Consider the following 57671-nt stretch of genomic DNA (forward strand, 5'->3'; position numbering starts at 1 on the left):
TGATGTACTGGTTGCTATGAACGCAGCGGCGCTGAAGGCTAACCTGAAAAGCCTCAAAAAAGGCGGCATCATCATCGCCAATACCGATGGCTTCGATGCAAAGAACCTGCGTCTGGCCAATTATCCTGATGGGGTAAACCCGCTGGAAGATGGTTCCCTGCAGCCCTATCAGCTACATACCATGGACGTCACCAAGATGACACGTGAGGCGCTGAAGGACGTGAACCTGGGTATGAAGGAGAAAGACCGTGCAAAGAACATGTTCGTACTGGGCTTCCTTTATTGGTTGTATGACCGTAACCTGGAAAGCACAGAAAACTTCCTGAACGAGAAATTTGGCAAGAAACAAGACATTCTCGACAGTAACCTGAAGGCATTACATGCCGGATATAACTTCGCAGACACCGTAGAAGCTTTCAGCACCCGTTTTCATGTGGAAAAGGCGCGTATGGAGCCTGGCACCTATCGTAGCATTACTGGTAATACTGCCCTGGCTTATGGCCTCATTGCCGCCAGTCAGAAGGCCAATCTGCCTATTTTCCTGGGTACTTACCCCATTACACCGGCCTCCGATATCCTGCATGAATTGAGCCGTTATAAGAATTTTGGCATCCGCACTTTCCAGGCAGAAGATGAGATAGCTGGTATTACCTCAGCTATCGGGGCTTCTTATGGTGGGCACATGGGGGTTACAACTACCTCCGGTCCCGGTATGGCCCTGAAAGGAGAAGCTATGGGACTGGCAGTAATGCTGGAAATTCCATTGCTGATCATCAATATTCAGCGTGGCGGACCATCTACAGGTCTGCCTACCAAAACGGAGCAATCTGACCTTCTGCAGGCTTATTATGGCCGTAACGGCGAATGTCCGATGCCGATCGTATCTGCATCAACTCCATCAGATTGTTTCAATGCCGTATTTGAAGCTTTCCGTATTTCGGTGGCACATATGACGCCGGTGATCTTCCTGAGCGATGGCTACATTGCAAATGGTGCAGAACCATGGCGTTTCCCACAGAGCAAAGACCTGCCTGCCATCCCGGTAAAGTTCAAAAAAGGACTGGAAGAAGGAGAGGAACAGTTCCTGCCTTATCACCGCGATGAGAACCTGGTACGTCCATGGGCAGTGCCTGGCACACCGGGCCTGGAACATCGTATCGGTGGTCTGGAAAAACAGAACATCACCGGTAACGTAAGTTATGACCCTGAAAACCACCAGTTAATGGTGCGTATTCGCCAGGAGAAGGTGGATAAGATAGCGGATCATATTCCGCCTCAGCAGATAGAACTGGGACCTGAAAAGGGTAAAGTACTGGTGCTGGGCTGGGGCTCCACCTATGGGGCCATCAAGAGCGCCGTTCTGGAACTGCTGGCAGAAGGTCATGCTGTAGCGCATGCGCACATCAGGTACCTGCGTCCCTTCCCTAAAAACCTGGCAGAAATACTGCATAGCTATGATAAAGTGCTGATCCCTGAAATAAACAATGGTCAGCTCATCAAAATCATCCGTGAGCAGTTCCTGATTGATGCGGTAGGTTATAACAAGATAATGGGTGTACCTATCACTAAAGGAGAACTGGTGACCAAGATCAGGGAAATGCTGTAATAAGCGGCTGTCACTATGATCGGCTAACTATAGCAGGATCAGGTGGATGCAGTTGTTCACCCTACGATTCATGATAATTTTATATAAGTCCTGCCTTTCGGGGCAGGATTTTTATTATATTTAATACCATATAACAAAACAGGCCGCGGCACGTTTGCTATATAGGAACGGATTACTACAACATAGCCAAAAGCTTTATCATGAAAGGCGCCATCTGGTCTACACTGTTTATTTGCCTGTTTACATTGAACAGTGCATTGTTACACGCCCAAACGCATAATTACGAAATACGTTTCAGTAACCACGTTATCGGCAACGTTACAGCCCATTGCAAGGTGAACGGGGCTTCCCGTAATATCTCTATCCAAAGTAAAGTGGACATGAAACTGCTGGCGAAATTCAACCTGGACATATCCTGCGATTTTGATAACGATATCCTGGTCAGATCAAAGGTGATAAAAAGTTCGGGTAAAGATGCTGACAATAAGACCATTATCACACAGCGGGAGGCAAAGAATTACTCTGTTATACAGAATGGCGAAAAGTCGGTGCTGAACACTACAGAGATCGTGCACTCTGTAGGGGAGATGTATTTTACTGAGCCGAGACAGATCACAAAGATCTTCTCTGAGACATTAGGCATCTTCCTGACGCTGAATTCCCTTGGAAATGGATTGTATGAGCTGTTACTCCCCGAAGGCAAAAAGAACGTCTATAAATACGAAAAAGGGACATTGGTACAGGTGGAGGTATCCCAGGCATTGGGAAAGGCTTATATTATCAGAGTGTAAGAAGATAACATGAGTTCCCCATTTTAAAGTCACTTGTTGTGTAAGCACGTTATCATAAAATATTTGTTCGTCTTATTATAATCATATTTTCTTCGAATAGTTAGATCCCATTAACTGCATTCTTTCAGTAATAAAAAAGGGCTTCAACTGAAGCCCTTTTTTATTACTGAACTTTATCAATTTACAGTACACGCTCAATGATCTGACCGCTCTTCTTTTCTTTCAGGATCAGCTTCTTGGCGCCAAAATGCGTCATTTCTTCTTTCACCAGATAATGATCTGCATCATAATCCACCAGTGTCTGAGGTTTGCTTAACCCTGTCTGTCCACGCCAGATGTCCAGTTTCACAGGTTCCCACTGTTTGCTGGAGGCGCTACGGTAAGCCGCATCCAGTACTGCATTCACTACATAACCGTCGTAGAAGGTTTCTCTTGCAGGTTTGTTATTTTCAATGGCATTGAACATGTCGGCAAACATGTGATTGTAGCCCAGTTCATTCAACTCATCGCCCACAGGGAACAGCCATCCGCTGTTGCTTTCTGCTTTTTCCGCCACGTAATCAGCGCCCTTGCCGGTGGTGAACATATCAAAGCCGGTACGCAGGAAGCTGTTCAGCCAGATAGTACCTTCAGTACCCATCACTTCGTCCCTCAGGTCAAGTCCGCCGCGGAATGTCCAGCTGACTTCAAACTGACCGATGGCGCCATTCTCATATTTTACCAGGCCAATGGCATGGTCTTCAGCATCAATAGGCTTAACCTGTGTATCGGCCCAGCACATTACCTCTACGGGCCTGATATCCTTACCGATGAAGCTGCGTGCAATTTCTACGCAATGGCAGCCCAGATCGAGGATACAACCTCCGCCGGCCTGTTCTTTGTCCCAGAACCATTCGCTGTGTGGGCCGGGGTGCGTTTCCCTTGATTTTGCCCAGAGTATCCGTCCCAGGGCGCCACTCTTTACGCTATCCAGCGCTTTGAGGAATTTAGGCGTATATACCAGGTCTTCCAGGTAGCCGTTGAAGATACCGGCAGCCTCCACCATTTCCAGCATCCGTTTTGCTTCTTCTGCATTGCGGCCCAGGGGTTTGGTACAGATGACACCTTTCTTGTGTTTGCAGCAAAGCGCTACTGCTGCTTCATGCAGGTTGTTGGGCAGAGAGATACAAACCACATTCACATCCGGATGTGCGATGGAAGCTTCCATATCGGTGGTCCAGTGGTCTACCTTATAGTCTTCTGCAAATTTTTTCGCGCTTTCCTCCCTGCGGGAATAAATGCTGACAATCTTATCCCGGCTTCTCTGGCCCTGCAGTGAGTCTGCGTAGAAACGGCCGATGAAGCCGGAGCCTAACATGGAAATACGTTGCATAATTATCTGATTGAATTGAATGATAACAATCTGGGCTAAATGAAAACTCCGCAGTAAAACACCAGGTTGATATAGGTAGTTCACTGCGGAGTGGTGATGTAATACAAAGAGGTGTTATGCTACCACTTCTTTTTTGCTGTCACGGAATGTTGCCATGAACAACAACCAGACTACGGCGGCAATAATGGAAGGGATCATCCATACTTTCTGCCAGAAGTTATCGGTAGCATGTGTAGTGTAATAGTCAGAGATAATACCCGCTACCCAGAATCCTATCAGCATTCCGACACCATAGGTAGCCAGTGTTACGAGGCCCTGAGCGGCGCTCTTATATTTTTCTCCCGCCTGCTGATCAGTATATATCTGTCCGGAAACAAAGAAGAAGTCATAACAGATACCATGCAATGCTATACCGGTAATAAGCATGAATGCCAGCGGTCCCGCATTGCCGTAAGCGAAGAGCAGGTAACGTACAGCCCAGGCGATCATACCGATCATGATGGTCTTTTTGAATCCGAAGCGGCTGAAGAACACAGGGATCAGCAGGATGAAGAGTGCTTCCGATACCTGGCCGATCGCCATTTTACCGGTAGGATTTTCCAGGCCGGTCTGTTCCAGGAAGTGGTGTGCATTCTGGTAATAGAATGCCAGTGGAATACAGATCAGGATGGAGGATATAAAGAATACAAGGAAGTTTCTGTTGCTGAGCAGTTTAATAGCGTCAAGACCTAATATCTCTGCTATGCTGTCTTTCTGCGCCTTGTCTTTTACAGGAGGCGTTTTAGGCAGCGTGAAGCTGAACAGGCCGAGTAGCAGGGATGCTGCCGCGCCCATAGCAAAAGTGTTTTTTAACTGACCGGCTTCAGTTCCGGCTGGTGAATCCCAGTGGAAAGCATAGCTGATGGTGAGCCCCGCTACGATCCAGCCAATGGTGCCCCATACACGAATGGTGGAGAATTCCTTTTCAGGATTGTTCATCTGGCGGAACGATACAGAGTTCACGAGGGCGAGTGTTGGCATGTAGAGTACCATATAGGCAAACACATAAGGATAAAATACGCTCACGCTTTCAGCACGATACATCTGAAACATGAGTGCTGCGCCAACCAGGTGCAGAATACCCAGGATCTTTTCAGCATTGAAATATTTATCTGCGATCATCCCTACGATGAAGGGAGCGATGATAGCACCATATGACTGGGTAGAGAACACACTGGCAGTCTCCAGACCGGATGCCTGAAGGTTTTTGGCAAGGAATGTTCCCAATGTAACGAACCACGATCCCCAAATAAAGAATTCAAGGAACATCATGACGGACAACTGTAAGCGAGTACCTGATTTCATAACGATTTTTAGACTTTATTGCTCTGTAAAAACTTTAGCGGCAAAAGATAAGTAAAATATAAACGAAATTCCAAATTAGTAGTACGGATGGTGCTGATTACAGCAATTTTTTGGGCATGACACTGATATCGGAACCTTCCGCCAGTAAGGCGGAGACTGGCAACTGCTGTAACATCGGCAGGAAGGCAGGGCCATAGAGTACCGATGTATCGCAATGGTAACTGTATTCAACAACACGGTGTGTTCTCCACTGTGGATGTGTTACCTGGTATTCGCCTGTGCGCGTAGCCGCCATATGTGTGTATCCCCAATAATGATCTGTGATAAACTCAGCCTCACTGCCGGCGGCGATAGCAAATGGCGTTTTCTCTGCTGTAGCTTTCAGAAAGTTCCATTGCTGACCAACTTTCCATTCATAGCTGACCTGGAGCATATTGTCGGGTGTGTGCAGCCACTGATGTCGCATAGGATGTGTGGCATATTTCTCTTTGTAAACGGTGTTGGCTACGAAGGTGATCATTCTTTTAGGGACGATCTCTTTCACAAATACGACGCCTCTTTTCCATATACCTGCGTCTTTATAGCGTACATAGAAACGAAGGTTCACTTCCTCAAAGTGGCGATGAAAAGGAAGGGAAATACCTTTTACACGGGTGTTCTGAAACATAAAACCTACCAGGCTGACATAGTGGGTGTTATTCCAGGTATCCAGTTCTGTATTGTAGGGCACCAGGGACCGCAATACTGCAGGATCGGCCTCGAAGTTGAACATGAGGAGATTGCGCCAGGCGGCAGTTAAAAAAGGTTTTGCCATATAGTGCTTAATTGGGCTGCCAGTTATTACCCCGGATCAGGCTCTGGTAGTATTTGCATACAGGTCTTAATCCACATTGCTCACATTTGGGTGTCCGGGCCACACAAATATACCGGCCATGTAATATTAGCCAGTGATGGGCGATATGCACCTTCTCCGTGGGGATATATTTCAATAACTGTTTTTCTGTCTGAAGGGGAGTGGTCGCATTTGTGGTAAGCCCCAGCCGGGCGGAAACGCGGAAAACATGTGTATCCACGGCCATATTGGGTTGCTGGTGAACAACGGAGGTGATAACGTTGGCTGTTTTACGGCCCACACCGGGCAGCTTGACCAGCTCTTCTACGGTGGACGGGATCTCTCCGTTGAAATCCTCCATCACCATCTGCGCCATACCAATGAGATGTTTGGTCTTATTGTTCGGATAGCTGATGCTGCGTATCAGGGGGAATAGTTCGTCGAACGTAGCGTGACTCAGGGCCTCCACATCCGGATATTGCCGGAAGATGGCAGGCGTGGTCATGTTAACGCGTTTGTCTGTGCATTGGGCAGACAGGATGACCGCTACCAGTAATTGATAAGGATTGTCATAAATCAGTTCAGTCTCTGCATTGGGAGCATGTTCCTCGAAATAGCTGAGAACAAAGGCAAAGCGTTCTTTCTTTGTCATATCTGTAAAGATAGGGCAAAGATAATATGCTGCAAATATGCCGGATGTACTACCTACAGCCATGCTTTCGTCCGTAAAGACATGTACGGGCGTGGCGGCTATAGCCTTATGGCTGTTATGCTATTTTGAAGGCGTGACCTTCCGCGCATAATCAGCGATAGCCTGAAGAGTTTCTGGTCTTGGTGAGAAACGGATAGTATCCAGCGCCTTTTTTGTTTGATTCAGACAAATTTCTTCTTCACGAGATAATTCCGGGTCTTGGTTTGTCATCTTTTTAGGTTTATTAGCGCTACTTGCTACAGAATGTAAGGCAAAAAAAGAGTGTGTAGAATTCCCCATGCAATATTTTTTTAATACAATTGATTCGTTCCTAACTATATAACGGAGATTGTGCAAAATGTATTGTCAGCCGTAAATGAAATATTTCGAAAGTAAAGATAGCCGGTCTGTATGAAAATCCGGCCAGGAAAGGAATGCTTAACGTGGAGAGGCGAAAAAGCGCGTCTTTTTATTCTTTCTCAGTGATAATGAAGAGGTCCTCATCATCTTTTTTCATCAGGTACTTTTCACGGGCGAACTTTTCCAGCTTTTCCGGGCTAGACAACAATTCCTGTTGTTCTTTCCTGGTTTTACTGATCTCATCCTGGAAGAAAGTCTTTTGTGCTTCCAGTTTGTTAACCTCTGATTGTAATTCGTACTGGGAAATGAAATTCTTACTGTCAATAAACGCCAGCCATACGAGGAATGCGGCGGCGGATACGAAATATTTATTTCGCATATAAGCTGGCACTCTGATGGATTTTAAACCTGGCATATGTAATTGATATATAACCGGAAACGGTTGTTTAAAAAGCCGGGTTTTGAAATAACTCAAAACCCGGCAATATGGACCACTAATTAAATTATCGTCATCAAAGATCAGATCCCGAAATTCGACGTACGAGATTCAATCGAGCGTTTTTTACTTCTTACCAAATTTAACGGATTTTCCCGGATAATAAGCCACGTTGTCCAATTCTTCCTCTATACGGAGTAACTGGTTGTATTTGGCCATACGGTCAGTACGGGAAGCAGAACCGGTCTTGATCTGGCCGCAGTTCAGTGCAACTGCCAGGTCAGCGATGGTAGTATCTTCGGTTTCGCCGGAACGGTGGCTCATGATAGAGGTATAACCTGCTTTGTGGGCCATGTTCACTGCATCGATAGTTTCAGTAACGGTACCGATCTGGTTCACCTTGATCAGGATGCTGTTGGCAGTGTCCTGGTCAATACCGGTTTTCAGGCGTTTTACGTTTGTAACGAACAGGTCATCACCTACCAGCTGTACGTTAGCACCCACAGCTTCGGTCAGTTTTTTCCAGCCAGCCCAGTCATCTTCCGCCATGCCGTCTTCGATAGAAACGATCGGGTATTTTTTGCACCACTCAGCCCAGAAAGCAACCATTTCATCGCTGCTGATCACCTTACCGGAGCTCTTGTAGAATTTGTAAGTTTTGTCAGCTTCGTTGTACATTTCGCTGCTGGCAGCATCCAGTGCGATAGCAACCTGCTCACCTGGTTTGTAACCAGCTGCTTCGATCGCTGCGATCACAGTTTCGATAGCTTCTTCGTTGCTCTGGATTTCAGGAGCGAAACCACCTTCGTCACCTACGTTGGTGCTGTAGCCTTTCTTTTTCAGAACGGATTTCAGGTGATGGAACACCTCAACACCCCAGCGCAGACCTTCGGAGAAGGAGCTGGCGCCTACAGGAACGATCATGAATTCCTGGAAGTCGATCTTGTTATCAGCGTGCACGCCACCGTTGATGATGTTCATCAGCGGAATAGGCAGGGTAGTTGCGTTTACGCCACCGAGGTAACGGTACAGTGGCAGGTTAGCCTCATCAGCAGCAGCTTTGGCAACAGCCATGCTCACTGCGAGGGTAGCGTTAGCGCCCAGCTTACCTTTGTTTTCCGTACCATCCAGTTCTATCAGGAATTTATCGATACCGGCCTGGTCCTTCACGTCCCAGCCAATCAGTTCTTCAGCGATAATATCATTCACATTGTTCACAGCCTGGATAACACCTTTACCCATGTATACGGCTTTGTCGTTATCACGCAGCTCAACTGCTTCATGCTTACCAGTAGAAGCACCGGATGGAACGGCTGCACGGCCGAAGTGACCGTCTTCTGTGGTTACATCTACCTCTACAGTAGGATTTCCGCGGCTGTCAAGAATCTGCCTTGCATGGATTGCTGAAATGGTACTCATTGTTGTTTAATTGTTTTAATATAATAATGTAAGTTATTTAGTTGCCGGTTGTGTCTATCCGGAACCCCCTACTTTGTCAATTCCCTGAAGATAGATTCCAGGCTTTGTGAATTGCTTTGCAAAGAAAGGATGTTCCTGTTATTTATCAAAGCAAATTGTAGCAGGTTTTTGCGTACATCCTCCAGATTACCAGCAAACAATTGCCAGGTATTGGCATCCTGCTGTTTTACGCTTGTTACGCCCGCTATTTGCTGAAGGTCTGTATTTGATGGCACCGGTTCCCCGAAGGATACCTGGATATAACCGTTTTCCCTGCCGCCTTGTTGCAGATTTTGCAGGGTATCGTCAGCAATAATATTGCCTTTGTTGATAATAATGACCCTGCTGCACATCGCCTCCACTTCCTGCATGATATGGGTGCTCAGTACCACGGTCTTGTTCCTGCCTAATTCCACAATAAGCTGACGGATGTCAGCCAGCTGATTCGGGTCCAGACCTGAAGTAGGCTCGTCCAGGATCAGAACTTCCGGATCATGGATCAATGCCTGGGCCAATCCCACGCGTTGTTTATAACCTTTAGACAGGGCGCCGATCTTTTTTTTGCTTTCCGGTTGCAGACCGGTCATGGCAATGATCTCGGATATGCGCTTGTCAGTGTTCTTTCCCAGTTTATGTACCTGTGCAACAAATCCGAGAAACTCCCGGATATACATATCGAAATAGAGCGGATTGGCTTCGGGCAGGTAACCAACACGCTGTCTTACCTCCATTGGCTGGGTGACCACGTCGTATCCGCACACACTGGCGGTACCGCCACTGGGCGGCAGGTAGCCGGTGATCATTTTCATAGTAGTACTTTTTCCGGCGCCGTTTGGCCCCAGGAAACCTACTATTTCCCCTTTGCTGAGCGAAAAGGAAATATCATTGACCGCCCGTTGCTCCCCGTATACCTTGCTTAACTGTGTTACTGTGATTGACATTAGGTTTTCCACTTTGGCGCGGCTAAAGTATGAAAATCGGGTTAGAATAAAAATCGCTTATAATCGTCTACATGATAAACAGTTGGGTTCCAGCGAAGTCGGAATCGGGGGATGCATTTTTTAACTAAACTTTTATAGAGAAAATTAGCTGGGAATATATAATTTTAAATATATTCACAAATTGTAACCTGATGTGAGGCAGTGGGTTCCGATAATCTGGTTATTAATTTAAGCCTGCATACATTGTAAAATGCCCGATTGCAACAGTTGTTAATCAATAATCACAATACATTTTAAACCCTGCAAACATTTAACATTTCATGGCAATTAATTTACAGAAGGGACAAAAAATAGATATCGGGCTCTCCCAGATCAGCGTAGGGCTGGGATGGAACCCAAACGAAGGGACAGGGAATGATTTTGATCTGGATGCGTCGGCATTTATGATAGACAGCAACAGATTAATCCCCACGGAAGGATTCTTTGTTTTCTATGGCAATACCAACTCGCCTGACGGTGCGTTACATCATACCGGCGATGACCCAACGGGCGGTAACAGCGCTGATGGGGATGATGAAACCATTAAGGTAGATCTGTCAAAGGTGCAGCAGGACATCAAGGAAATACTGTTTGTCGTGACCATCCATGATGCGATAGCACGTAAACAGAACTTCGGACAGGTACGGAATTCCTATATCCGTATCGTCAACGATGCCAACGGTGAGGAAATTGCGAAATATGAGCTGGGAGAAGACTTCTCGGTAGAAACCGGAGTAGAATTCGGCCGACTGTACCTGAAAGATGGCAAATGGCGCTTTGAGGCTTCCGGTATCGGTTACAAAGAGGATCTGGCCTACTTCCTTGGGAAGTACTACAAAGGACAGATCATTAAATAGTCTATTCTATCACACACTATTGAAATACACTTTATGGCAATTAACTTAGTTAAGGGACAAACCATTGACCTCCGCAAAAATGATAAGGGGGAAACCTACGATCTTTCCACAGTAACAATTGGTCTGGGCTGGGATGTCCGTAAAAAAAGCGGTGGCTTTTTTGGCAAGCTGCTGGGCGGTAAGGAAGAGGAATTTGACCTGGATGCAATCGCCTTCCTGCTGGACAAAAACGGTAAGGTGGCTGACCTGGGTAAGACCGTACAAACCAATGACGGCCGTAACCTGAGCCTCTACCAGGGAGATGTGATATTCTTCAACAGCCAGCGTCACCCCTCAGGCAATATCTGGCTGACAGGCGACAATCGTACAGGCGCCGGTGATGGTGATGATGAGCAGATCATTGTGAAACTGGATAGCCTGGATGCGAAATATGATAAGATCCTGTTTGTAGTATCGATCTACCAGGGCCGCCAGCGCAATCAGCACTTTGGTGGCATTGAGAACGCATTCATCCGCGCAGTAGATAACAGGGGAAAAGAGATCGTTAAATTCAATCTCTCCGGAGATGCTTCATACAATAATATGTGCTCGCTGGTATTTGCAGAAGTATACCGTAAAGACGGTACCTGGAAATTCAGAGCACTGGGTGATCCTCAACCGGCAGATAGCTTCGTTGAGATCCTCAGGAACTATGTTTATTAATTAACCCTTCTATTAAGAGTCATTCATGAGAAGATTACCGGTTTATTTAGTGTTGGATACCTCAGGCTCGATGAGCGGTGAGCCCATAGAAGCAGTAAAAAATGGTGTACAGGTGCTGATATCGACTTTGAGACAGGATCCGTATGCATTGGAAACAGCGTTCCTTAGCCTGATCACTTTTGATACCGATGCACGCCAGCTGGTACCGCTGACAGATCTGTCATCTTTCCAGATGCCGGAACTGAAAGCTGCAGGTGGTACTTCATTGGGAGCAGCTTTGCAGACAGTAGCAGACAGTATCAACAGGGAGGTGGCAAAATCTACCATCGATGTGAAAGGCGACTGGAAACCGCTGGTATTCCTGATGACGGATGGTATTCCAACCGATCAGTGGCAGCGTGGATTGAATGCTTTTCAGAATAGTAAAATAGGTATTACAGTAGCCTGCGCTGCAGGTAACGGGGCCGATGTAAACCTCCTGAAACAGATCACCAATACCGTGGTATCACTCGATACGGCAGATGCCGCTACAATCAAAGCCTTTTTCAAATGGGTGTCGGCTTCTGTAAGCACCGGCAGCCAGAAAGTGGAAAGTGGGGATAAGGAGGTAGCAGGCCTGAACGAACTGCCGCCACCTCCTCCGGAAGTGAATATCGTTGTGTAACATGGAGAAGACCAGACATGTATCTTTCGATCTGTGGATGACGTTAATCCGTTCGCACCCTTCCTTTAAAACGAAGCGTGCAGGCCTGTTCCGTTCCTTCTTTTCGCTGGAGGCATATGCACCGGAAAAGGTGGAAGCTGTGTTCCGGGAAACAGATGTACTCATCAATAACATGAACGAAATAACAGGGCGTAACGTGCATACATTCGAAGTGTATCTGTTATGTCTGCATCTGCTGGGTACTGATATCAGAAATGTGCACCCGGACAGGCTGGAGGAATTCTACTGCCTGTCCGAGGCACTTTTCTTTGAATATCCGCCCCTGCCTTTGTACGGGGATATAAAACAGTTGTTAGCCGCTTTGCAGGCACAGGGTATTACCACAAACCTGCTGAGCAATACAGGGCTCGTTCAGGGACGAACTTTACGTAAGTTAATGGCAGCATGGGGATGGGACGCCCACTTTGCATTCCAACTGTATTCAGATGAAACGGGATACTCCAAACCGGATATACAGATGTTCAACCTGTTGTTGGAAAATGCCGCTTTATTACATACAGATATTGCACCTGCACAGATCTGGCACCTGGGCGATAACCCGGTGGCCGATGTACAGGGAGCACAACGTATGGGGATATACGCTACGCTGACAGACATTGTTAATAACCCCTTAAATAAGTTGTTAAATGAAAGATGTTTATGCCTTACATAGCATTGTAGATGATGCCCGTTTTCCTTTTGATCCTGCTGCCTACAGCCGTTTCAAGTTCGGGGACGGCGCAGCTGCGGAGGCATTTGGTGCTGCACTGGCTGCAGGTTTCATTGCTACTTACCGAAACAGGTTGTCAGAAAATGATCAGCTGGTAGTGTTGCCAAGCCCCTATACCAGTATCCCTACGGCCTCCTTTCACATGACTGCTGCGTTTATTAAAGTGCTGAACAGGTACCTTTGCATGAATGGAATCAATCCTGCAGAAAGTGCCAAGATCCACCGCTTCAAAACATACAGCATCGACTACGGCGCCTTGGATATGGAAAGCAGAAAGGCGCTTATCATCAATGATAAATACCATCTCGATAAGGACTTCCTGCTGGGCAAAACGCTGATCTTTACCGATGATATCCGTATTACGGGAAGTCATGAACTGATTATCCGCAACCTGCTGCAACGCTATGAATTAGGCAATACTGCTTATTTCCTTTACTATGCACAACTGCAGAACGGCAATATTCATCCCAACATAGAAAACAAACTGAACTACTATAGTGTACATTCCCTCCAGAGCCTTGAACCAGTGATTTGTTCACCTTCGTTCAGGTTCAATACGAGGGTGGTAAAATACTTACTCCATGCACCTTTTGCGGAGTACGAACAATTGCTGATGAAGCTAACGCCAGCCTTCCTGCAGGAACTGGCGGACTGCTGCATCAGTAATAATTACCACCAGATGGAAGAGTACAGAAAGAACGCAACTTTTTTATTTGATCATCTTCAAAAAATCATACCATCATGGCAATCAATTTGCAAAAAGGAGAACGGGCCAATATTGAACTACCAAAATTCACTATTGGCTTAGGATGGGATATCAATGAATCACATACAGGCGGAGAGTGTGACCTGGATGCTTCTGTATTCCTGCTGGGAGAGAACAGAAAGATCCTGTCAGATCCATATTTCGTGTTTTACAATAACCTCGAATCTCCGGATGGCGCCGTAAAACATTCCGGCGATAACCGCACGGGCGCCGGCGATGGCGATGATGAGACAATCCATGTAGACCTGTCTGTTATCAATCCTGCAGTAAAAGAGATCTGTGTAGTGGTGACCATACATGAAGCTGCTCAGCGCAAACAGAACTTCGGACAGATCCGCAACTCTTTTATCCGTATTTATGATGCGGCTAAAAATGTGGAACTGGTGAAATATGAACTGGGGGAAGATTTCTCCATCGAGACTGCCGTTGAATTTGGCCGCATCTATAAACGGGAGAACCAGTGGCGTTTTGAAGCGGTAGGTCTTGGTCAGAAAGGTGGCCTGGAAGATTTCCTGGCCAAATATGCGTAATTGAATTTAACACTTACAATCATGAGACGACTTCCGGTATATCTGTTGCTTGACACCTCCGGCTCTATGAGAGGCGAGCGCATAGAGGCAGTGAAAAACGGACTGCAGGTATTGGTTTCAAAATTAAGGCAAGACCCTTTTGCACTGGAATCAGTGTGGATCAGCATTATCACTTTCGACAGGGAGGTGAAACAGCTTCTGCCTTTGACCGCTTTAGAGTCATTGCAATTGCCGGAGATCACTACGCCGGAATCAGGTCCTACCAACATGGGAGCCGCCCTGGAACTGCTGTGTACCAAGCTGGATAATGAGGTGATCAAAGGAAATGATACACAGAAAGGAGACTGGCGTCCGCTGTTGTTCCTGATGACAGACGGTAAGCCTTCAGACCTGGCGGCATTCCGTGAGGTGGTGCCTAAGATCAAAAGTAAAAACCTGGCCGCTTTAGTGGCCTGTGCCGCCGGTGCAGAAGCGCAGGACAGTTTCCTGAAAGAACTGACAGACACGGTAGTGCACCTGGATACTGCTGATAGTTCCACACTGATGTCCTTCTTTAAATGGGTATCAGCATCAATTGGTACGGGCAACAAGAGTGTGGGAACTACTGAAGAAATACAATTGCCACCGCCGCCGGCAGAAGTACATGTAATTATCTAACGAGGTATCTGTTGATGCCTTAACCTAAGAACTATACCAATGTTTTTCATTATTCATCTTATCATAAACATCCTCATAGTAGGACTCTTTTTGTACTCAAAACTGCTGCCTTATGAAGACCGTTTGACTGGTCAGTATAAGCAGACATTCAATTTCTTCAAGAGTATTTTTAAACCCGTACTGGGACTGTTCAGCGGTATTAAACCATTTCAGGTTGGAACAGGTCTTTCCGTTGATATGACACAGATATTGTTACTGATCATTTTGCTGGTGCTTAATTATTTCTACTGATGAGAAGACTACCTATTTATTTTCTCATAGATGTATCTGAATCTATGGTGGGAGAACAGATCCAGTTTGTTGAGGAAGGGTTGGCGACGATCATTAAAGAGTTGAAATCCGATCCTTATGCGTTGGAAACCGCATGGGTCTCTATCATCGTTTTTGCCGGTCAGGCAAAGACAATAGTACCATTGCAGGAAGTGATCAGTTTTTATCCGCCAAAGTTCCCGATAGGTGCGGGCACTTCCCTGAGCAATGGTCTTGGCCACCTGATGTATGAGCTGCGAAAGAATACAGTACAGACCACTGCCACGCAGAAGGGCGACTGGAAGCCGATCGTATTCCTCTTCACAGATGGTACGCCGACAGATGATAGTAGTGCTGCTATTCGTGATTGGAAGCAGAACTGGCAGAATAAAACGAATACGGTCGCCATCTCATTTGGCGATGAGAATAACCTGAGTGTATTGAAGGAACTGACAGCAACCGTGCTGATGTTCAAGAATACAACACCACAGTCTTATAAAGAGTTCTTCAGATGGATTACCGCATCGATCAAATCCAGTAGTGTGAGTGTGAGCAATAATGGTTCGGGCATGGAACTGGCAAAGCTGAGCGATGGCGTGATAGAGAAGGTGGATATTGATAAACTGCCTCCTGTGAAACCAGGATTTGTGGACACTAACTATGCCATCTTTGCCGCAAAATGCCAGAACACCGGGAAGCCTTATCTCATCAAGTATAAGAAAGGATTACGTCCCGTGAACATCAGTGGCATGAACATGCAGTCGATGGGATATAGGCTCAACGGCGCATTTCCGGTGGATAATGCCTATTTTGAATTGTCAGCTGACGGTGGCGTTATTAATAGCAAGGTGAATACAGACGAGCTGGAAGGCTTTCCTACTTGTCCCTGTTGTGGTAATCAGTACGGCTTCAGTGTATGTTCCTGTGGTAAAGTGCACTGTGTAGGACGGGAAGAAGTGAGTACCTGCTCCTGGTGCGGTAAACAAGGCAAATACGGTTTTGGGGAAGGCAATATGGATATAAACAGAACGCAGGGATAATGACCGGACAAGATCAGGCTTTTATAGAAGCGCTGCTGCGGCATAAAGGATGGCCGGTATCAGAAAATCAGCAGGCACTGTTTGACAAATTTGTATCGGAAGAGCGTATTCAACAGGCAGTGCAAACGATTATAAACACTCAAAAAGATATAGTGGAATCCTGGAAAGAAAGATCACTGATTGACGATATTCTTCAGAAACATATTGTGCTGCCAAATGCAAAGGTGAATAAAGCATACAGCTTTCTCTTTGACCCGGAAGGAATGGGTTTGCAGGAGATGGGTGATTTTGAATGGAATATTCCGGAGGGGTTGGGTATCGCATTTGATGAAGCCGCCAATACAATTTCGGGTATACCCTTGCAACAGGGAGAGTATGTACTGACGCTGTGTTTCCGCTTGAAACATCATCCTGCGGATAAACCCTTTACAGAAAAAAAGATATTACTGGTTATTAATCCTGATCCGAAATCTTTGTGGCAGAACCTGCCTTCCGACACGCAGGATAAGTACTGGCAGCCAGATATGGCTGCTGTTGCCTTACCTTTTGGCGACCGTAAACTGGTCATCGCTTCCAAAAGGGGACGTAGCCATGCGCATGAGGGAAAATTCAGAGATGACAGTTTCGGATGTGATTTTAATGTCGAAAAAGGCTGGGGCATCATTGCCGTGGCTGATGGCGCCGGATCTGCAAAATATAGCCGTAAAGGAGCTGATATTGCCTGTAAGGCCGCTGTAGGCAGCTTCCAGGAACTGCTGGCCGGCGATAAGATGGCTGGTCTGGAAGAAGCGATCGGGGCGTATCTGAACGATCCCAGTGAGGATAGCCAGAAAAAAGTAAGCATTCAGTTCATTGAACAGCTGGGCAAGCTGGCTTTTACTGCCCAGGGGAAAATTAAACAGGAGGCTCAGGATAATGGGGCCGACATAAAAGATTACTCAACCACACTTATTTTTGCGCTGGTAAAGAAATATACAGCAGGTTATGTGATCAGTTCTTTCTGGGTAGGAGATGGCGGTATCGGCATTTACCAGGATGCCACAGGTGAAGCTTTTGTGATGGGCACACCTGATAGTGGTGAGTTTGCAGGTCAAACCCGCTTTCTGACAATGTCTGATATCTTTGCCAACGGAGCCTATGTGAACCGTATCCGCTTTAAAGTGGTGCCCGATTTTACGGCGTTGCTCCTGATGACGGACGGGCTGACCGATCCGAAGTTCCAGACAGACGGCAACCTGCAGAAAAATGAATATTGGCGTCAGCTATGGCAGGACCTTGCCGGCGTTAACGACGATGGCGCCAGGGTGAACTTTTCAGGTACCATGGAGGAAGTAAAGGAAAGCCTGCTCAACTGGCTGGATTTCTGGTCGCCTGGCAATCATGACGATCGTACCATAGCTATTTTATACTGATAAGGAATACATGAGCAACATTATTACAGTTACAGCGCAGGATGGAAAGTCTTATCAATATGTTGATAACGGCGACCCGATGCAGGGAGGTATGAAGGATGTTTATTTCTCTCCGGACAAGTCATACGTAGTGGCTTTCTTCAGGGATAAACAGGACTTCAATTCCAAAGAGCGGCTCAACAATATTGTGAATACGTTCCGGGAAAGGATCTTCAATCAGCCCGGAGGAGAATACTGGAAAGATCTCTTCTGCTGGCCCAATAATATCGTGGAACGGGACGGGAAAACCGGCATTATAGTACCGGTATATCAGAAGAAATTCTTTTTTACCAAAGGGTACAACCCCGGCGCCGCCCAGATCGTATCTATTGCAGGAAAAGAGAAGGAGGGGAGATGGTTTGCGTCTGCACAGTTCAGAAGTCGTCAGTTCAAGCTTCACCTCGATGAAAGTGAACTGGGCGACTGGTTCAAGTTCTGCCTTATCTGTATCAAGATTGCGCGGGCTGTAAGGCGTATGCATGCGGCAGGTCTGGCCCATTCAGACCTTTCCTACAAAAACGTGCTGATCGATCCTATTACAGGCAGTGCAGCGATCATTGACATTGACGGATTGGTGGTGCCTGGAAAATTCCCGCCCGATGTGATCGGGACACCCGATTTCATTGCACCGGAGGTAATGGCCACCAAACATCTTCCGAAGGAAGATCCTGCGCGTAAACTGCCCAGTATTGCTACAGACAGGCATGCGCTGGCAGTAATGATATACATGTATCTGCTGTATCGCCATCCTTTACGCGGAGGAAAGATCCATGACACGGATGCGCAGAAAGATGAAGAATTGTCTATGGGGGCGAAGGCATTGTTCATAGAACATCCGACAGATACTTCCAACAGGCCACGGCTGGACCAGGTGAAACCTACTCACCTGCCCTGGGCCGATGTGAATAAGATACCATATACCGTTTGCGGTCCCTACCTGAAGGAATTGTTCGATAAGGCATTTATTGACGGACTGCATAACCCTTCACTCCGTCCTACAGCCGATGAATGGGAACAGGCACTGATCAAAACGGTAGATCTGCTGCAGCCCTGTCAGAATAAGCATTGCGACCAGAAATGGTTCGTATTCGACAATACCACCAGTCCCTGCTGTCCGTTCTGTAATACACCTTATCGTGGACAATTACCCGTATTGAACTTGTATTGGTCAAGAAAAGCGGGTAGCTTTACGCCCGAAAATCACCGGTTAATGGTATATCATAACCAGTATTTATATCCCTGGCATGTGAATAGAAACATTTATCCGAACGAAAGACTAACAGATCAGCAGAAAAAACCGGTGGGATATTTTGTATTTCATAATAATAAATGGCAACTTGTCAATCAAACGCTTACATCTTTAAAAGATGTTACCGAGGGGAAAGATATTCCGGTAAACTCTATGGTAGAGCTGACAGATAACAAGCAGTTACTGCTGTCCCAGGAAGAAGGAGGACGGCTTATAGTAGTGCAACTCGTAAACAATTAACGTCTATCAACAAAAACAAGAAAATAACAAACAACTATGCAAATTGCTGAAATGTTCCAGCAGATCTTAGACAACCCGATACCCGCGTTGCTGATCGTCGGAAACCTGATTATTATTGAAAGCCTGTTGTCGGTGGATAATGCGGCTGTATTGGCTACAATGGTAATGGACCTGCCAAAGGAACAACGTAATAAAGCGCTGAAATACGGTATTATCGGTGCTTATGTCTTCCGTGGTATTTGCTTATTGTTCGCATCCCTGCTTATTAAAGTGTGGTGGCTGAAGCCAGTGGGAGGACTTTATCTCCTGTACCTGACCTTTGATTATTTCAAGAAGAGAGCTGAAAAATCAAAAGCAGAAAAGGCGGGTGTTGTAGAACAGGACGCTGAAGAAATCGATAAGAGCAGCAACTGGTTATATAAAGCAACCATTGGCTGGATGGGCCAGTTCTGGGCTACAGTAGCCCTGGTGGAGCTGATGGACCTCGCGTTCTCTATTGACAACGTATTTGCAGCAGTTGCATTCAGCGATAATATCGTATTGATCTGGACCGGTGTATTTATTGGTATCCTGGCAATGCGATTTGTAGCACAGGGCTTCGTAAGACTGATGGAAAAATATCCTTTCCTGGAAACTGCGGCCTTCCTGGTGATCGGGGTACTGGGTATCAAACTGATGTTATCTATCTATGAGCACTTCTATCCTGAAACTGCAGCTGCCCAATTCCTGGAAAGCCATGAGGCAGACTGGGCTACCTCCATCATCACGGTGTCTATCTTCCTGATCCCGATCATCACGAGTGCACTGTTCAACTTTCCTAAAAAACATAAAGTGGAAGCCAAGGTGGATTAATAAAGATCGTAACAACTTCTTAATACAAAAGGACCGGTACATTGCCGGTCCTTTTTGCTTTTGTAACAAGTGCTCACAAGTTACTTAAGCAGAGATATAAATAGTATGTGTAAGGTCATACCCGCCGGTGGTGCTATTGGTTGTAACAGTAGCAAGTTCATTATCCAATGAATCCATAATGATGTTGTCCTGTGCATTGGTGATTGAATTCTGTCCATGTGCGCTGTAAAGCGATGTTTTATAAACAGCGGTATTGATGGCGTCGGGAAAAGCAATCTGCGTAGTCAGTTTCAATGAGCTGTCTACGTAGATCTGCGCGTGTATATGTGTAACACGGCCTGTGTACCAGCCGGGATAAATAGAGGTGAATTTTACCTGTCCGGCGCTGTCCGTGTATTGCAGGCCACGACAGAAAACGAGGGCGGTATTATCCTGCGTGCCGAGATAACCGGTATTACTGTATCCGGAATAGTAACCGTCTTTATCGCAATGCCAGATGTCAACCCGTGCATTACTTATGATGTTACAATTGTCTTTCACATTGCGTACCGTGATAAGAATGCTCAGCGGCAGGCCGGTTTTACCATCTGTAATATCTACACGCTGTATGGAAGAGCCCCTGCTTTTATACAGCGGATACGGACCGTCAGTTTCAGTATCAGATACGGTACAGGTTTCACCAGTTTCTGTATCGGTGCCTGTGGAAGTGTCTGTATCAGCATTGGTAGTAGTATCGTCTTTGCCGCATGCGTTCAGCATAGGTACGATGGAAGCCAGGCCCAGTATGCCCATACCGTTCCTGAGAAAATCTTTTCTTTCCATATTGAGTTGGTTTGTTCACTGATATAACTGTATTACCAACACAAATATTTTTTTTATGCGGGACATGGCCATAGGAATGCGGTAAAGCAGCTTTATGTTGCGGTGAACAGCATTAAAGTCGCCGGAACTGGCTGAAGAAAGCATCTTCATAACTACTGCCTACAGGTATTTCATTTCCGGCTATCATAATAGTTTTATTACGCACCTGCTCTATGCGATCCATGGCTACAATGTAAGATCGATGTACCCTGATGAAAGATTGTGGTGGCAGTTTTTCAAGGAGTACTTTCATTGTCATTCTGATAATCAGTGGCGGCTGCTGGTGGAGGTGAATTTTCAGGTAGTCATCAAGCCCTTCCACAAAGAGAATATCCGCGACCTGTACCCTGGTCAGTCCATAGTCCACCCTGAATATAAGTGGGGGTGGTGAAGCAGGATGGGATTGGTTGAATTGCATCACATGTTGTGCTTTTTGTACTGCCTGCAGGAAGCGCTCAAAGGTGAAGGGCTTCAGCAGGTAGTCCACAGCGTTGAGGTTAAAACCTTCAACAGCATATTCGCTGTGAGCCGTTGTGAAGATGACCAGCGGCTGTTGTTGTATGGAGCGATACAAATCAACACCGCTTACAGAAGGCATATTGATATCGAGGAAAAGCAGGTCTACCGGATATTTTGCCATGAACTTCAAGGCCTCTTCCGGTATATTGAATGTCTTCTGCAGCTGTATGAAATTCACGTTCGCACAGAAGTGTTGTATCAGCTTTAATGCCGGTAATTCATCATCTATGGCTATAGCTTGTAAGGTCATGATAATTGCAATGAAAGAGATACTTCAAAATAATGTTCCTCATCCCGGATCAATAATGTGTGCCTGCCTGGATATAACAGCTGCAGACGTTTCCGGGTGTTTCCCAGACCAAGGCCGCCTGCTTCCTGCTTGTCCTGTACCGTAACTTTGTTATTGAAAGCAGTAAAATGTAATTGTTTTTCTTCAATTTTCACCGAAATGCGGATGTCTGTATTTTCCGCTGCGTTCACACCATGTTTGAAGGCATTTTCTACAAAAGAGATCAGGATCAATGGTGCGATCTGTTGCCCGGTTGCCTTGCCTGTCACTGTAAATGACAAAGGTATCGAGTCTCCAAACCGCATTTTTTGCAGTTCGATATAATTACTGAGATAGTCAATTTCCCGGCCTAATGGTACCAGTTCGTTGCCGGCATCGCTGATCACGAAACGCATCATCTGCGACAGCTTGACGATCGCATTGCTGGTCTGGTCCGACTTTTCAATAGCCAGAGAATAGATAGTATTCAGCATATTGAAAAGAAAATGCGGATTGATCTGTGCTTTCAGGTAAGACAGCTCTGCATTGAGTTTTTCCTTTTCTGTCTGTCGCCAGCGGTAATTGATCTTCAGGATCAGGGAGAAAAAGAACACTGCCAGGAACAGGAACACCTGGTGACTTACATCAAGCAGCAATGAGCGGGATACCTGTTCGTGTGGCCTGGGGCGGTGGAAGTGGTCGGGGGGCGGATAGGGCCGGTCCGTTGCCGGCGGAGATTCCTGCCCGTAGGGAGGGATAGTGTCAGCCGGTAGAGGAGTGGGCGAGGGGTCAAACTGCCTCGGTGGCCGGTCTGAAGGTAGTGGCATCGGATTGTTGGCAGGCCATTCATACCCGGCGCGGGAAGGGCCTCCCTGAAAGCCGATCAGCAGGTTGGGCACCAATACTATCGTTATAAAGCACAGAAAGGTGATCAGGAAGAGACTGGCGTACTTACGCTGGAAGTAATAATTGGGGATCAGCCAAAAGTAATTGACATAAAAGAACAACAGCAATGCCAGATAAACGAGGAAATCTTTCAGTGCAGGCGGGTATTTCCACAGATCAGACAGGTTACTGGCATCCGGCGAGAAAACGATCGGTAAGGCCAGGAAAGTAATGCAACCGGCAATATGTATGAGCACCTGACTGAGTCTACCTTTCATAATGGGCTGTTAAGGCACAAAATTAGGATTTAGAGGATATTGATTTCCCCTTATTTTTGCGTCATGATAAAACGGATATTCGGGTTATGCGTCCTATTACCTCAGCTGTTACATGCTCAGTTACCGGAAAAGAACTATCCACAGGGATATTTCCGCAATCCGCTGGCTGTGCCTATTCAACTTGCCGGTAATTACGGAGAGCTTCGTCCCAACCATTTTCACGCGGGCATAGACATTAAGACCCAACAGAAGGAAAATCTGCCTGTGTATGCGGCAGCAGACGGATATGTAAGCAGGATCGGCGTATCTCATACGGGTTATGGGAACGTGTTGTACATTACCCACCCTAATGGGTATACTACTGCCTACGGCCACCTGAATCGCTTTTTTCCTGCCCTGGAGCAGTATGTGAAGCAACAGCAGTATGCCGCAGAGAGCTGGGCAACAGACCTGAAAATTCCGGCAGACAAATTTCCCGTAAAGAAAGGCGACTTCGTGGCATGGAGTGGTAATACCGGCGCTTCTGGTGGCCCGCACGTGCATTTTGAGATCAGGGATACGCATACTGAGCATCCGCTGAATCCATTGCTGTTCGGTTTCGATATTCCTGATACCAAGGCGCCTGAAGTGTTCAGGATCGCCATATACGATATGGACAGGAGCGTTTATGACCAGACGCCTACCATACTACCGGTAAAGAAGGTGAACGGCGAATATGTGCCTGCTACCCCTCTTGTTAAAGTAAGGACAGCTCTGGCAGGAATCGGATTGAATGCGGTAGATCGTATGAGCAATGTGCCCAACAGTTACGGAATCTATGAAGTGGTGATGTTCGATAAGGATGTGCCTAATAGTGGTTTCCAGATCGATAATATCGGTTTTGAGGAGTCCCGTTATATTAACGCCCATACGGATTATAGAATAAGAAAAGGCGGTGGCCCCTGGCTGCAGCTGCTGTTTTCCGTACCTGGCAATAAGCTGGAGATCTACAAGGATGTACAGGGAGATGGTACTATTGACCTGTCAGATGGTACACCTCACCCCGTAAGATTACTCGTGAAGGATGCCTATGGTAATTCAACCACCGTAAAATTTACCCTGCAGCAGAGTGGTGATGCACCGGAGCCTACCAAATGTGCCAATACAATGTATGCGGAGTCCCGGAATATCTTCGAGAATAACCAAGTCGAATTCTTCCTGGAAGAAAATTCCCTGTATGACAGGATCTGCTTTAACTATGCTGAAATTCCGGCCGGAGAGAAGTCTAAGTCTTCTTCTTCTATTTTCCGTCTTCATACCGCGCTGGTGCCATTGCACAGCAACTTCACCCTGCATATAAAGCCTGACAGACCTATACCGGCGGCACAACAGCACAAGGTAGTAATGGTACGTGAGGGACTGGGAGAAACTATTGCGGGTACTACCCTGGAGAAAGGCTGGTACGTCGGGCAATTCCGTGAGTTTGGAGATTTTCACCTGGAAGTGGATACTATTGTTCCCAAAATAGCTTTGCTGGGAGTGAAGAATGGCGCAAACCTGTCGAAGGCTGCAAAGTTATCTTTCGCTATCAGTGACAACAGTGGTATAAAAGCCTACAGGGCCGAACTCGATGGCAAATGGCTGATGTTCGCCCGCAGAGGTAATGTTATTTCTTACACTTTCGACGAGCATTGTAAGCCGGGTAAACACAGCCTGCGCATGCTGGTGACAGATATAGCCGGTAATACCAAAGAACAGACCTTCACATTTACGAGATAGCAGAAGAGAATATGACACATTTGAAAGAAGGCGATAAAGCGCCCATTTTTAAGGGAACAGATCAGGAAGGGAAAGCGGTTTCACTGGCAGATCTAAAGGGCAGGAAAGTGATATTGTATTTTTATCCGAAGGATATGACGCCCGCTTGTACGAACCAGGCCTGCAACCTGAGGGATAACTACCATGCGCTGCTGAAGAAAGGATATACAGTAGTAGGCGTAAGTACAGATAGTGAAAAGCGTCATAAGAAGTTTGCTGAAAAATATGATCTGCCTTTCCCCCTGCTGGCAGATGAAGACCGTACCATCCATACCCAGTACGGAGTGTGGGGCGAGAAAAAATTCATGGGCCGTATCTACGATGGTACACACCGTACCACTTTTCTGATCAATGAATCGGGTGTGATAGATAAGATCATTGTGAGACCAGATACCAAAAATCATACGGAAGAGATCCTGGAGATCTGGAAATAATAATACAGATCATTACCAATAAAAAAAGCCCTCCTGGTCGACAGGAGGGCTTTTTTATGATGCTCTATAAATTGGCATTATCTCTTTTGGCGTTGTTTTTTAAACAGCTGACCAGTTTTGAACTTGTTACCTTCAGGGCTACCCACACGGTCCATTGCGCAACGGAAACCTACAGTATTAGTGGCCATATCTTCCTGCATGTAACGGCGTGCACCCGGAGAGAGCCAGTAAGCGCGGTCGTTCCAGCTACCACCTTTTACAACGTGAGATTTATCGTTGATCAGGGAGGTGATACCGTAACCGTATTCTACGTTAGAGAGGGAGTCACCATCGAGATAGTTGATAACATCACCTTTCTGGTAGTTCAGACGGTTAGCACTTTCTTCATCGGTTACATCACGCATTTTCAGGTGACCCAGGCTGTCCTTTTCAGGTTCGTTATCAGCGTTCATGTAAGTAGTCTGGAATTTGTTACCACGGAAGTAGTTGAAGTCATCACCGTCGATCGGGTTCAGCGGACGGTAAACGTCCAGTACCCACTCGCTTACGTTACCTGACATGTTATAGATACCGAAAGTGTTCGGGAAGAAAGCAATTACAGGACCAGGGATAGATGCACGGTCGTTCAGACCACCAGCCATACCCATGTTATCACCGGAACCACGTTTGAAGTTCGCCAGGAACTGACCCTGCCATGCACCACGGCGGATGTCTCTCAGACCACTTGTGTTAGTTCCCCAGGAATAAACCTGTTTGTTCATGATCAACTCCTCACCGCGTTTACCTTCTTTCTTGGAAGGCCCAGGGTTCTGACCGATGTAACCCAGCGCCGCATATTCCCACTCAGCTTCTGTCGGGAGGCGGTAGTTTGGTAACATTACACCATCTTCGAATTGAGCAGTACGGGGAGAACCATCAGCGTTTCTGAACTGAGCCTTGGTACTCTTGGACATATTGCCCGGGATACCTTCATAAAGGCCCGCAGTATATGATTTAGTATCGAAGGTGTTATCATCAGCCTGGTTCTTCATATCGTTTTTGGACAACAACCCTTTGTCGATCAGCATCTTTTCGTTCACACGGTTGGAGCGCCATTTACAATAGTCTACAGCCTGTTTCCAGTTCACACCTACTACCGGATAATCGTTGTAGGCAGGGTGACGGAAATAATATTCTACGAGAGGCTCATTGTAAGCCAGTTCGCTACGCCATACCAGGGTGTCTGGTAAAGCTTTGCGGTATACGTCCGGGAAGGACTCGTCGTACATACGACGCAGCCAGTACAGATATTCACGATAGTGAACGTTGGCTACTTCTGTTTCATCGATGTAGAATGAAGAAACAGTAATACGTCTTGGAATGTTATTCCAGTCGGCCATAACGTCCTGTTCTGTCGCTCCCATGGCGAAGGTACCGCCCTGCACGAAAACAAGACCCGGACCAGTCTGCTGGTCTTTACTTTTGGCCACACTGAAACCACCCATCTTAGGATCATTGTAATTCCAGCCAGTAGCTGTGGATTTCTCCTTCTTTTTGCCGAAAGGGCCGCCGTTTTTACAGGCAGACATCGACATAATTATACTGGCGCCTAAGAGCATTGAGACAGAGGTTAATCTATGCATGCGATTCAGCTTTTTTATTTGATGTTTATGGTAAACGCAAATGTAGTATAATTTATTTTATAGTAAAAATAATTAATCTGTAAGCATTCACCGGTTATTAGAGTCTATTTTGTTTAAAATCAATGTTTTATGGTTCGGGCTGCTGCCCGGACTACGTATTAAGTTTATCTTAACTGTAAAGGCCGTCGGCGCTTTCTGGTGGCTCGTTGGCAGTAGCTGGCTCTGGTTGATGACTCATAGATACATGGTATGGTTAAATGTAAATATACTTCTACTTCTTTGCTTATTCTCCCTAAATTCTAACTTTAAGCGCATTTACCTGCAACGGCGACAAAAGTACGTCCCTCCGGTGATTAAAACGCCGGATAATGGCTACTTATTATAGTGTTGGAAATAGTATGTCATAAAATGTCCCGCTTCCGTATATTCACATGTTATAAAAAACTGAAATACAATCAAAGGCGTTAATGCAGACATTTCGTGACAACGGCCACAATCGTCGCTTTCGCCCTATAAATATACTTTATAATTGCTATGTTTGCGCAAATACCCACTATGAAGTTTATTCCCTTCGCGTTTTTATTGCTCCTCTGTCAATGGGTATCAGGGGGCAATGGGAGGGGAGGACCTTACGCCGCACATTCCGTGCTTTCTTCGGGCAGCTGGCAAAAACTGGCCATCACCCGGGAGGGCATTTATAAAATAGATAAATCCCTGTTGGCAGGTATGGGGATCAGTGCTGATCTGAAAGGTGTGAGGCTCTATGGCACCGGTGGACGCATGTTGCCCGAAAGCAATGCGGCATTCAGGTACGACGATTTGCCCGAGGTGGCGCTGATGGAGGAGGGAGATTACCTGCTGTTCTACGCGCCGGGCCCGCATAGCTGGCAATACCAGGGCGGAAATTTTGTTCATACAGCTAATCTCTATTCAGATACTGCCTGGTACTTTTTGACCACCGGTAGTTCTCCCGGGAAAAGAGTTGCCCAGGACGTCACGACACCGGCCGCAGAGGTAATTGTCAACAGCTTTGATTACCACGCTTTTTATGAAAACGACAGCATTAACTTCCTGAATAGCGGAAAACAATGGTGGGGATCTGTATTCAGCAACGTACAGCCTTTGCGAAATATCAGTTTCTCATTGCCGTTGACTCCTTTCTCCCTGAAGGTGGGAGCAAGGGTGGCGGCCAGGGGGATCGGCACCAGCCGTTTCTCCATACAGGCGGGAAATAATATGTTGGGCTCCCTGTCATTGTCGCCGGTGAGCGGAAATATATTTGAGACTTTTGCTTCGGTAGCAACTGGATATTATACAGCAACGCCTGCCGGTACAACAGTACCAGTTACGCTTAGCTTTACGCCGGGCGGAAGCGGGGCACAGGGATGGCTGGACTACCTGACTTTACAAGCCCGGTGCCCATTGCAGCTACCAACGCAGGAGCCGCTGTTTTTCAGGGATATAACTTCTGTAAATCCCGGCCAGCATGTACAGTTCAGGCTGGAACAGGCAGGTAATCAGACGGTTGTATTGGATGTGACAGACCCGCTGCAGCCCGTAAGGGTGAAAACGCAGTTAAGCGGCACTACGCTCTTTTTTACAAGGGATTGCGGCACATTGCATGAGTATGCCGCATTCTCAGGACAGGGATATCTGCTGCCGGCACCGGCTGGTTCAATAGCCAACCAGGACCTGCATGGTATTACCGCAGCAGATATGCTGATAGTGACCACCCCAGCCTTACAAGCCGCCGCTACCAGGTTGGCGGCCTGGCATGGTACGCATGATGAACTGACCGTGAAAGTGGTAACTGTGAATGAGATCTATAATGAATTCGGTTCAGGTACCCCAGATCCGGTGGCTGTCAGAGATTTTGTGAAGATGTGTTACGATAAGGGAGGACTGCGATACCTGTTACTGTTTGGAGATGCTTCTTACGACTATAAGAACAGGGTGGCGGGAAATACCAACCTGGTGCCGACCTGGCAAAGCTCCATCTCGACAGATCCGGTAAATGCATATCCCTCCGATGATTTCTTTGGTTTCCTGGATAATGCAGACGATATTAATGATAACAGCAGGCAAAACCTGCTGGACATAGCAATAGGTCGCTTACCGGTGCAACAGCCTGCCCAGGCTGAAGCAGTGGTAAATAAGATCATTGGGTACAATGTGCCTGCGAACTTCGGCCGCTGGCAGCAGCATATCACAATCGTGGCTGACGACGGAGATGATAACCTGCATCTGCAGGATGCAGAGAGCATGAGTGAGATCGTAGCTGCGCAATGGCCGGCAGGGCATATAGATAAGATATACCTCGATGCCTATCCGAAAATATCTGATGCTGGTGGTAGCCGCTATCCCGCAGTCAATACAGCCATAGCAGAAGATATCTTCGATGGTACCCTGATATGGAACTACACCGGCCATGGAAGTTACTCGCGGCTTGCGGAAGAAGTGATCATGGAGGAAAGCTCTCTGGCCACCTGGAAGAACGCTGGTAAACTGCCGCTGTTTATCACGGCTACCTGCGACTTTGCGCCCTTCGATAATCCCGCGTATGTATCCCTCGGAGAGAGGTTACTGTTGCAGGAGAATGGTGGTGGTATAGCGTTGATGACGACTACCAGGGCTGTATTTTCCGCTTCCAATAAAGTGATGAATGCCAATTACCTGAAAAAGCTGCTGACGCCCAATGCGGACGGGCAGATGCCGACGCTCGGACAGGCGGCAATGGAGGCCAAGAACCTGACATATGCTACTTATATCGATATTCCTAATAACCGTAAGTTCCAGTTATTGGGCGATCCCGCACAGACGCTGGCTTTTCCCCGGTATCATGTAGTAACGGATTCTATTAACGGCAAGGCGGTAAACGACGTACCAGATACATTAAAAGCTATGGGTAAATACACTGTTAAGGGGCACCTGGAAGACGAACAGGGTATTCGGCAGGATGCATATAAGGGAGCCTTGTACGCGACCGTGTACGATAAACCTGCTTTGCAATATACCCGTGGGAATGATGCAGGAAGCACCAGGGCAGGTTACTATCAACAACAGAATGTACTGTACCGTGGCCAACAGACTATTGAGAACGGCCGCTTCTCCTGCACTTTTGTAGTGCCTGCAGATATTGATTACCAGGCTGGCGCCGGAACGATCAGTTTTTATGCTGCCAACGGAGCGACTGCCGCAGGAGGGGTGTTTTCAGGAATACAGGTAGGCGGAACAGCCGATGATATTGAACAAGATGAACTGGGACCTGTTATAAAAGCATACCTCGATAATGAATATTTCCGCAATGGGGGCATAACTGGAGAGAATCCGGTACTATTGCTGCAGCTGAAGGACGAACAGGGGATCAATACTTCCGGTTATGGCGTAGGGCATGATCTGATCGCTACCCTGGACAATAAGGAAGATCAATACTATATCCTGAACAGCTTCTTTGAGGCCACAACCGACAGTTATCAGGAAGGAACGGTCCGTTTCCCGCTGTATAGTCTGTCCGAAGGGATGCATACGATGGCTATAAAAGCATGGGATACCCACAACAACTCCGGTACAGCTACACTGCAGTTCCGGGTAGTTCGGTCAAACGAGATGACGATAGGAAAGGCCAGTTGCTTTCCGAACCCTGTCCACGACCAGACGCGGTTCACTTTTGAGCATAATCAGGAGGATCGGACCCTGGACATAACAATAAAAATCTTTACAGTAATGGGTCAACAAATAAAAACTATACATCATACAATAAATGACGGTGGCAGCCGTTATGTAGGAGCATCCTGGAACGGAACGGCCGATTCCGGCGCCCGGGTGTCGCCTGGAATTTATATATATAGTATCTTGGTAACAGCGAATGGTAAAACAAAGGTTTTAGGCGGAAAAGTAACTGTATTATAACCTATGCATCGAAAGCACATACTTAATTCGCAAGTCCCTTACCAGACCCCTGTTATTGATAATATAGATTTTCGAACTATTTTTACAACTCGTTCTAAACACTATTGCATGTATAATTGCATGATCAGAAAGGCAACTGTAAACCTTGTCTTAATTTGTTGCATCCTATTCTCTCTGTCTGTTTCTGCCCAGATCTCCACAGGTAATCTGGACGGACGCACAAATACCATTAACACAGCGGTACCTTTTCTACGTATTTCTCCTGATGCAAGGGCAGGAGCTATGGGAGACGCCGGCGTGGCCACCTCGCCCGACGCAAATTCCATCTACTGGAACCTTGCCAAAATTCCGTTTGCAACAACCCGTTCCGCGATATCTGTTACTTATACCCCCTGGTTAAAAGAACTCGTGAACGACGTGTTCCTTGCTAACCTGTCAGGTTATTATCAGCTGGATGAGTTTCAGACAATTTCCAGCTCATTGCGTTACTTCTCATTAGGTACTATCAACTTTACGGATGTTACCGGTATGCCTACTTATGACTACCGTCCGCGTGAATTTGCATTTGATGCAGGTTATGCCCGTAAATTATCAGATAACTTCTCTGTTGCCCTGGCCGGACGTTTTATTTATTCCAATCTTGCCAGCGGTGATATCAACGGCCGGGTGATCAGACCGGGTAAAGCATTTGCAACCGACCTGTCCCTGTTCTACACAAAAGACTACGAGAAAGACAATAGTGCTGTAAATACCTGGAATGTTGGTCTGGCTATCACTAACATTGGTACCAAGATCTCCTATACAGAATCAGCTACCAATAAAGACTTTCTGCCTACCAACCTGGGACTGGGTACTGCCTACACCATAGGAATGGACCAGACCAGCAAATTAATGTTCACACTCGATCTGAATAAACTGCTCGTACCTACTCCCGATAGTACCGGTGCTTATCGCGAAAAATCAACTATCTCCGGCATGTTCTCTTCTTTTGGGGATGCTCCGGGTGGTATGAAGGAAGAACTGCAGGAAGTAACTGTTTCCCTGGGTGGTGAGTACAGCTACAACGATCAGTTCTTTGTACGTGCCGGTTATTTTTATGAAAACAAGAACAAGGGCAACCGTAAGTACGTAACTGCCGGTCTGGGTGTTAAATACAACATGTTCGGCCTGAACTTCTCTTACCTCGTGCCTTCCGGTAATGGCATCCAGCGTAACCCGCTGTCCAATACCCTGCGCTTCTCGCTGATCTTTGACCTCGGTCATAAAGAAGAAGATAACGGCAACACCTGGTAATAGCTGGTACTTAAATAGTTAATATTTTTTTAAAATATAAGAATCCTCCGGAAATAGCCGGAGGATTTTTAATTTGCGGTAATTTTAACAGTTAAAAGCTTATATTTCAAAGTTTATACATCTGTCATGACTAAATTGCGCATTGGCCTTGGGGTAGATTTTCATCAGTTAACAGAGGGCAGGGATTTTTGGTTGGGAGGAGTTTTGGTACCACACCATAAAGGAGCCCTGGGACATAGCGATGCCGATGTGCTGCTCCACGCCATATGTGATGCTATGCTGGGAGCCGCCAGCCTGGGAGATATCGGACTGCATTTCCCCGATACTGACAATACTTATAAGAATATTGACAGCAAAATACTGCTGAAGCGCACACAGGAGCTGATCGCCGCCAAAGGGTATCAGGTGGTGAACATCGACAGCACTCTTTGCCTTCAGGCACCTAAGATCAAGCCTTATGTAGTACAGATGCAGGAGACTATAGCCGGTATATTGAATATATCTGCAGAGGAAGTGTCTATAAAAGCTACAACAACAGAGAAACTGGGCTTTGTTGGCCGTGAAGAGGGCGTTGTGGCTTATGCCACGGTCCTGCTGGAGAAAAATTAAACACAGGCTTCAAGGCTTGTATTTCTTTCAAGATCAGCGCATTATGCCGGAATGTCCGGTAAAAATGAATCAAGTGTTCATAATCTGCGGACTATGGACTATTTAAAATACCTTTGCAATAATGGCAGCTATAACAGTAAAGATCATCAATAAATCCGCTAATCCGCTACCGGCCTATGCCACAGCAGAAGCGGCCGGGATGGACCTCAGGGCCAACCTGGAAACAGCTATCACCCTGCAGCCTCTTGAAAGGATGCTGATACCTACCGGCCTGTTCATAGAGCTGCCTACAGGGTATGAAGCTCAGATCAGGCCCCGCAGCGGTCTGGCGATCAAACAGGGTCTTACCCTGCTGAATACCCCTGGCACTATCGATGCCGACTACAGGGGAGAGATCAAGATCATAATGATCAACCTGTCGAACGAACCGCAGGCTATTGCACCTGGTGAAAGGATTGCCCAGATGGTAATAGCGCCTTTCGTGCAAGCCGGACTTGAAGCAGTGGAACTGCTGACAGAAACAGAACGTGGTGCCGGCGGTTTTGGCCACACCGGTAAATCTTAATAAATGTTCATATTCCGGAATAACAATAGGACCCTGCCTGGAAAGAATGGTCTGCCGGCTTTACACCGATTGGTAGGCCGCTTACCTCTTCTAGTGGCGGGCCTTTGTTGTCTGGTGGGAACTGCCTGTAACTCTTCCAGGCCGCTTGCCAGGCGTTCGCCCTCCCGGCAGGTATACTCCATTAAAGATTCCACTCTGCTGGAACAGCGGGCTGACAGTCTCTTCTACTCGGCCGAAAGATCTAAGATACTGGGCGATTATCGCACGGCCATCACACAATTCTCAGATTACCTCCGCCTGAGAAGGAACAATCCTACCGCTTACTACGAACTTGCGCGTCTGTTCATCGAGGTACGTAACCCTGGTTATGCATTGGGCTTTGCCCGTAAGGCGGTGAGCCTGGACGCTTCCAATAAGTGGTTTCAGATAACACTGGCGGATGCATTCGGTGTAAACGCCCAGTTTGACAGCGCTGCAGCTGTATACGGCCGCCTCGCCACCAGATATCCTGATAATGATGAGTACCTGTACAATAAGGGTATGTTCCTCGCCAAGGCAGATAAATCTGAAGAAGCACTGGTGGTGTTTGATTCTTTGGAAGTGAAAGTAGGTCTGATAGAGGAACTGGCCTTCCAGAAACAACGGCTTTATCTCAAGCTGAACAGAATGGAAGATGCTGCCGCCGAGGTGCATAAGCTGATCAATCAGAATCCGGATGATGTAAGGTATTATCTCATCCTGGGAGATATTTATAACTCGAATGACCGTACTGAGGAGGCTACAGCTATTTACAAAGAAGTGCTGCAGCGCGACCCGTCTAATCCGAGAGCGCTGATAGCGCTGTCAGGCTTTGCCAAAAAGGAAGGTAAACTTGACCAATACTGGGCTTATCTGACCCGCGCTTTTGCCAATCCCGACTATAATATTGATGAAAAAGTAGCTTATGTCTATCCTTACCTGCAAATGCAGGGTGTGGACAGCGGTAAACTGAAAGAAGGACTGCAACTGGCGCAGCTGGTTATAGAGGCACACCCCGAAGAAGCTAAAGCTTATGCCCTGCAGGCAGATATGTACTCTCAGGCAGGTATGCTCGACAGTGCATTGGTCGATTACAACAAAGCAGTGAGCCTGGATTCCACACGTTTTACCGTGTGGTACCAGTTGATGTGGATCTACTCCCGTAAGGATGATTCGAATAACCTGCTCAAAGTGAGCTCAATCGTGACTGAGCGGTTTCCAAAGGAATTTATGGGCCATTACTTCAAGGGGGTGGCTAACTTTTTGCTACAGAATTATCCGGCATCTATAGATGCCTTGAATATTGCATTACAGACAGGGAATGGTAACGGGGACAAGAATACACGGGCAGATGTTTACTCCCTGCTGGGCGATGCTTATCACGCAACCGGTCAGCATCAGCTATCGGACAGCAGTTATGACCGGGCGCTGGCACTAAAGCCGGATGATGCACTGGTACTGAACAACTTCAGTTACTATCTCTCGCTTCGCGGAGAGCAGCTGAGCAAGGCAGAGAGTATGTCTAAACGTTCTTTGGAACTGGAACCGGGAAGTACCAATTTTATGGATACATACGCCTGGATCCTGTTTCGCATGGCCCGTTATGAGCAGGCCAGGGAATGGATGGAAAAAGCCCTGCAGTCACAGGAAGCGCGCGAGAACCCTAATATGCTTGAGCACTATGGAGATATACTGTTTAACCTCCATGAAGTAGACAAAGCCCTGGAATATTGGCAATTGGCCAAGCAAAAAGGAGCTAATTCAGTGGGATTAGCCCGTAAAATTGCAGAAAAACGGTATATACTTGCAACCGAAAGGGAATAGCAACGCTTCCCCGGGGAAATGGGAATGTATTGAATTAAAGATCATGATGAAGCAAACATTAGCACTGATAGTATTAGGTATTGTAAGCACGGGACTCTTTTCATGCAGGCATAGCCGACAGATTGCAGGTACTTCTTTTCCTGTAACAGATACTACCCAGCACAATATTATTACAAAAACAGATAGTGCATCAGTTGCAGCCGCAAGCACTTACAATAAAGAACTGCTCTCAAAACTGCGCAGTAACCATATATCGTTTAACACTTTCTCCGCTAAATTAAAGATCGACTTCGAGACAGAATCCAAACAGATGTCAGGCATCAATGCAAACATGCGGATGCAAAAAGACAGTTTCATCTGGATCTCCGTATCAGCGCCTATTATCGGAGAAGTAGCACGGGCTATTATTACACCAGATAGCCTGAAGGCAATCGACAAGTTCCATAAAATAGCCTATCTCAGGGACCTTAAAAATGCACAGGATGTCCTGAATATTCCGTTCGATTTCAAAACATTACAGGACCTCCTCATCGGCAACCCTATCTACCTGACGGACTCTGTTTATCAGGTAGTTAAGACGCCGGCAGTGATCTCTTTTACCTGCGACAGCACAATATTTACCAGTCTGTTCAACGTTTTTGCAGATGATTATATCCTGCAGCAAAGCAAGGTGATGGATAAAGACAGTACACGCAGGCGTTCGGTTGAACTTACATATGGTGAGTACAAGTCGCTGGATAAGATTAAATTTGCTACCCGCCGCAGGGTTTTTGTGGAAGAAAAAAGTTACACGAAGATCAACATGGATTTTAACAAAATAGATTTTGATCAGCCAGTGAGCTTTCCGTTCACAATTCCTTCAGGGTATTCGAGGGAGTAGGGGTGCGCCGGAATGTATCTGAAATTTGTAAATTGCTATTTTGCAGCTATCTTTAAAACCATCATGCTGAATCTGAAGAAGTTTTTCCCGTTTATAATAATCTTAGGTTTACTACCGGCCTTGCTGCATGCACAGGCTCCCCAACTGTCGCGGGAAGAATTGGAGCATAGAAAGAGAGAGTTGCAGCGTGAGATCGACGAGGCCAACGAAGCACTCAAAACTACCAAGAGATCAACAAAGGAGAGCCTGAGCCAACTGCGGGCGTTACGTGAAAAGATTTCGCTGCGTACCCGTCTTATCAACAATATTAACGAAGAGATCAACTTCATCAACGGTGACATCAATGCTGCTTACAGGGACATTAAGACCCTGGAGAAAGATCTTGATACCCTGAAGTCACAATATGCCCAGCTGGTCGTATATGCTTATAAGAACCGCAGTACCTACGATATGCTGAATTTTATTTTTTCTGCGGAGTCTTTCAATGATGCAGTTAAAAGGTATCAATACCTTAAGCAATACCGTGATTACCGTCGGCGGCAGGCAGACAACATTGTTGAAACGCGTGTGCTGTTGAGCAAGAAAATTGAAAGCCTGCAGGAACAAAAGGAGAAGCGGTCGGGTACATTAAAGGTAGAACAGGAACAACGGAATATCCTGGAGGTGGACAAGAAGGAGAAAGACAAAGTGTTGTCCAACCTGAAAGGACGTGAAAAAGAGCTGCTGGCAGATATCAATAAGAACAAAAAGGATGCACAGAAAGTACAGGCAGCCATCCAGGCGGTAATACGCCGTGAGATCGAAATGGCACGCCGGCAGGCGGAAGAGGAAGCGGCGGCTAAACGTAAAGCTGCTGCTGAAGAGAAACGGAGGCGTGACGAGGCTGCAAAGAAGGCCGCTGCCCTTGCTGCTGCTAATGCCGCTGCTGCAAACGCGGCCAAGAATAATAACAACAATGCTGTAGCTGAAAATAAACCGGAAACGAAACCGACAGAACCTGCACCGGCTCCCAAACCGCCGGCGCCTGCACCGGAAGCGGAAAAACCAGTACGTACAGAGAACGTGCTGGAAGCAACGCCCGAAGCACTGGCATTATCAGAAAGTTTTGAGAACAACCGTGGTAAACTGCCATGGCCGGTGAGCTCCGGTCATATTATTGGCCACTTCGGTCGCCAGCAGCACGCTGTCATCGACCGTATTACCGTGGAGAATGATGGTGTGATCATCGGTACCAGCCGTGGAGCAGCTGTCAGAGCTATATTCCAGGGAGAGGTGAGGACGGTAGCTGTTATTCCGGGAGGTGGTTCGTTGGTGATCATCCGGCACGGCCAGTATTTTACTAACTACGCGCGCCTGCAGACAGTAAGTGTAAGAACGGGCGACAGGGTGAGCACAGGCCAGTTGATCGGTACCGCAGGTACAAATGAACTGGAAAACCTGGGTGAAGTAGAGCTGCAGATCTATAAAGGAATACAGAAACAGAATCCCGAATTCTGGATCAGGAAGAAATAACTGAAGAAGCTATAAAGAAAAAAGCTGTCAGCCTCTGGCTGACAGCTTTTTTTATGAAAATTACTTATCTATCGATGCTAATGACCTGTTCATCACTTCCTCGTACAGGGCCTCATATTGTGGGATGATATTGTTAATATGGAAACGTTGGGCCTGTTCCAGCGCTCCCTTACGCATGGTTGCCAGCAGCTGCTCATCCAGCAACAGCCGGGTAGCATGCTCCGCCATACTGTCTACATCGCCGACAGGGCTCAGGTAACCGGTCTTTCCGTGAATGTTCACCTCCGGCAAGCCACCGGCATTGGAGGATATCACCGGCACTTCCGCAGCCATGGCTTCCAGGGCAGCCAGACCAAAGCTTTCATAATCCGACGGCAGCACAAACAGATCTGCAATAGACATCACGTCTTCCAGCTGTTCCTGCTTACCTACAAAGCGGATATCCCCGCAGAGATGCATGTCCCGGCACATCGCTTCAATAGCTGGCCTGTCAGGACCATCGCCGACCAGCAGCAGCTTAACGGGTACTTTTTCTCTAACCTTCTGGAAGATCTTCACTACATCGGGGACACGTTTTACCTTACGGAAATTTGATACGTGCAGCAGGATCTTTTCTCCGTTGGGTGCAATAGCATTCCTGAAATGGAGTAACTCTTTTTCGCGGCGTTTGAAACGCTCTGTATCTACAAAATTGTAGATGACCTCGATGTCTTTTTCGATTTGAAAAGACTTGTATGTTTCTTCCCGGAGATTATTGGATACTGCGGTAATAGCGTCCGACTCATTGATAGAGAAGGTCACCACCGGTGCATAGGTCTTATCCTTCCCTACCAGGGTAATGTCTGTACCATGGAGGGTTGTGATAAATGGAACGGTCCTGCCTTGTTTGCTCACGATTTGTTTTGCCAGGTAGGCAGTGGAGGCATGCGGAATGGCATAGTGTACGTGCAGCAGGTCTAACTGCTGGTTAAGTATAACATCCACCATGGTGCTGCTCAGGGCAGATTCATAAGGTGGAAAATCGAAAAGTGGGTAAGTAGGAACCTGCACTTCATGATAATATATGTTGGCATGAAAGGCATTCAGTCGCACGGGTTGCTGGTAAGTAATAAAATGGACCATGTGCCCTTTATCTGCCAGCGCCTTACCCAATTCCGTTGCCAGTACGCCGCTACCCCCATAAGTCGGGTAACATACTATTCCAATTCGCATGTGTTGTTGTTTAAAACTTTATAGCCAACGCGCTTAGTGCCGAACGTTTAGCACAGAATGCAGAACGCTTCACGCAGAACACAGTTTTTTACGTTAATACAGAGTACAAAATTATAACATTTTAGCCTGACATTCCCGGTAAATGGTATTAGCGGCATGTTAAGGCTGTCATGTAAAATATATGTATGATAAACCCATTTGAATAACAATGTTATTTAATTAGTTTTAGTGCCAAAATCGACGTGTTTATGAGAAATTACCTGCTGCCTGCGCTGTTGGCCGTTACCGTACCGGTATGTGCACAACAGCAGGAGAACGACTCCCTGGTTTTAAGACAACTGGCTACCGAAGTCCTGACACATAGTAAGGCATATTCTAATCTGAGGGATCTTACCCAGCAGGTAGGAGGCCGCCTTGCCGGTTCTCCACAAATGGTGAAAGCTGAGAAATGGGGAGAACAGGTATTAAAAGACGCCGGTGCAGACACTGTTTATATGCAGGCCTGCCAGGTGCCCCATTGGGTAAGAGGCGCGAAGGAAGAGGTGCGCATCATCTCCCGTCGCCGTGACTTTATTCCGCCTTTAAATGTCCTGGCGCTGGGAAATTCAGTAGGTAGCGGCCCTACAGGGATCACCGCTCCTGTACTGGAAGTATCTTCTTTTGATGATCTGGAAGCTAAAAAAGACCAGGTAAAAGGAAAGATCGTGTTTTATAACTACGCTTTCAGGCCCGAATTTATCCGCACTTTCGAGTCTTACGGCGATGCAGTAAGATATCGTGGACAAGGCGCCAGCAGGGCTGCTAAATATGGAGCACTGGCTGTGGTGGTACGGTCTATGACCCATGGCGCTAACAATTTGCCGCATACCGGCGCCATGCATTATAATGACTCTTTTCCTAAAATTCCGGCAGTAGCTATTGGCCTGGAAGATGCCGACCTGCTGAGCAACCGGCTAAAAGGCGAGTCAGACATGAAGCTGTACCTGAAAACCAATTGTAAAATGCTGCCTGATACCACCGGGCACAACGTGATCGGTGAGATCAGGGGTACGGAATTCCCGGACCAGATCATCACTGTGGGTGGGCATCTGGATTCCTGGGACGTCAACCAGGGCGCACATGATGATGGCACCGGCTGTGTACAGTCAGTGGAATTGCTGCGGGCTTTTAAGGCCGCTGGCATTAAGCCCAAGCGTACCATCCGGATCGTGTTGTTTGCCAATGAAGAGAATGGTACCCGCGGAGGCAAGAAATACGCCGCAGAGGCGAAAGCGAAAGGAGAGCACCATATATTCGCATTGGAAAGCGATGCGGGTGGTTTTACCCCCCGTGGCTTTTCATTCACCATGCCGGCAGAGAAACAGGCTAAGATCATCTCCTGGGCGCCTTTATTCAGGCCCTATGATGTATATGACTTCACAGCTGCAGGCGGAGGCGTGGATGTAGGAGAACTGTATGAGGCGATAGGTACCCCAATGGGCGAACTAATGCCGGACTCCCAGCGTTATTTTGATCTGCACCATGCTGCCAACGATACTTTTGAAGCAGTGAACAAAAGAGAGCTGGAACTGGGCGCTTTCAGTATGGCGGGGTTGATCTATCTGATCGATAAATACGGACTTTAATCCTTACCTGTATCAAATAAACAATATGCGCAAATTCCTTTTTATGGTGGTGGGTGGCGTACTTGTGGTGTTGATCCTTATTTTCATGTACCGGTTCTATTTCGTGTTTGGGCGCGGGGTGAAGGCCGGGGAACTGAATTACTTTGTAGAGAAGGGATATGTCTTCAAGACATTTGAAGGCCGCCTTATCCAGAGCGGCTACCGCTCTAAACAGCCAGGTGCGCTGCAGTCAAATGAATTCCAGTTCTCTGTGACAGATAAACGCGTTGCCGAGCGCCTCATGACCTGCAGTGGAAAGTTTGTAGAGCTGCACTACAAGGAATACCTGGGCGTACTTCCCTGGCGCGGGGTCAGTAACTTTGTTGTGGACAGTGTAATTACAGTGAAGGATGTAGCGTATTAACAGAAAGCAGATCAGGAATGAATACCAGCTGGTTCATTCCTGATCTTTTATTGCGCCAGCAGTAAAAATATAGCTGGCTTCTTATGCAGCTCCGGCAGCTGTTGTTTCCATGCCTTTACCGATTTTGTACGGATGAATTCTTCAGGTCCGGTAATATCTGCAGCCACGCACACCTGCGTGGTGTCTTTACAGTTATCCAGTATATCTTTCAACAGCTGATTATTACGGTAAGGCGTTTCTATGAAAAGCTGGGTCTGTTGTTTCTTTTGTGATTGCATTTCCAGGTCACGTATCGCCTTTATCCTTTCCGGTGGTTTTACCGGCAGGTAGCCCACAAACTGAAAGTTTTGTCCATTCATGCCTGAAGCCATCAGTGCCAGCAGCATTGAGTTGGGCCCCACCATAGGTATCACCTGTGCATTAATGGCATGGGCCACCTGTACAACGAGATGCCCCGGATCGGCAATAGCAGGACAGCCCGCTTCACTGATCACGCCAATATCTTTTCCGGAAAGTAATATCTGTTTAGCCAATGCCGTATCCGGCGGATGGTTTTCATGCATTAGCAGTAGTTGCAGGGCATCTATGTTGATGCTTTTATCCAGCGCTTTCAGGTAGCGCCTGGCAGTACGTTCATTCTCCACAAAGAATACGCTGATCTGCTGTACCACAGGCGTGATGTAAGCCGGAATAGTATGGAGTGTATCCGGGCTGAGTACGGTCGGGATCAGGTATACTTTACCAGCTTGCGCCATGCAATAATTTTTTGTCTGATAAATGAATAGTGGCAGCTATTACTGCATAGGAAGGCGCAAGTACCCATCCCAGTAACGGAACGAACATCAGGATATAAAACACGATGCCATTACCCAATGCTATGCCCCTGTGATCCTTTATAAACCTGATACTCTGCCTGGTGCTCATCTGATGCCGTTCACAGCTGTAATCTACCATGGAAAAGCCGTAGAAATAACACTCTATAAAAAAGGCAAACAGTGGAGTGATCCAGCCAACTACCGGTATGAATGACAGTACGATCAATAACAGCACTGCTATGGTTTGATACAGCATGTTACGCAGTGAGATAGATATGCCTCTGCCCATATCTTTGAGGAACTGCTGCATGCTGAAAGGGAATTCCCGGCGCTCCAGGATAGCCTCTGTTTTCTCCGAGAGATAGGCAAACAGGGGAGATCCGAGGATGAGGAAAAGGTATTTATAATAAGAAAAATATAGTAGCAATATCATGATCCTGATGGAGAATGCCAGCAGGATAAAGAAGAAGCTGACCCAGGTGCTTTCCAGATCCTGTATCCATGTTTTTAATGGCAGCAGGTTAAACAGGTATTCCACAAAATCTCCTGAATATCCCCACACAAAGTAACTTCCCGTCATGAACAATATGCAGTACAGGATACCGGGTACAAGTATCCATTTCCATAACTTGTGCTGCATAATAAACTGATGTGCTTTCCCGTAGGCCTGAATAGCGGCCAGCACTTCTCTGAATGAAAACAAAATCCTGGAATTTTAGTGATTAGTTATTCGCTATAAGCATTGATCCGGTTGTAAGTAACTAAAAATCAGTGGAACAATGGTAAAAAATGTATGGTGGCAATAAAAAACCTGCCAGCTTATGCAACTGGCAGGCTTTTTTGAAATGATTTATCAGATCAGAACCTTGGACACAAGGTTCTGTACTTATTACCTTCATTGCGTCTGTGTATGTAGATAATGGAAAGCTCCATACCTCCACGATAGTTAGAGGCCGGTTTCAGCGTTGATACGTTCATATCGTAAGAAGCGCCGATAGTGAAGCCATTGATCTCCAGACCTACATATGGGTTGATCGCATCTTTCAGACGGCACCAGCTACCGAGATAGAAGGTGGTTGGATTCTCATCATCGCCGTTCAGGTTGAAACCGTAAGCGCCGCCGAAAGAAAATTCAGACGCTGTACTTTGTTTCATATAGAGGGCGCTGAAGTGGAAGCGGTTATTGCCATTTACCGGTACGGAACCACCACCGTGAGCCGTCCAGCGGGAAGTCAGGCGGTTATTGTTCTGCGCCATGAACGTTTCTGTAGGCTGTGTGATGTGATAGTAGGAAACACCCATGTAGATATTGGATGATTCACCCACCAGACCGTTATACAGGATACCGATATTGGGGTCGAGATAGGTAATAGTCGGGTTTACAAAGGTTTCACCACTTGGGATGGCAGGATTGTAACCGGTATTATCTATCTGGTTTTCGAATACCAGCTTTGTCTGATCAAGTCGTTTCTGTACGTAGGTGGCCTGCAAGCCAACTGCCAGGGTATGGTTTCCTTCCGGGTCCAGACCTTTATGATAAGCTGTACTAAAGCTGAGATAGGTAGATGTCAGTGCTCCTCCGCCAGTCCTGTCGTACATTGCCATTACACCTACTCCCCAGATATCAGTATAGGACAGTACGTTCTTCAGAATTCCAAAGTCTACTGCTGCAGTACCGGTAGTAAAGGGCGTTGAGATGCTTCTCCACTGTGAACGGTAGTTCCCTGAAACACGAAAGTCGCCTGAAAACAGGCCTGTAAATGCCGGATTAAGTGTGAGTGGGGAGGCGAAGAACTGCGAAAAATGCGGGTCTTGCGCCCTGGCCGGGTTCATCAGATAAAGGGCAATCGTGAAAAACAGCAACACTTTTTTCATAAAACAATACTTAATAGTATAGGGTTTTCTCATGGTTCCATGTGAAGGTACGCAATGCTACTCATATTTCAAATTAAAAATATATAACATGGCTTATGAGAAATCCCTAAAGTGTTATGAATGAATGACTAAACGGAATAGTTTTTCTTTGGTTGACTACTTACTTCCTCTAAAGCAGATCCTGTCTGTTGGTATTCTGGTGCCTATTGCTGCAGCTTATTTCCAAATGCGAGGTCACCGGCATCTCCCAGTCCCGGTACAATATACCCTTTGGCTGTCAGTTCATCATCAATATCTCCGGCCCAGATGCTGAGGTTACTGTCGGCATGTCTCTGAACATATTCTATTCCCACGGTACAGGCAATGGCTACGACAAGGTGGATATGTTTGGGTTTACCCAGGCTTTGCAGGTGTTCGATGGTTTTCACCAGGGACGCGCCCGTTGCCAGCATGGGGTCTGATAGTATAACTACCTGGCCGTCAATGGAAGGGCTGGACACGTATTCCAGGTTGATATCGAAGGTGCCGTCGTGTTTATGCTTACGGTAGGCGGATATAAAGGCATGATCAGCTTTATCAAAGTAGTGGAGCAGACCCTGATGGAGTGCTAAGCCTGCCCTCAGGATAGTGGCCAGAACGGGTTGTTGTTTCAACACCCGGCAATTGGCAATGCCTAGTGGTGTCTGGACCTCCTTCTCTTCGTATTCCAATGTTTTACTGATCTCGTAGGCTGCTATTTCTCCGAGTCTTTCCATATTGCGCCGGAAGCGCATGCGGTCTGTCTGTACTTCCATGCTTCTGATCTCACTTAACCAGTTTCCCACTAACGAATTGGTGCTACTTAGATTCACTATCATGTATGCAAAATACCAAAATTTTCAGAGCCTGGAAATGTAAATAACAATAAAGTAACGAAAAGACCGGTCACGGGCCTGAAACCCATGACCGGTCTAACGCAAACAATGAATTAAGGCCGGTTACAGAGAACTATTTTGTGCCATGATTGTTACTGATTAACTGTGCTTTTTTAACCAATTGAATGAATTCTGCACGGTATCCTTCTTCGTCCGTACCACGGGCGTTTCCAGCCAGTTTCAGCACCTGGTCCCAGGTGGCATTTCCCTTATATTCGGAATTGCGCAGCAGTAGTCCGAAGTCTGCAACAGCAGTGGCCATACGGAAATCTTCCGGAGCTGATGTGATATCCTGGCTTTTCCATGGTAATACCTGCGTGATGAGCTGACTGGTACTGGCTTTTGGCTCCTTATAGCGTAGTTTTACAGTGAGCACTTCCTGACTGTTGCCAACAGGTTGTTTTGCCAGCTGGTATTTCAGCGGATCTACCGCCAGTGGCTGGTCATTTCCTTTCCCTGAGGGTACGATCTCATACAGGGCCGTTACGGTATGTCCTGCTCCCATATCTCCTGCGTCTTTCTTATCGTTGTTAAAATCTTCATTCTGCAACATCCTGTTTTCGTAACCTACCAGCCTGTACGATTGTACGTATTTAGGATTAAATTCTATCTGCAGCTTTACATCCTTTGCGATGGTGAACAGCGTTCCGCCAAATTCGGTAACGAATGTACGGCGTGCCTCTTCGAAGTTGTCAATGTATGCATAGTTGCCATTGCCCTTGTCGGCCAGTATTTCCAGTTTATTGTCCTTGTAGTTGCCCATACCAAAGCCCAGCACAGAGAGGAAAATGCCTTTTTCACGTTCCCGTTCAATAATACGTTGCAGTTCTCCATCGCTGGAAGGGCCTACGTTGAAATCGCCATCAGTAGCAATGATCACACGGTTATTGCCATTCTGCAACAGGTTCTCTGCGGCTGTTTTATATGCGAGCAGGATGCCCTCTCCACCGGCAGTAGAGCCGCCGGCCTCCAGTTTGTCGAGCGCGTCCAGAATAGCAGTTTTATTTTCGCCTGAAGTGGAAGGCAATACCAGTCCCGCAGCACCGGCATACACTACTATCGCTACTTTGTCAACTGGTCTTAGCTGAGCAGTCAGCGCTTTGAAGGCCTGTTTTACCAGCGGTAGCCTTTGCGGGCCGGACATGGAGCCGGATACGTCGATCAGGAAAACGAGATTGGAAGCAGGTAGATTGTCCTTTGCCACGTCCTTGCCCTTTATTGCGATACGTACTAACTGGTGATCAGTATTCCACGGGCAAACGGCCATATCTGTGTGGATGGCCACAGGCGCATTGCCGGTCGGATTAGCGTATTTGTAATCAAAATAGTTGATCATTTCTTCCACTCTTACTGCATCAGCCGGAGGCATGTCGCCATTGTTCAGGAAGCGCCTGATATTGGAATAGGAGGCACGATCCACATCAATAGAGAAAGTACTAAGCGGTTGGTCTGTAACAGCATGGAACACATTCTCATTGACAGGACTGTAATCTTCTGTTTGATGATCGGGATACCCTATTGGCGCCCTTGAACCGTAAATGCCCTGAGTGGCCATACCACGGATCATGATTTTTGGGCTCGGCGCTCCTTGCTCTGCTACCATTACTTCATTCGCTACCGGCATTGGCGCCTGGTCCATAACCATTCGTTGTTTGACATTTTTGATCCTGATATCATTCACAGTGGCAGGCACCGGTTTTAAGCGGATATTGAGTGTAGTCTGGTTAAAAGGGATCAGCAATGTATCTGTCTTGTAACCTGTTAAAGACACATATATGGTGGCCTGCTTTCCGTCGAAGGCAATACTGAACTGGCCTTTTTTATTGGTAGTGATCTTCGTCTTGTTAATAGCAGGAGCTACCACCTGCACTATAGCGCCTGCCAGTGGCGTCCTGGTATGGTGATCAGTAACAATCCCCTCTATTTTATGTTGGGATTGTGCCCGGCCGGGAGTAGATATGCCTGATATACCGAGGATGGTCAGCGCTGGCAGCAGGAGGAACAGATGTCTTTGCATAGCACAATTTTTTAGTCTGCTAATAAGATGCAGGCCCTCCACCCGATTCCATAAAAACCGAAAAAAAAGTATGTGAACATCACATTATTTACTTTTGCACAAATTTTAGTGCATGGTTTATAATGTAATAGGCGTAACGTCAGGCACTTCGCTGGCAGGATTGGACCTTGTTTTCGCAGCTCTGACCGAAGTAAGAGGTAAATGGACGTATGAAATAAAGGCGGCGGAGCGCCTGGCATATACTCCTGAATGGGAGGAAAAACTGGGAGGGGCGGCAAATCTGCCCGCCAGGGATTACCTGTTGCTGAACAGTGAATATGGTCATTATATCGGGCATGCAGTAAACCAGTTCATATCGCAGCACCAGTTAGACCACCAGGTGCATTTCATTGCAGCCCATGGGCATACTATATTCCATGTGCCGGCGCAGAAAATGACCGCCCAGCTGGGAGATGGCGCGGCCATAGCTGTTGTAACCGGTTTGCCTGTCATCAACGACCTGCGAGCCATGGACATTGCCCTGGGAGGAAAAGGAGCGCCTATCCTTCCTGTTGCCGAGCAGCTGTTGTTCCCTGATCATCGATACAGGATCAACCTGGGAGAGAATGCAACAATGGCCGTACAGAAAGAAGGGCAGCTCCTGGCATTTGATATCTGTCCCTGCAACTATGTACTGGATACACTGGCAGAAACACTGGGCCGCAGCTATGACGATGAAGGAAAACTGGCGGCAGGTGGTGTAACAGATCAACCATTGCTGCACGCACTGAATGAGCTTGCGTTTTATAATGAAAATTATCCAAGAACACTTGCCTCAAAATTCGGCACTGGTGTAGTAATGCCGATCATTCAGCAACACCAGTTGTCAACGCAGGGGAAACTGAACACCTACACGCATCATATTGCTGCGCAGATAGAGAAAGTGATAAAAGACTTCCAGTCACAGGCAGGAGAGGAGGTGTCAAATAGTTTATTGCTTACCGGCGGAGGTACAGCAAATATCTACCTGGTAAAAGCGATCGGGGAAGCATTACAGCCATTGAATATTACCGTGACAGTGCAACAGGAACCTTTCCGTAATGCATTAATGATCGCGTTACTGGGCGCTTTACGCTGGAGGCAGGAACCTAATGCTTTAGCTGCTGTTACAGGCGCTGAAAGAGACAGTGTGGGCGGTGCGCTTTGGGCTGTGTAAGAGTCCGATATCAGAAATGAAAAACTTTGTACCCTTAGGGGCGCTCTCCGAACCGATCTTCGTAATGACTGCAAATGTGCTTGTCAGAGAGTGGCCGGCTAAATAACTGCTTATATAAAAATTGCAGGAGCATAAAATGCGTTAGGCATGTTATACTCCTGCAATTAACATATCGTCAGTTAAAGCATCTTCTTACAATACAGCCGCTGTGAAGCTGAAGGAATCTCCATCAAACAATCCTTTATCACTCAGCTTCAGGTGAGGGATCACCAGCAAGGCCATAAACGACAACGTCATAAAAGGCGCATCCAGTTTACTTCCCAGCCCTTTTGCTGCTTTATCAAGCTCACTGTATCGTGCAGCAACTTCATAGCCATCAAGATTACTCATCAAGCCTGCAACAGGCAGCGGCAGTACTGATACTTCGTTATTGCTTACTACACTCACGCCTCCTTTATGTGCTATTACTGCATTTACCGCCTGTGCGATGCTTTCATCGTCTACACCTGCAGCAATGATATTGTGACTGTCATGCGCCACAGATGAAGCAATAGCGCCCTGCTGGAAGCCGAAGTTCCTGATGAAGCCCAGCGCGACAGGAGCAGGACTATACCTGTTTACAACAGCCAGTTTCAGGATATCTTTTTCTGTAGAGGAAAATAGTTGTCCATCCACAACAGGCAATGTTTCCGTGAAACTGTTCGTGATCAGCTGACCGCCCAGTGCTTCAATGACTTTTACATTCGCTGTAATACCGCTGGCAGTAATGCGAAAGTCGCTGCCGGATTTAGGCGTGCATTCAAAGTTATTAATAACAGGAGCAATGACAGAGGGGATGCGGGTTTCACCGTGTTGTGCTACAGCTATGCCATTGATATAGGTAGCTACGATATTAAAATTGTCGAGATTATCTGCCACTATAAAATCTGCAGGATCGCCTACACGCAGTAATCCGGAGGGGATCTTGTAATGAAGAACAGGATTCACGCAGGCTGCGCGTAACACCTTGAAGAGATCGATCTTCAGAGCCAGCGCTCTTTTCACTAATACATTGATATGGCCTTCCACCAGGTTGTCAGGATGTTTATCATCGCTGCAGAACATGATCTTCTCCGGATAATCATTGAGCAGGTGGATGAGCGCATCAAAGTTACGTGCAGCGCTTCCTTCCCGGATGAGGATATGCATGCCGTAATGTAGCTTATCGAGCGCTTCTTCGGCGGTAAAACACTCATGATCGGTACTGATACCTGCAGCAATGTATTTCTTCGCATCTTCGCCACGGAGGCCTGGTGCATGTCCATCTACCGGCTTGCCTATACGTTTTGCCGCAGCTATTTTAGCCATTACATCCGGCTGCTCATATAATACACCTGGAAAGTTCATCATCTCCGTAAGGTATAATACCTCCGGTTGCTGCAACAGGGCTTCCAAATCAGCAACTGTTACCTCGGCACCGGCAGTTTCAAAGATAGTGGCCGGTACGCAGGAAGGAGCGCCAAAGCAGAATTTAAAAGGAACAGTCTTACCATTTTCCTGCATATATTCCACACCTTTCACACCCAGTACGTTCGCAATTTCGTGGGGATCGGATACGGTAGCAACTGTACCATGTACCACCGCCAGCCGGGCAAATTGTGAAGGCGTCAGCATAGAGCTTTCCACATGCACATGGGCGTCAATAAATCCCGGCAGGAGGTATTGCTCATATGTGGTCGCATCTTCCGTAATACGGCTTATAATGCCGTTTTCAACGGTAACGGTGGCAGGATATATCTTCTGCTGCAGGATGTCTATCAGGTTGCCGGAGATCCGGAATGAGTTTGTCATGTAAGAAAGCGTTTATGATGAATATTTCTGCAGCATTGCTTTGGCTTCTGCTGCCATCTTTTCTGCCAGGTGTGCGGGTTGTAATATTTTTACATTGGCCCCATAACTAAGCAGCAGCATCTGTAATTCATGATTGATCACCACATTGAGTGAGATCCGGCATTCTTTGTCGTTGTCCTTTTCGATCTGCTGAGAAGGATGAATAGGCTGCGACTTGATGTATTTCCCCTGAAGCGGTGTAAAGGATAGTAGCACTTTTTCAGGAGCGCCCTGTGGTACTGTTACGCCGATGGCATGCTGATAGTAACTGGCATCATCGAAGTTCTTCTCATCGAATGTTTTGCTGGTAGGCCAGATATCCACTATCCTGTCCAATGCAAAAGTAAGTAAAGTGCCGCCCTTGGCTTTCTGACTTTTACCGATCAGGTAAAAGCGGTATTGGTATTCACGCAGATGATAAGGCTCTACCCAGTGTTCCTTAGGCTCATTCCTGTCAAAGCTCTGGTACGCAATACGTATAACCTCCCTGCCTTTGATGGCATCTACTATGAAGGGGATATGAGCTGCGCCCTTGTATTGTGTGGCGCGGGCAAATTTGATCAGTCCTTTGTGTTCCAGTACCTCCCTGTTCTTTTTCAGGCTGGCGGCTATTTTCAGAATAGCGTCCTCAAATTGTACAATAACAGGCAGGCTACGGAATTGTTCCAGTATCCCGATGGCAATCTCAAGTCCCTGGAGGTCAGCTTCATCTATCGGCAGGCTATTGATGGAATATGTTTCATCTTCATAACGATAGGTACCTGTACTGCGATCGTACAGGATGGGAGCCTGGTAATTCAATTCGGGGTCATGACGCATATCCTGGATATCTTTCTGGATAGTACGTACGGAAATGGTAGCACCCATTTTCGCGGATACAAATTCAATAAGATCTTCCAGGGTGGGTTTTCTCAAACGCTTGTTGCGTAAACGCTCGTCTATCCAGCGATAACGCGAAACAGCATCCTTGTTTTTAGGCATGCATAGAAATATTTAGAGGATAAAAGTAGTTAAAATTCGCTACGCAAATTCTCTGCGTTTTGGCCTGCTACCTTTGTATTGTTATCAACAACGAATCGGTTATGAAACAGACAAATACCGCTACAGTAACCAGCTCGCAGGCCATATCAGTTGGCCAGATCATCCTGGATGATACCAATTATCTAAGCTTCTGGGGCCACATCCGGAAGGACGATACCTGGCAACGTTGTGACTTTATCACTACCTACGAAGTGTTGAACACCATGTTGCGCTACGTCCAGGACAGAAGTGATGCCGTGCAGATGACCATAGTACAGAAGCTGGAAAACATGGAACAGATCCCGGATATGATAGACCTGGAACTGGAGCTGGGAAAGGCTGTCGTATTTGATAACATGCTTTTCCGGTTAACCCGTCCCGGCCATAGGGAAGATGGTAACTGGATAGAATATACAGACGGAGAATGTTACTATATAGAACAGGTAACCCCATTACCATCAGCAAAGGTGCCCCATTATGTCAAAAAAATAGACCACTGTATGGACATGCTTCACAAAAGCTATGAGCTGTACCTGGGCTATCTGGAACTTGACTTTGATGAAGACGCAGCACGTAAAAAAGCTGATCTGGCAGACGACCTTAAGTATACACTGGCATATTACGCATGGAAAGAACGGACATTGTAATGTTATTCCCATATACTATCCTCATGAACCCCTGAAAAGCCCCCTGGTAACCCCGAAAAACGACCCGGTAACCCCTACGGTGTTGCGTTGCGCTTCGTAAGCGTTATCCCTGATACCTCTTACATCCAGTTGTTTGTTTGAGCTCCGCCCCGCCTGATCTACAGGCGGGGAATTATTTTTTCAAAAAATACTTGTAAAGTCTATAATATTTGTAGGAAAATCCTATTTTTGAATACTCTAAAAAAACAGCGACCTTATGGGCTTAAGATTAGGAGATATAGCACCGAACTTTCAGGCAAAGACATCACAGGGAGACATTGATTTTTATGAGTACCTGGGCGATGGCTGGGGAGTTCTTTTTTCACATCCGGCAGACTTTACGCCGGTATGTACTACCGAATTAGGTAGAACAGCGCAGTTAAAAGAAGAATTTGCAAAACGTAACGTTAAAGTATTGGCTTTGAGTGTGGATCCGCTGGATAAACACCAAAACTGGATCAGCGATATAAACGAAACACAGAACACTAATGTAGATTTCCCTATTATTGCTGATCAGGACAGAAAAGTTTCCGATCTTTACGATATGATCCATCCGAATGCATCAGAGACCGCTACAGTAAGGTCACTGTTCATCATCGGACCAGATAAGAAAGTGAAACTGATGATCACTTATCCAGCCTCTACAGGCAGGAACTTCGTAGAAGTACTGCGTGTAATTGATTCCCTGCAGCTGACAGCAAAATACAGCGTTGCTACACCAGCTGACTGGAAGGATGGAGAAGATGTAATTGTGACAATGGCGGTACCAACCGAGGATATTCCTGCGCGTTTCCCGAAAGGTCACAAGATCATCAAGCCTTACTTAAGAACAACACCTCAGCCGAACAAATAAGGCGGGACCTTGTTGTAAGGTGAGTCAAATACAAGATTTCGTTTAAAACCTGCACAATTGTGTGTCAGGTTTTTATTCATAAGAGTTTTTAATGGTTGGTTTTTGATTTTTACGAAACGGGGATTTCTCCCCGTTTTTTCTTTTTATAGGTATTTCCATTTATTCATATAGCGCATTGGACAAGGCCTGAGTGTAGATTAACTTGGGTATTGCCCTTAAAAAGAAAAGCGACCCCTTCCGGAAATCGCTTTTCAATATATTGAATTGTAATATCTTATAATACCAACGCTGAACTCTGGCCACTATTCTTCCGCAACTGCGTCACCACTGCCTGGATGTCTTTCGGCAAAGGCGCTTCAACGATCTGCTCTTCTCCCTGCTGGTCCTTAAAATGCAGCTGCCATGCATGTAATGCCAGCCTGTTCAGCAGTGGCCGCTCCTCTTCCGTTCTCTTGCCCAGTTTATAGTTCTTTTTAATGGCAGACAGGAATATGGGGGTATCAGTGCCATACAGTTCATCTACTGCGATGGGATGTCCCAGGTGCTTCATATGCACACGGATCTGGTGGGTACGGCCGGTATGGATCTGGAGTTTCACCAGGCTATACAGTCCGAAGCTTTCCAATACCTCATAATCTGTCAGGGCATTTTTACCCTTCCTGTTTGTCACCATTTTACCTTTTACAACGGGATGTTCCATAATAGGCTCGTCCACGCTGCCGGCAGGAGGGATCAGCTGTCCGTTTACCAGGCCCTGGTAGAATTTCTTCACATTACGGCTTTCGAACAACTGCGAATAATACTTATGTGCCGCCTCATTTTTCGCAAACAGGATAAGCCCGCTGGTGTCCTTATCCAGGCGGTGTACAGTGAATATTTCGCCGTAGTGCTTCTTCAGCAGTCCCTGGATGGATTGCAGCTGGTTATCGTGCCGGTCCGGTATGGTGAGCATGCCTGCCGGTTTGTTCAGGATAACAAAATCAGCTGTTTCTTTTATGATGATATCGTTAATACGCATAGATTACTTAAAGTGCTTCAGCAATATGATTTCTTTTTCAGTCAGGAAACGCCATTTGCCGCGATTGATATTCTTCTTGGTTAGACCGGCATAGGTAACGCGGTCCAGCTTTTCCACCTCATACTCAAGATGTTCGAAGATGCGGCGTACAATGCGGTTCTTACCGCTATGGATCTCAATACCGATCTGGGTTTTATCACCTGCTTCCACATAACCCAGGGCATCCACATGTGCAACGCCATCTTCCAGTGTTACACCGTGCAGGATCTTATCGAAATCCGCCTTGGTCAGGGGTTTGTTCAGTCCTACGTGGTATATCTTCTTGATATTATGCTTGGGGTGCGCCAGTTTCTGAGCCAGCTCGCCATCATTGGTCAGCAGCAGCAGGCCTGAGGTATTGCGGTCCAGGCGACCTACAGGGTACACACGCTGCTCGTCTGTCACAGCATCTTCGATCAGCTCCATCACCGTTTTACGGCCTTCGGGATCGTCGGTAGTAGTAATGTATCCTTTAGGTTTGTTGAGCAGGATATATACCAGGTTTTTCTGGATGGAGATGCGCTTATTACTGATCGCCACATCGTCTTTGGCAGTTACCTTGAAGGCGGGCTCTGTTACCAGTTTGCCATTCACTGTCACTTTCCCTTCTTTCACGAAGTCCACCGCTTTCCTGCGGGAGCAGAGCCCCGAGTGTGCGATGTATTTGTTCAGCGGCATTTCGCCGGCATTATTGCTGTTTTCTTCTTTTTTAGACTGTTTTTTGCTGAACGGGGCGCTGTCTTCGCTGTGACGGGCTTTTCTCGCTGCAGATTTACGGTCCTGTTTTTCAGCAAACCGTTCATTGGCAGAATCAAAATATTTTTTACGGTTAAAGCCGCTGGGGGTCGGGCGTTCCTCGCGTGAGCTGCCACGTTTGCCTGACTTACGTTCTGAGGGGCCGTGAAAGGCACTGTCATCGCCCTGAGGACGGGGTTTGAACGGGGTTCTGCCATTGGCGGTCTTGCGGACAGGCTCTATACGCGGCCTGCGTGTTGTTTTATCTCTTTCTGAGCGTTTAGTGCCCGGAATTTCGGATGCATCGGTGTTACGGCTACGTTCAGGCTTGCCTTCTACCGCTCTGCCGGGACGGAAGTTGCCATCATCTTTCGGCTTACGACTGGACGGAAAAGAGCGTTCGGGCTTGCCTTCCGTTCTTTTTGCAGGACGGCCGTTTTCGTCGTTATTACGTTTACGGTCGGACTGGAAAGGGCGTTCTGATTTCTGGCCATCACCGCGACCAGGACGGGTATTGTCATCACTACCCCGCTTACGGTCTGAAGCGCCAAAACGCGTGGTAGATTTATTGGAACTGCTGTTCTTATTTTCCTTGAAAGGGGAAAATCCTTTCTTAGCAGGTGTATTTTTTCTCATCTGTTAAATTTTGAATTTGTTAGCAGGTAGCTGATCAACCTTTATTGGCCAATTGTCCGCAGGCGGCGTCAATGTCTTTACCGCGGCTGCGCCTCAGGCGTGCATTTACCTTATGTTTAGTCAGGTATTCCATGAACGCCTCGGCAACGTCCTCATCCGGCTTCATGAAGCGGGCGTTGGAGATCGGATTATATTCAATAATGTTGACCAGGTCTGCGGGTACCTGGCGGTATATACGGATCAGCTCATCAGCATCCCTGAAGGAGTCATTAAAATCCTTAAAAAGGATGTATTCAAATGATATCTGGTTCTGTGTAGCTTTATAGAAGTAGTTCAGTGCCTCGATCAGTACCTTCAGGTTATTGGTATCGTTGATCGGCATGATCTGGCTGCGTTTCTCGTCGTTGGCAGCGTGCAGGGACAAGGCCAGGTTGAATTTCACCTTATCATCTCCAAGTTGGCGGATCATTTTGGCCACACCTGCGGTAGATACCGTGATACGTCTCGGGGACATGCCCAATCCGTCGGGAGAAGTAATGCGTTCAATGGACTGTAATACATTCTTGTAATTCAGAAGGGGCTCGCCCATTCCCATGTATACGATATTACTAAGTTTCTTGCCGTAAGCTTCCATTGCCTGCTGGTTCAGCAGGGCCACTTCATCATAAATCTCGTCATAGTCGAGGTTACGCTTACGGTCCATATAACCGGTAGCGCAGAATTTGCAGCTCAGGCTGCAGCCTACCTGAGAAGAAACGCAGGCTGTCTGCCTGGTATCCGTAGGGATCAGCACGCCCTCTACAAGGTGCCCGTCATGCAGGCGGAAGCGGCTCTTAATGGTGCCGTCACTGCTGTGCTGGGTAGTATCCACCTTAATAGCGGGAAGTGAGAAGTGTTCTTCCAATTTGTTGCGTAAGTCCTTGGAAATGTTGGTCATAGCATCAAAGCTGCCGGCGTGTTTCAGCCACAACCACTCATACACCTGTTTGGCGCGGAAGGGTTTTTCCTCAATTGACCCAAAGTATTCCTGTAATTCCGGCAAGCTGAGGTGCCGGATATTTGTTTTGCCCGATTTCATTCCTGACCTTTAAATGAGATAATGTCTGCCTTACGGCAGTCGGTAGTAAGCTGCAAAGGTACGGTATTTTAAAGCATCGACCACAATAATGTACCGGCGACACATTTTCGGGGCCTTCACGGCTGCGTTTTCTCTCACATTTTTCCGGTTAAAAGAGGGTCGGTCAACCTGCCGTCTGAGATTTTTGAACGGGTTGAACCCGCTTTATACCGGACGTATACCAGACGCATACCAGACGCATACCGGACGCATCTCCGGGAAAATCCTGGATTGTCTTACTACAGAAAGACCTTACAGTTGACGTATTGAATGCAGAATTAGCTTTACAGGTTGGAAATGGTTTCAGTGAGCACTTTACAACGGTCATTTACTTATTGTTTTGTTTTTAGGACTTGAGACAAACGCTAAGCAGCTCCTTCCTGCCAGATATTTTCGCAGTATCCGCTATTCGCCCGGTATTCGCTTGATATTCGGTGCGACTATCCTACAGATTACTACCTATAAGGGCTACAGTCCTGCATTTCGCCTACTGTTCTATAGCGTTCGCTATAGAACAGTGCCTAAAATGCTATAGTATAGAGCCTGTAGGATATAGGTTCCGCCGAATTCCCAGGCCATCTCAGCCGAATAAGGCTTTATTGCGGAAGGAGATAAGATGACCTGCATTGGTATTACCCTGCTTTCCCCTACATTTACACCCTTTATTAACCAAAGCAATCCACAAAGCAATGCAAGCTGCCTATATAGTAGACGCGGTGCGCACCCCGATAGGCCGTTATGGCGGGGTTCTCAGTTCCGTAAGGCCTGACGATATGCTGGCCCTTCTCATAAAATCAATCCTTGAACGTAATCCGAGCCTCGATCCTGCCGGCATTGAGGATGTTATAGCAGGCGCTACCAATCAGGCGGGCGAAGATAACCGTGACGTAGCCAGGATGGCCGCCCTACTGGCGGGTTTACCGGTGACTGTGCCGGGTAATACCGTGAACCGGCTTTGTGCCTCTGGTATGCAGGCCATTATGGATGCTGCCAGGGCTATTATGTGCGGGGATGGCGATGTATACCTGGCAGGCGGTGTAGAAAGTATGACGCGTGCACCATTGGTGATGCCAAAGGCAGATGGTGCTTTCAGCCGGAAAACAGAGATCTACGATTCTACCATTGGCTGGCGGTTCACCAATAGCAAACTGGCGGAAATGTATTATCCCTATGCCATGGGTGAAACTGCCGAAAATGTGGCCCGCCAATGGAATATCAGCAGGGAGGAACAGGACCGGTTCGCGCTGCAAAGCCAGTTGCGGTACAAACAGGCATACGCCGCAGGGAAATGGGCCGCAGAGATCATACCAGTGCCCATCACTCCTAATAAACAGGGCCAGGTGATCATCTCTGATGATGAACCGCCAAGGGAAACCTCGTTGGAGAAACTGGCCGGACTGCGACCAGCTTTCGCGAAAGATGGCAGTGTGACCGCAGGTAATTCGGCAGGGATCAACGACGGCGCTTCCGTAGTGCTGGTGGTATCTGAACAGGCCCTGAAGCAGTACAACCTTAAACCGCTGATGCAGATCAAAGCCATGGCGGTAGCCGGGGTAGACCCTTCCATTATGGGCATTGGTCCGGTACCAGCCACACAGAAAGCCCTCCGCCGTGCAGGTCTGACCGTAGGCCAGCTGGATCTGATCGAGTTGAATGAGGCCTTTGCAGTACAGGCACTGGCATGTATCCGGGATCTGGGACTGGATACGGAGAAAGTGAATGTAAACGGAGGCTCTATTGCAATCGGGCATCCGCTGGGATGTACCGGTGCACGGCTTACAGCTACCTTGCTGAACGAAATGAAACGAAGGCCGCAGGCAAAGTATGGGTTGACAACGATGTGTGTGGGAGTAGGCCAGGGATCGGCAATGATCTACGAGAATCTGATCTGAACATAAAAAAGGCCCGGCGATAGCCGGGCTTTTTGTTGGCTGGGTATTGTTGCCGGATATCTTTAAGCGAATTATTGTAATCAGTTTGCCTGTCCTGTTTTTTCCTGCCAGCCTTATGAGGCGCGGGTATTGGTACGCAGTACAGCTGCGGATATTCCCTGTACCGCTGGTACTTACACTGCAATCGTATGCAAGCGCTGAAAACTAAGAACGGGCGGTCGGAGTCTCCCGGCCGCCCGTTGATGGCAAGCAAAAAAAGGATTACAAACAAATCTGCTTCTCCGTCATCATCTTCCGGAGATTGATCAGACCGTATCTCATACGGCCTAATGCGGTATTGATACTCACCTGTGTGAGGTCTGCTATTTCTTTAAAGCTCAGATCAGCATAGTGGCGGAGAATGATCACTTCCCGTTGTTCTTCCGGCAGCATGTCCAGCATCCTTCTTACGCGGTCGTGGCTTTGTGCTGTGATCATCTTCTCTTCCGCACTGCTTTCACTGAAATTCAGTACGTTGAAA

The 57671-nt window shown here is 47.0% G+C and carries 53 protein-coding genes (2 of these 53 only partly in view); 29 read left to right on the top strand and 24 right to left on the bottom strand.

Annotated features, from left to right (window positions below; genetic code table 11):
* Nucleotides 1–1606, top strand: partial view of a 2-oxoacid:acceptor oxidoreductase subunit alpha gene (locus tag MYF79_RS05800; RefSeq protein ID WP_247812973.1) — the 3' portion only. It extends 242 nt beyond the left edge of the window; 1606 of the gene's 1848 nt are visible here — the last part of the coding sequence; its start codon lies beyond the left edge, outside the window; the stop codon is at nt 1604–1606.
* 200 nt (nt 1607–1806) lie between these two features.
* Entirely contained in the window at nt 1807–2397 is a 591-nt protein-coding gene (locus MYF79_RS05805) for a DUF6134 family protein (protein WP_247812974.1), read from the top strand.
* Between the two features lie 181 nt (nt 2398–2578).
* Here MYF79_RS05805 and MYF79_RS05810 read toward each other — a convergent pair whose 3' ends face one another.
* The 8 genes from MYF79_RS05810 to gldA form a co-directional block, all read right to left on the bottom strand.
* Entirely contained in the window at nt 2579–3769 is a 1191-nt protein-coding gene (locus MYF79_RS05810) for a Gfo/Idh/MocA family protein (RefSeq protein WP_247812975.1), read from the bottom strand.
* A 114-nt stretch (nt 3770–3883) separates the two neighbouring features.
* Entirely contained in the window at nt 3884–5113 is a 1230-nt protein-coding gene (locus MYF79_RS05815; RefSeq protein WP_247812976.1) for a nucleoside permease, read from the bottom strand.
* Nucleotides 5114–5210: 97 nt separating this feature from the next.
* Nucleotides 5211–5927, bottom strand: coding sequence for a YqjF family protein (locus MYF79_RS05820; protein WP_247812977.1), 717 nt, complete (start codon nt 5925–5927; stop codon nt 5211–5213).
* A gap of 7 nt (nt 5928–5934) precedes the next feature.
* Nucleotides 5935–6597: an endonuclease III gene (gene nth, locus MYF79_RS05825; RefSeq protein ID WP_247812978.1), complete on the bottom strand. Its 663-nt coding sequence runs from the start codon at nt 6595–6597 to the stop codon at nt 5935–5937.
* 120 nt (nt 6598–6717) lie between these two features.
* Nucleotides 6718–6936, bottom strand: coding sequence for a hypothetical protein (locus MYF79_RS05830; protein WP_247812979.1), 219 nt, complete (start codon nt 6934–6936; stop codon nt 6718–6720).
* 169 nt (nt 6937–7105) lie between these two features.
* Entirely contained in the window at nt 7106–7411 is a 306-nt protein-coding gene (locus MYF79_RS05835; protein WP_199654769.1) for an FtsB family cell division protein, read from the bottom strand.
* 147 nt (nt 7412–7558) lie between these two features.
* Nucleotides 7559–8851, bottom strand: coding sequence for a phosphopyruvate hydratase (gene eno / locus MYF79_RS05840; RefSeq protein ID WP_247812980.1), 1293 nt, complete (start codon nt 8849–8851; stop codon nt 7559–7561).
* A gap of 68 nt (nt 8852–8919) precedes the next feature.
* Complete coding sequence (gene gldA, locus MYF79_RS05845; RefSeq protein WP_247812981.1) at nt 8920–9831, bottom strand: gliding motility-associated ABC transporter ATP-binding subunit GldA; 912 nt, start codon at nt 9829–9831, stop codon at nt 8920–8922.
* Nucleotides 9832–10151: 320 nt separating this feature from the next.
* Here gldA and MYF79_RS05850 point away from each other — a divergent pair, with 320 nt between their 5' ends.
* Genes MYF79_RS05850 through MYF79_RS05905 form a run of 12 tightly spaced genes read left to right on the top strand, consistent with a single transcriptional unit; the run spans nt 10152 to nt 19956 of the window.
* A complete protein-coding gene (locus MYF79_RS05850) occupies nt 10152–10727 on the top strand; it encodes a TerD family protein (protein WP_199654772.1) in 576 nt (191 codons plus the stop codon).
* A 33-nt stretch (nt 10728–10760) separates the two neighbouring features.
* The gene (locus MYF79_RS05855) at nt 10761–11429 is read left to right on the top strand and encodes a TerD family protein (RefSeq protein WP_247812982.1); all 669 of its coding nucleotides are present in this window, start codon (nt 10761–10763) and stop codon (nt 11427–11429) included.
* Nucleotides 11430–11454: 25 nt separating this feature from the next.
* Nucleotides 11455–12093, top strand: coding sequence for a vWA domain-containing protein (locus MYF79_RS05860; protein WP_247812983.1), 639 nt, complete (start codon nt 11455–11457; stop codon nt 12091–12093).
* Between the two features lies 1 nt (nt 12094).
* Nucleotides 12095–12805, top strand: coding sequence for an HAD family hydrolase (locus MYF79_RS05865; protein WP_247812984.1), 711 nt, complete (start codon nt 12095–12097; stop codon nt 12803–12805).
* Nucleotides 12780–13670 (top strand): phosphoribosyltransferase family protein, encoded by an 891-nt coding sequence (locus MYF79_RS05870; protein WP_247812985.1) that lies wholly within the window; start codon nt 12780–12782, stop codon nt 13668–13670. The genes MYF79_RS05865 and MYF79_RS05870 overlap by 26 nt, the downstream gene beginning before the upstream one ends.
* Nucleotides 13601–14158 carry a TerD family protein gene (locus tag MYF79_RS05875; RefSeq protein WP_410688417.1) on the top strand — a complete coding sequence of 186 codons (558 nt, stop codon included), beginning with the start codon at nt 13601–13603 and terminating at the stop codon, nt 14156–14158. Before MYF79_RS05870 ends, MYF79_RS05875 begins: the two co-directional genes overlap by 70 nt.
* A gap of 21 nt (nt 14159–14179) precedes the next feature.
* Nucleotides 14180–14815 (top strand): vWA domain-containing protein, encoded by a 636-nt coding sequence (locus tag MYF79_RS05880; protein ID WP_247812987.1) that lies wholly within the window; start codon nt 14180–14182, stop codon nt 14813–14815.
* 39 nt (nt 14816–14854) lie between these two features.
* On the top strand, nt 14855–15106 hold the full coding sequence (locus MYF79_RS05885) for a hypothetical protein (protein WP_247812988.1): 252 nt from the start codon (nt 14855–14857) through the stop codon (nt 15104–15106).
* Nucleotides 15106–16164, top strand: coding sequence for a TerY-C metal binding domain-containing protein (locus MYF79_RS05890; protein WP_247812989.1), 1059 nt, complete (start codon nt 15106–15108; stop codon nt 16162–16164). Before MYF79_RS05885 ends, MYF79_RS05890 begins: the two co-directional genes overlap by 1 nt.
* Nucleotides 16164–17576 (top strand): PP2C family serine/threonine-protein phosphatase, encoded by a 1413-nt coding sequence (locus tag MYF79_RS05895; protein WP_247812990.1) that lies wholly within the window; start codon nt 16164–16166, stop codon nt 17574–17576. The genes MYF79_RS05890 and MYF79_RS05895 overlap by 1 nt, the downstream gene beginning before the upstream one ends.
* Before the next feature lie 10 nt (nt 17577–17586).
* Nucleotides 17587–19104: a helix-hairpin-helix domain-containing protein gene (locus tag MYF79_RS05900; RefSeq protein ID WP_247812991.1), complete on the top strand. Its 1518-nt coding sequence runs from the start codon at nt 17587–17589 to the stop codon at nt 19102–19104.
* A gap of 36 nt (nt 19105–19140) precedes the next feature.
* Complete coding sequence (locus tag MYF79_RS05905) at nt 19141–19956, top strand: TerC family protein (RefSeq protein WP_247812992.1); 816 nt, start codon at nt 19141–19143, stop codon at nt 19954–19956.
* An 84-nt stretch (nt 19957–20040) separates the two neighbouring features.
* Here MYF79_RS05905 and MYF79_RS05910 read toward each other — a convergent pair whose 3' ends face one another.
* The 3 genes from MYF79_RS05910 to MYF79_RS05920 all read right to left on the bottom strand — a co-directional run bounded on the left by MYF79_RS05910 (nt 20041) and on the right by MYF79_RS05920 (nt 22767).
* Nucleotides 20041–20778: an intradiol ring-cleavage dioxygenase gene (locus MYF79_RS05910; RefSeq protein WP_247812993.1), complete on the bottom strand. Its 738-nt coding sequence runs from the start codon at nt 20776–20778 to the stop codon at nt 20041–20043.
* A gap of 112 nt (nt 20779–20890) precedes the next feature.
* Complete coding sequence (locus MYF79_RS05915) at nt 20891–21586, bottom strand: LytR/AlgR family response regulator transcription factor (RefSeq protein WP_247812995.1); 696 nt, start codon at nt 21584–21586, stop codon at nt 20891–20893.
* Nucleotides 21583–22767, bottom strand: coding sequence for a sensor histidine kinase (locus tag MYF79_RS05920; RefSeq protein ID WP_247812996.1), 1185 nt, complete (start codon nt 22765–22767; stop codon nt 21583–21585). The genes MYF79_RS05915 and MYF79_RS05920 overlap by 4 nt, the downstream gene beginning before the upstream one ends.
* A gap of 63 nt (nt 22768–22830) precedes the next feature.
* Between MYF79_RS05920 and MYF79_RS05925 the strand changes: the two genes are divergently transcribed.
* Nucleotides 22831–24525: a peptidoglycan DD-metalloendopeptidase family protein gene (locus tag MYF79_RS05925; RefSeq protein WP_247812997.1), complete on the top strand. Its 1695-nt coding sequence runs from the start codon at nt 22831–22833 to the stop codon at nt 24523–24525.
* Between the two features lie 11 nt (nt 24526–24536).
* Nucleotides 24537–24998, top strand: a complete 462-nt coding sequence (bcp, locus tag MYF79_RS05930; RefSeq protein WP_247812999.1) for a thioredoxin-dependent thiol peroxidase — start codon at nt 24537–24539, stop codon at nt 24996–24998.
* A 77-nt stretch (nt 24999–25075) separates the two neighbouring features.
* Here bcp and MYF79_RS05935 read toward each other — a convergent pair whose 3' ends face one another.
* A complete protein-coding gene (locus MYF79_RS05935; protein ID WP_247813001.1) occupies nt 25076–26620 on the bottom strand; it encodes an SUMF1/EgtB/PvdO family nonheme iron enzyme in 1545 nt (514 codons plus the stop codon).
* A gap of 555 nt (nt 26621–27175) precedes the next feature.
* Here MYF79_RS05935 and porU point away from each other — a divergent pair.
* From porU to MYF79_RS05970, 7 genes are all read left to right on the top strand, one after another.
* Nucleotides 27176–30529, top strand: coding sequence for a type IX secretion system sortase PorU (porU, locus tag MYF79_RS05940; RefSeq protein ID WP_247813002.1), 3354 nt, complete (start codon nt 27176–27178; stop codon nt 30527–30529).
* A 108-nt stretch (nt 30530–30637) separates the two neighbouring features.
* On the top strand, nt 30638–31822 hold the full coding sequence (gene porV, locus MYF79_RS05945) for a type IX secretion system outer membrane channel protein PorV (protein ID WP_247813003.1): 1185 nt from the start codon (nt 30638–30640) through the stop codon (nt 31820–31822).
* A 126-nt stretch (nt 31823–31948) separates the two neighbouring features.
* On the top strand, nt 31949–32431 hold the full coding sequence (gene ispF, locus MYF79_RS05950; protein WP_247813004.1) for a 2-C-methyl-D-erythritol 2,4-cyclodiphosphate synthase: 483 nt from the start codon (nt 31949–31951) through the stop codon (nt 32429–32431).
* 121 nt (nt 32432–32552) lie between these two features.
* On the top strand, nt 32553–32996 hold the full coding sequence (gene dut, locus MYF79_RS05955; protein ID WP_247813005.1) for a dUTP diphosphatase: 444 nt from the start codon (nt 32553–32555) through the stop codon (nt 32994–32996).
* Between the two features lie 3 nt (nt 32997–32999).
* Nucleotides 33000–34838 (top strand): tetratricopeptide repeat protein, encoded by a 1839-nt coding sequence (locus MYF79_RS05960; protein WP_247813006.1) that lies wholly within the window; start codon nt 33000–33002, stop codon nt 34836–34838.
* Nucleotides 34839–34881: 43 nt separating this feature from the next.
* The gene (locus MYF79_RS05965; protein WP_247813007.1) at nt 34882–35718 is read left to right on the top strand and encodes a DUF4292 domain-containing protein; all 837 of its coding nucleotides are present in this window, start codon (nt 34882–34884) and stop codon (nt 35716–35718) included.
* A gap of 63 nt (nt 35719–35781) precedes the next feature.
* Nucleotides 35782–37230 carry a murein hydrolase activator EnvC family protein gene (locus MYF79_RS05970; protein WP_247813008.1) on the top strand — a complete coding sequence of 483 codons (1449 nt, stop codon included), beginning with the start codon at nt 35782–35784 and terminating at the stop codon, nt 37228–37230.
* A gap of 60 nt (nt 37231–37290) precedes the next feature.
* On the opposite strand, the gene bshA is transcribed toward MYF79_RS05970, so the two are convergent.
* The gene (gene bshA / locus MYF79_RS05975; protein WP_247813009.1) at nt 37291–38442 is read right to left on the bottom strand and encodes an N-acetyl-alpha-D-glucosaminyl L-malate synthase BshA; all 1152 of its coding nucleotides are present in this window, start codon (nt 38440–38442) and stop codon (nt 37291–37293) included.
* Between the two features lie 248 nt (nt 38443–38690).
* Between bshA and MYF79_RS05980 the strand changes: the two genes are divergently transcribed.
* Complete coding sequence (locus tag MYF79_RS05980) at nt 38691–40067, top strand: M20/M25/M40 family metallo-hydrolase (RefSeq protein ID WP_247813010.1); 1377 nt, start codon at nt 38691–38693, stop codon at nt 40065–40067.
* Between the two features lie 25 nt (nt 40068–40092).
* Nucleotides 40093–40470 (top strand): hypothetical protein, encoded by a 378-nt coding sequence (locus MYF79_RS05985; RefSeq protein WP_247813011.1) that lies wholly within the window; start codon nt 40093–40095, stop codon nt 40468–40470.
* A gap of 47 nt (nt 40471–40517) precedes the next feature.
* On the opposite strand, the gene MYF79_RS05990 is transcribed toward MYF79_RS05985, so the two are convergent.
* The 5 genes from MYF79_RS05990 to MYF79_RS06010 form a co-directional block, all read right to left on the bottom strand.
* Nucleotides 40518–41225 carry an SAM-dependent methyltransferase gene (locus MYF79_RS05990; RefSeq protein WP_247813012.1) on the bottom strand — a complete coding sequence of 236 codons (708 nt, stop codon included), beginning with the start codon at nt 41223–41225 and terminating at the stop codon, nt 40518–40520.
* Entirely contained in the window at nt 41209–41988 is a 780-nt protein-coding gene (locus MYF79_RS05995) for an EI24 domain-containing protein (protein WP_199654801.1), read from the bottom strand. Before MYF79_RS05995 ends, MYF79_RS05990 begins: the two co-directional genes overlap by 17 nt.
* A gap of 155 nt (nt 41989–42143) precedes the next feature.
* Entirely contained in the window at nt 42144–43160 is a 1017-nt protein-coding gene (locus MYF79_RS06000; protein WP_247813013.1) for a PorP/SprF family type IX secretion system membrane protein, read from the bottom strand.
* A 203-nt stretch (nt 43161–43363) separates the two neighbouring features.
* On the bottom strand, nt 43364–44017 hold the full coding sequence (gene upp, locus MYF79_RS06005; RefSeq protein ID WP_247813014.1) for a uracil phosphoribosyltransferase: 654 nt from the start codon (nt 44015–44017) through the stop codon (nt 43364–43366).
* Nucleotides 44018–44147: 130 nt separating this feature from the next.
* A complete protein-coding gene (locus MYF79_RS06010) occupies nt 44148–46091 on the bottom strand; it encodes a YfbK domain-containing protein (RefSeq protein WP_247813015.1) in 1944 nt (647 codons plus the stop codon).
* A gap of 112 nt (nt 46092–46203) precedes the next feature.
* Between MYF79_RS06010 and MYF79_RS06015 the strand changes: the two genes are divergently transcribed.
* Nucleotides 46204–47286 (top strand): anhydro-N-acetylmuramic acid kinase, encoded by a 1083-nt coding sequence (locus tag MYF79_RS06015; RefSeq protein WP_247813016.1) that lies wholly within the window; start codon nt 46204–46206, stop codon nt 47284–47286.
* Nucleotides 47287–47478: 192 nt separating this feature from the next.
* On the opposite strand, the gene ade is transcribed toward MYF79_RS06015, so the two are convergent.
* Together ade and MYF79_RS06025 are read right to left on the bottom strand one after the other, a co-directional pair.
* Nucleotides 47479–49116 (bottom strand): adenine deaminase, encoded by a 1638-nt coding sequence (ade, locus tag MYF79_RS06020; protein ID WP_247813017.1) that lies wholly within the window; start codon nt 49114–49116, stop codon nt 47479–47481.
* Nucleotides 49117–49128: 12 nt separating this feature from the next.
* Nucleotides 49129–50136 (bottom strand): helix-turn-helix transcriptional regulator, encoded by a 1008-nt coding sequence (locus MYF79_RS06025; RefSeq protein WP_247813018.1) that lies wholly within the window; start codon nt 50134–50136, stop codon nt 49129–49131.
* A 101-nt stretch (nt 50137–50237) separates the two neighbouring features.
* On the opposite strand from MYF79_RS06025, the gene MYF79_RS06030 reads away from it, so the two are divergent.
* Nucleotides 50238–50822: a hypothetical protein gene (locus MYF79_RS06030; protein ID WP_247813019.1), complete on the top strand. Its 585-nt coding sequence runs from the start codon at nt 50238–50240 to the stop codon at nt 50820–50822.
* Nucleotides 50823–51078: 256 nt separating this feature from the next.
* Nucleotides 51079–51714 carry a peroxiredoxin gene (locus MYF79_RS06035; protein ID WP_247813020.1) on the top strand — a complete coding sequence of 212 codons (636 nt, stop codon included), beginning with the start codon at nt 51079–51081 and terminating at the stop codon, nt 51712–51714.
* 274 nt (nt 51715–51988) lie between these two features.
* Here the strand turns inward: MYF79_RS06035 and MYF79_RS06040 are convergent, their stop codons facing one another.
* Genes MYF79_RS06040 through rlmN form a run of 3 tightly spaced genes read right to left on the bottom strand, consistent with a single transcriptional unit; the run spans nt 51989 to nt 55220 of the window.
* Nucleotides 51989–52732, bottom strand: coding sequence for an RluA family pseudouridine synthase (locus MYF79_RS06040; protein WP_247813021.1), 744 nt, complete (start codon nt 52730–52732; stop codon nt 51989–51991).
* A 3-nt stretch (nt 52733–52735) separates the two neighbouring features.
* Nucleotides 52736–54142: a pseudouridine synthase gene (locus MYF79_RS06045; protein WP_247813022.1), complete on the bottom strand. Its 1407-nt coding sequence runs from the start codon at nt 54140–54142 to the stop codon at nt 52736–52738.
* Nucleotides 54143–54176: 34 nt separating this feature from the next.
* Nucleotides 54177–55220 carry a 23S rRNA (adenine(2503)-C(2))-methyltransferase RlmN gene (rlmN, locus tag MYF79_RS06050; protein WP_247813023.1) on the bottom strand — a complete coding sequence of 348 codons (1044 nt, stop codon included), beginning with the start codon at nt 55218–55220 and terminating at the stop codon, nt 54177–54179.
* Between the two features lie 728 nt (nt 55221–55948).
* Here rlmN and MYF79_RS06055 point away from each other — a divergent pair.
* Nucleotides 55949–57151, top strand: a complete 1203-nt coding sequence (locus tag MYF79_RS06055) for a thiolase family protein (protein ID WP_247813024.1) — start codon at nt 55949–55951, stop codon at nt 57149–57151.
* 261 nt (nt 57152–57412) lie between these two features.
* Here MYF79_RS06055 and MYF79_RS06060 read toward each other — a convergent pair whose 3' ends face one another.
* Nucleotides 57413–57671, bottom strand: the final stretch of a protein-coding gene (locus MYF79_RS06060; protein ID WP_199654813.1) for a sigma-70 family RNA polymerase sigma factor. It continues 323 nt past the right edge of the window; 259 of the gene's 582 nt are visible here — the last part of the coding sequence; its start codon lies beyond the right edge, outside the window; its stop codon occupies nt 57413–57415.

Source organism: Chitinophaga filiformis (assembly GCF_023100805.1).
GTDB lineage: Bacteria > Bacteroidota > Bacteroidia > Chitinophagales > Chitinophagaceae > Chitinophaga > Chitinophaga filiformis_B.

What these genes read in the sequence shown, in the direction of transcription:
- MYF79_RS05805 (WP_247812974.1), top strand. Translation starts at nt 1,807, where the DNA reads ATGAAAGGCGCCATCTGGTCTACACTGTTTATTTGCCTGTTTACATTG.
- MYF79_RS05810 (WP_247812975.1), bottom strand. Translation starts at nt 3,769, where the DNA reads ATGCAACGTATTTCCATGTTAGGCTCCGGCTTCATCGGCCGTTTCTAC.
- MYF79_RS05815 (WP_247812976.1), bottom strand. Translation starts at nt 5,113, where the DNA reads ATGAAATCAGGTACTCGCTTACAGTTGTCCGTCATGATGTTCCTTGAA.
- MYF79_RS05820 (WP_247812977.1), bottom strand. Translation starts at nt 5,927, where the DNA reads ATGGCAAAACCTTTTTTAACTGCCGCCTGGCGCAATCTCCTCATGTTC.
- nth (WP_247812978.1), bottom strand. Translation starts at nt 6,597, where the DNA reads ATGACAAAGAAAGAACGCTTTGCCTTTGTTCTCAGCTATTTCGAGGAA.
- MYF79_RS05830 (WP_247812979.1), bottom strand. Translation starts at nt 6,936, where the DNA reads ATGGGGAATTCTACACACTCTTTTTTTGCCTTACATTCTGTAGCAAGT.
- MYF79_RS05835 (WP_199654769.1), bottom strand. Translation starts at nt 7,411, where the DNA reads ATGCCAGGTTTAAAATCCATCAGAGTGCCAGCTTATATGCGAAATAAA.
- eno (WP_247812980.1), bottom strand. Translation starts at nt 8,851, where the DNA reads ATGAGTACCATTTCAGCAATCCATGCAAGGCAGATTCTTGACAGCCGC.
- gldA (WP_247812981.1), bottom strand. Translation starts at nt 9,831, where the DNA reads ATGTCAATCACAGTAACACAGTTAAGCAAGGTATACGGGGAGCAACGG.
- MYF79_RS05850 (WP_199654772.1), top strand. Translation starts at nt 10,152, where the DNA reads ATGGCAATTAATTTACAGAAGGGACAAAAAATAGATATCGGGCTCTCC.
- MYF79_RS05855 (WP_247812982.1), top strand. Translation starts at nt 10,761, where the DNA reads ATGGCAATTAACTTAGTTAAGGGACAAACCATTGACCTCCGCAAAAAT.
- MYF79_RS05860 (WP_247812983.1), top strand. Translation starts at nt 11,455, where the DNA reads ATGAGAAGATTACCGGTTTATTTAGTGTTGGATACCTCAGGCTCGATG.
- MYF79_RS05865 (WP_247812984.1), top strand. Translation starts at nt 12,095, where the DNA reads ATGGAGAAGACCAGACATGTATCTTTCGATCTGTGGATGACGTTAATC.
- MYF79_RS05870 (WP_247812985.1), top strand. Translation starts at nt 12,780, where the DNA reads ATGAAAGATGTTTATGCCTTACATAGCATTGTAGATGATGCCCGTTTT.
- MYF79_RS05880 (WP_247812987.1), top strand. Translation starts at nt 14,180, where the DNA reads ATGAGACGACTTCCGGTATATCTGTTGCTTGACACCTCCGGCTCTATG.
- MYF79_RS05885 (WP_247812988.1), top strand. Translation starts at nt 14,855, where the DNA reads ATGTTTTTCATTATTCATCTTATCATAAACATCCTCATAGTAGGACTC.
- MYF79_RS05890 (WP_247812989.1), top strand. Translation starts at nt 15,106, where the DNA reads ATGAGAAGACTACCTATTTATTTTCTCATAGATGTATCTGAATCTATG.
- MYF79_RS05895 (WP_247812990.1), top strand. Translation starts at nt 16,164, where the DNA reads ATGACCGGACAAGATCAGGCTTTTATAGAAGCGCTGCTGCGGCATAAA.
- MYF79_RS05900 (WP_247812991.1), top strand. Translation starts at nt 17,587, where the DNA reads ATGAGCAACATTATTACAGTTACAGCGCAGGATGGAAAGTCTTATCAA.
- MYF79_RS05905 (WP_247812992.1), top strand. Translation starts at nt 19,141, where the DNA reads ATGCAAATTGCTGAAATGTTCCAGCAGATCTTAGACAACCCGATACCC.
- MYF79_RS05910 (WP_247812993.1), bottom strand. Translation starts at nt 20,778, where the DNA reads ATGGAAAGAAAAGATTTTCTCAGGAACGGTATGGGCATACTGGGCCTG.
- MYF79_RS05915 (WP_247812995.1), bottom strand. Translation starts at nt 21,586, where the DNA reads ATGACCTTACAAGCTATAGCCATAGATGATGAATTACCGGCATTAAAG.
- MYF79_RS05920 (WP_247812996.1), bottom strand. Translation starts at nt 22,767, where the DNA reads ATGAAAGGTAGACTCAGTCAGGTGCTCATACATATTGCCGGTTGCATT.
- MYF79_RS05925 (WP_247812997.1), top strand. Translation starts at nt 22,831, where the DNA reads ATGATAAAACGGATATTCGGGTTATGCGTCCTATTACCTCAGCTGTTA.
- bcp (WP_247812999.1), top strand. Translation starts at nt 24,537, where the DNA reads ATGACACATTTGAAAGAAGGCGATAAAGCGCCCATTTTTAAGGGAACA.
- MYF79_RS05935 (WP_247813001.1), bottom strand. Translation starts at nt 26,620, where the DNA reads ATGCATAGATTAACCTCTGTCTCAATGCTCTTAGGCGCCAGTATAATT.
- porU (WP_247813002.1), top strand. Translation starts at nt 27,176, where the DNA reads ATGAAGTTTATTCCCTTCGCGTTTTTATTGCTCCTCTGTCAATGGGTA.
- porV (WP_247813003.1), top strand. Translation starts at nt 30,638, where the DNA reads ATGTATAATTGCATGATCAGAAAGGCAACTGTAAACCTTGTCTTAATT.
- ispF (WP_247813004.1), top strand. Translation starts at nt 31,949, where the DNA reads ATGACTAAATTGCGCATTGGCCTTGGGGTAGATTTTCATCAGTTAACA.
- dut (WP_247813005.1), top strand. Translation starts at nt 32,553, where the DNA reads ATGGCAGCTATAACAGTAAAGATCATCAATAAATCCGCTAATCCGCTA.
- MYF79_RS05960 (WP_247813006.1), top strand. Translation starts at nt 33,000, where the DNA reads ATGTTCATATTCCGGAATAACAATAGGACCCTGCCTGGAAAGAATGGT.
- MYF79_RS05965 (WP_247813007.1), top strand. Translation starts at nt 34,882, where the DNA reads ATGATGAAGCAAACATTAGCACTGATAGTATTAGGTATTGTAAGCACG.
- MYF79_RS05970 (WP_247813008.1), top strand. Translation starts at nt 35,782, where the DNA reads ATGCTGAATCTGAAGAAGTTTTTCCCGTTTATAATAATCTTAGGTTTA.
- bshA (WP_247813009.1), bottom strand. Translation starts at nt 38,442, where the DNA reads ATGCGAATTGGAATAGTATGTTACCCGACTTATGGGGGTAGCGGCGTA.
- MYF79_RS05980 (WP_247813010.1), top strand. Translation starts at nt 38,691, where the DNA reads ATGAGAAATTACCTGCTGCCTGCGCTGTTGGCCGTTACCGTACCGGTA.
- MYF79_RS05985 (WP_247813011.1), top strand. Translation starts at nt 40,093, where the DNA reads ATGCGCAAATTCCTTTTTATGGTGGTGGGTGGCGTACTTGTGGTGTTG.
- MYF79_RS05990 (WP_247813012.1), bottom strand. Translation starts at nt 41,225, where the DNA reads ATGGCGCAAGCTGGTAAAGTATACCTGATCCCGACCGTACTCAGCCCG.
- MYF79_RS06000 (WP_247813013.1), bottom strand. Translation starts at nt 43,160, where the DNA reads ATGAAAAAAGTGTTGCTGTTTTTCACGATTGCCCTTTATCTGATGAAC.
- upp (WP_247813014.1), bottom strand. Translation starts at nt 44,017, where the DNA reads ATGATAGTGAATCTAAGTAGCACCAATTCGTTAGTGGGAAACTGGTTA.
- MYF79_RS06010 (WP_247813015.1), bottom strand. Translation starts at nt 46,091, where the DNA reads ATGCAAAGACATCTGTTCCTCCTGCTGCCAGCGCTGACCATCCTCGGT.
- MYF79_RS06015 (WP_247813016.1), top strand. Translation starts at nt 46,204, where the DNA reads ATGGTTTATAATGTAATAGGCGTAACGTCAGGCACTTCGCTGGCAGGA.
- ade (WP_247813017.1), bottom strand. Translation starts at nt 49,116, where the DNA reads ATGACAAACTCATTCCGGATCTCCGGCAACCTGATAGACATCCTGCAG.
- MYF79_RS06025 (WP_247813018.1), bottom strand. Translation starts at nt 50,136, where the DNA reads ATGCCTAAAAACAAGGATGCTGTTTCGCGTTATCGCTGGATAGACGAG.
- MYF79_RS06030 (WP_247813019.1), top strand. Translation starts at nt 50,238, where the DNA reads ATGAAACAGACAAATACCGCTACAGTAACCAGCTCGCAGGCCATATCA.
- MYF79_RS06035 (WP_247813020.1), top strand. Translation starts at nt 51,079, where the DNA reads ATGGGCTTAAGATTAGGAGATATAGCACCGAACTTTCAGGCAAAGACA.
- MYF79_RS06040 (WP_247813021.1), bottom strand. Translation starts at nt 52,732, where the DNA reads ATGCGTATTAACGATATCATCATAAAAGAAACAGCTGATTTTGTTATC.
- MYF79_RS06045 (WP_247813022.1), bottom strand. Translation starts at nt 54,142, where the DNA reads ATGAGAAAAAATACACCTGCTAAGAAAGGATTTTCCCCTTTCAAGGAA.
- rlmN (WP_247813023.1), bottom strand. Translation starts at nt 55,220, where the DNA reads ATGAAATCGGGCAAAACAAATATCCGGCACCTCAGCTTGCCGGAATTA.
- MYF79_RS06055 (WP_247813024.1), top strand. Translation starts at nt 55,949, where the DNA reads ATGCAAGCTGCCTATATAGTAGACGCGGTGCGCACCCCGATAGGCCGT.